Source organism: Sphingomonas sp. Leaf10, assembly GCF_001421245.1.
In the GTDB taxonomy this organism is placed as follows: domain Bacteria; phylum Pseudomonadota; class Alphaproteobacteria; order Sphingomonadales; family Sphingomonadaceae; genus Sphingomonas.
On the sequence record NZ_LMKE01000034.1, the window covers coordinates 189,611 to 246,190 of the forward strand.

The 56,580-nt window shown below is 66.8% G+C and carries 56 protein-coding genes (1 of these 56 running past the window's edge); 46 read left to right on the plus strand and 10 right to left on the minus strand.

Annotated elements, in window-relative coordinates; genetic code table 11:
• Positions 1-79: 79 nt before the first annotated feature.
• The 3 genes from ASE59_RS18580 (at position 80) to groL (ending at position 3,620) form a co-directional block, all read left to right on the plus strand.
• Positions 80-1,471 carry an MATE family efflux transporter gene (locus ASE59_RS18580; RefSeq protein WP_056459967.1) on the plus strand — a complete coding sequence of 464 codons (1,392 nt, stop codon included), beginning with the start codon at positions 80-82 and terminating at the stop codon, positions 1,469-1,471.
• 139 nt (positions 1,472-1,610) lie between these two features.
• Positions 1,611-1,898, plus strand: a complete 288-nt coding sequence (gene groES / locus ASE59_RS18585) for a co-chaperone GroES (RefSeq protein ID WP_055757672.1) — start codon at positions 1,611-1,613, stop codon at positions 1,896-1,898.
• 78 nt (positions 1,899-1,976) lie between these two features.
• Positions 1,977-3,620, plus strand: a complete 1,644-nt coding sequence (gene groL, locus ASE59_RS18590; RefSeq protein ID WP_056459970.1) for a chaperonin GroEL — start codon at positions 1,977-1,979, stop codon at positions 3,618-3,620.
• 181 nt (positions 3,621-3,801) lie between these two features.
• Here groL and ASE59_RS18595 read toward each other — a convergent pair whose 3' ends face one another.
• Positions 3,802-4,209: a DUF2147 domain-containing protein gene (locus ASE59_RS18595; RefSeq protein ID WP_056460188.1), complete on the minus strand. Its 408-nt coding sequence runs from the start codon at positions 4,207-4,209 to the stop codon at positions 3,802-3,804.
• Entirely contained in the window at positions 4,209-4,490 is a 282-nt protein-coding gene (locus tag ASE59_RS18600) for an ETC complex I subunit (protein WP_056459973.1), read from the minus strand. Before ASE59_RS18600 ends, ASE59_RS18595 begins: the two co-directional genes overlap by 1 nt.
• 302 nt (positions 4,491-4,792) lie before the next feature.
• Here ASE59_RS18600 and mdh point away from each other — a divergent pair, with 302 nt between their 5' ends.
• From mdh to ASE59_RS18645, 9 genes are all read left to right on the plus strand, one after another.
• Complete coding sequence (gene mdh / locus ASE59_RS18605) at positions 4,793-5,755, plus strand: malate dehydrogenase (RefSeq protein ID WP_056459975.1); 963 nt, start codon at positions 4,793-4,795, stop codon at positions 5,753-5,755.
• Between the two features lie 58 nt (positions 5,756-5,813).
• Entirely contained in the window at positions 5,814-6,110 is a 297-nt protein-coding gene (locus ASE59_RS18610; protein ID WP_056459979.1) for a GIY-YIG nuclease family protein, read from the plus strand.
• Positions 6,111-6,162: 52 nt separating this feature from the next.
• Entirely contained in the window at positions 6,163-7,047 is an 885-nt protein-coding gene (gene sucD / locus ASE59_RS18615; protein WP_056459982.1) for a succinate--CoA ligase subunit alpha, read from the plus strand.
• A gap of 76 nt (positions 7,048-7,123) precedes the next feature.
• Positions 7,124-10,084, plus strand: coding sequence for a 2-oxoglutarate dehydrogenase E1 component (locus tag ASE59_RS18620; RefSeq protein WP_082458582.1), 2,961 nt, complete (start codon positions 7,124-7,126; stop codon positions 10,082-10,084).
• 42 nt (positions 10,085-10,126) lie between these two features.
• Positions 10,127-11,380: a 2-oxoglutarate dehydrogenase complex dihydrolipoyllysine-residue succinyltransferase gene (odhB, locus tag ASE59_RS18625; protein WP_056459987.1), complete on the plus strand. Its 1,254-nt coding sequence runs from the start codon at positions 10,127-10,129 to the stop codon at positions 11,378-11,380.
• Positions 11,381-11,396: 16 nt separating this feature from the next.
• Positions 11,397-11,894: a YfbM family protein gene (locus ASE59_RS18630; protein ID WP_056459990.1), complete on the plus strand. Its 498-nt coding sequence runs from the start codon at positions 11,397-11,399 to the stop codon at positions 11,892-11,894.
• 15 nt (positions 11,895-11,909) lie between these two features.
• Complete coding sequence (lpdA, locus tag ASE59_RS18635) at positions 11,910-13,310, plus strand: dihydrolipoyl dehydrogenase (RefSeq protein ID WP_056459992.1); 1,401 nt, start codon at positions 11,910-11,912, stop codon at positions 13,308-13,310.
• 169 nt (positions 13,311-13,479) lie between these two features.
• The gene (locus ASE59_RS18640; RefSeq protein WP_056459995.1) at positions 13,480-15,000 is read left to right on the plus strand and encodes a CpaF family protein; all 1,521 of its coding nucleotides are present in this window, start codon (positions 13,480-13,482) and stop codon (positions 14,998-15,000) included.
• A 32-nt stretch (positions 15,001-15,032) separates the two neighbouring features.
• The gene (locus ASE59_RS18645) at positions 15,033-16,202 is read left to right on the plus strand and encodes an aspartyl protease family protein (RefSeq protein WP_162235341.1); all 1,170 of its coding nucleotides are present in this window, start codon (positions 15,033-15,035) and stop codon (positions 16,200-16,202) included.
• Between the two features lie 111 nt (positions 16,203-16,313).
• Here ASE59_RS18645 and ASE59_RS18650 read toward each other — a convergent pair whose 3' ends face one another.
• On the minus strand, positions 16,314-16,505 hold the full coding sequence (locus tag ASE59_RS18650) for a hypothetical protein (protein ID WP_056460001.1): 192 nt from the start codon (positions 16,503-16,505) through the stop codon (positions 16,314-16,316).
• 27 nt (positions 16,506-16,532) lie between these two features.
• On the opposite strand from ASE59_RS18650, the gene ASE59_RS18655 reads away from it, so the two are divergent.
• A complete protein-coding gene (locus tag ASE59_RS18655; protein WP_056460002.1) occupies positions 16,533-17,333 on the plus strand; it encodes a class I SAM-dependent methyltransferase in 801 nt (266 codons plus the stop codon).
• Between the two features lie 303 nt (positions 17,334-17,636).
• Here ASE59_RS18655 and phaR read toward each other — a convergent pair whose 3' ends face one another.
• Entirely contained in the window at positions 17,637-18,212 is a 576-nt protein-coding gene (phaR, locus tag ASE59_RS18660) for a polyhydroxyalkanoate synthesis repressor PhaR (RefSeq protein ID WP_056460006.1), read from the minus strand.
• Between the two features lie 28 nt (positions 18,213-18,240).
• On the opposite strand from phaR, the gene ASE59_RS18665 reads away from it, so the two are divergent.
• The 14 genes from ASE59_RS18665 (at position 18,241) to ASE59_RS18730 (ending at position 31,410) form a co-directional block, all read left to right on the plus strand.
• Positions 18,241-19,293 carry an alpha/beta fold hydrolase gene (locus tag ASE59_RS18665; protein WP_235515850.1) on the plus strand — a complete coding sequence of 351 codons (1,053 nt, stop codon included), beginning with the start codon at positions 18,241-18,243 and terminating at the stop codon, positions 19,291-19,293.
• Between the two features lie 29 nt (positions 19,294-19,322).
• Positions 19,323-20,495: an acetyl-CoA C-acetyltransferase gene (locus tag ASE59_RS18670; protein ID WP_056460011.1), complete on the plus strand. Its 1,173-nt coding sequence runs from the start codon at positions 19,323-19,325 to the stop codon at positions 20,493-20,495.
• 229 nt (positions 20,496-20,724) lie between these two features.
• Positions 20,725-23,919: a TonB-dependent receptor domain-containing protein gene (locus tag ASE59_RS18675; RefSeq protein ID WP_056460016.1), complete on the plus strand. Its 3,195-nt coding sequence runs from the start codon at positions 20,725-20,727 to the stop codon at positions 23,917-23,919.
• Positions 23,920-24,048: 129 nt separating this feature from the next.
• The gene (locus tag ASE59_RS18680) at positions 24,049-25,320 is read left to right on the plus strand and encodes a glutamate-5-semialdehyde dehydrogenase (RefSeq protein WP_056460019.1); all 1,272 of its coding nucleotides are present in this window, start codon (positions 24,049-24,051) and stop codon (positions 25,318-25,320) included.
• A 37-nt stretch (positions 25,321-25,357) separates the two neighbouring features.
• Entirely contained in the window at positions 25,358-25,603 is a 246-nt protein-coding gene (locus tag ASE59_RS18685) for a CopG family transcriptional regulator (RefSeq protein ID WP_156360183.1), read from the plus strand.
• Entirely contained in the window at positions 25,600-25,881 is a 282-nt protein-coding gene (locus ASE59_RS18690) for a type II toxin-antitoxin system RelE/ParE family toxin (protein WP_056460025.1), read from the plus strand. The genes ASE59_RS18685 and ASE59_RS18690 overlap by 4 nt, the downstream gene beginning before the upstream one ends.
• Positions 25,878-26,501 carry a nicotinate-nucleotide adenylyltransferase gene (locus tag ASE59_RS18695; protein WP_056460027.1) on the plus strand — a complete coding sequence of 208 codons (624 nt, stop codon included), beginning with the start codon at positions 25,878-25,880 and terminating at the stop codon, positions 26,499-26,501. The genes ASE59_RS18690 and ASE59_RS18695 overlap by 4 nt, the downstream gene beginning before the upstream one ends.
• Before the next feature lie 35 nt (positions 26,502-26,536).
• A complete protein-coding gene (rsfS, locus tag ASE59_RS18700; protein WP_056460031.1) occupies positions 26,537-26,890 on the plus strand; it encodes a ribosome silencing factor in 354 nt (117 codons plus the stop codon).
• Positions 26,891-26,903: 13 nt separating this feature from the next.
• Positions 26,904-27,326, plus strand: a complete 423-nt coding sequence (locus ASE59_RS18705) for a 23S rRNA (pseudouridine(1915)-N(3))-methyltransferase RlmH (RefSeq protein ID WP_056460033.1) — start codon at positions 26,904-26,906, stop codon at positions 27,324-27,326.
• Complete coding sequence (locus ASE59_RS18710) at positions 27,323-28,474, plus strand: murein hydrolase activator EnvC family protein (protein ID WP_056460035.1); 1,152 nt, start codon at positions 27,323-27,325, stop codon at positions 28,472-28,474. The genes ASE59_RS18705 and ASE59_RS18710 overlap by 4 nt, the downstream gene beginning before the upstream one ends.
• A 135-nt stretch (positions 28,475-28,609) precedes the next feature.
• The gene (locus ASE59_RS18715; RefSeq protein ID WP_056460037.1) at positions 28,610-29,956 is read left to right on the plus strand and encodes a S41 family peptidase; all 1,347 of its coding nucleotides are present in this window, start codon (positions 28,610-28,612) and stop codon (positions 29,954-29,956) included.
• Between the two features lie 4 nt (positions 29,957-29,960).
• Positions 29,961-30,440, plus strand: coding sequence for a disulfide bond formation protein B (locus ASE59_RS18720; protein ID WP_056460040.1), 480 nt, complete (start codon positions 29,961-29,963; stop codon positions 30,438-30,440).
• Entirely contained in the window at positions 30,437-30,976 is a 540-nt protein-coding gene (locus ASE59_RS18725) for a demethoxyubiquinone hydroxylase family protein (RefSeq protein WP_056460043.1), read from the plus strand. The genes ASE59_RS18720 and ASE59_RS18725 overlap by 4 nt, the downstream gene beginning before the upstream one ends.
• A 35-nt stretch (positions 30,977-31,011) precedes the next feature.
• Positions 31,012-31,410: a hypothetical protein gene (locus ASE59_RS18730; protein ID WP_056460045.1), complete on the plus strand. Its 399-nt coding sequence runs from the start codon at positions 31,012-31,014 to the stop codon at positions 31,408-31,410.
• Between the two features lie 22 nt (positions 31,411-31,432).
• Here the strand turns inward: ASE59_RS18730 and ASE59_RS18735 are convergent, their stop codons facing one another.
• Both ASE59_RS18735 and ASE59_RS18740 read right to left on the minus strand, forming a co-directional pair.
• Positions 31,433-32,725, minus strand: coding sequence for a homoserine dehydrogenase (locus tag ASE59_RS18735; protein ID WP_056460046.1), 1,293 nt, complete (start codon positions 32,723-32,725; stop codon positions 31,433-31,435).
• 103 nt (positions 32,726-32,828) lie between these two features.
• Positions 32,829-33,782, minus strand: coding sequence for an isopenicillin N synthase family dioxygenase (locus tag ASE59_RS18740; protein WP_056460049.1), 954 nt, complete (start codon positions 33,780-33,782; stop codon positions 32,829-32,831).
• A gap of 120 nt (positions 33,783-33,902) precedes the next feature.
• On the opposite strand from ASE59_RS18740, the gene ASE59_RS18745 reads away from it, so the two are divergent.
• Genes ASE59_RS18745 through ASE59_RS18760 form a run of 4 tightly spaced genes read left to right on the plus strand, consistent with a single transcriptional unit; the run spans position 33,903 to position 36,618 of the window.
• Positions 33,903-35,189: a multidrug effflux MFS transporter gene (locus tag ASE59_RS18745; protein ID WP_056460191.1), complete on the plus strand. Its 1,287-nt coding sequence runs from the start codon at positions 33,903-33,905 to the stop codon at positions 35,187-35,189.
• Between the two features lie 54 nt (positions 35,190-35,243).
• Entirely contained in the window at positions 35,244-35,585 is a 342-nt protein-coding gene (locus ASE59_RS18750; RefSeq protein ID WP_056460052.1) for a hypothetical protein, read from the plus strand.
• Complete coding sequence (locus ASE59_RS18755) at positions 35,582-36,223, plus strand: hypothetical protein (RefSeq protein WP_056460053.1); 642 nt, start codon at positions 35,582-35,584, stop codon at positions 36,221-36,223. Before ASE59_RS18750 ends, ASE59_RS18755 begins: the two co-directional genes overlap by 4 nt.
• On the plus strand, positions 36,220-36,618 hold the full coding sequence (locus ASE59_RS18760; protein WP_056460056.1) for an acyl-CoA thioesterase: 399 nt from the start codon (positions 36,220-36,222) through the stop codon (positions 36,616-36,618). The genes ASE59_RS18755 and ASE59_RS18760 overlap by 4 nt, the downstream gene beginning before the upstream one ends.
• Before the next feature lie 142 nt (positions 36,619-36,760).
• Here ASE59_RS18760 and ASE59_RS18765 read toward each other — a convergent pair whose 3' ends face one another.
• Positions 36,761-37,483, minus strand: a complete 723-nt coding sequence (locus ASE59_RS18765; protein WP_414899195.1) for an SIMPL domain-containing protein — start codon at positions 37,481-37,483, stop codon at positions 36,761-36,763.
• A 194-nt stretch (positions 37,484-37,677) separates the two neighbouring features.
• Between ASE59_RS18765 and ASE59_RS18770 the strand changes: the two genes are divergently transcribed.
• The 9 genes from ASE59_RS18770 (at position 37,678) to ASE59_RS18810 (ending at position 48,441) form a co-directional block, all read left to right on the plus strand.
• On the plus strand, positions 37,678-38,883 hold the full coding sequence (locus tag ASE59_RS18770) for an efflux RND transporter periplasmic adaptor subunit (RefSeq protein WP_056460193.1): 1,206 nt from the start codon (positions 37,678-37,680) through the stop codon (positions 38,881-38,883).
• Positions 38,884-38,887: 4 nt separating this feature from the next.
• Positions 38,888-42,085, plus strand: a complete 3,198-nt coding sequence (locus tag ASE59_RS18775) for an efflux RND transporter permease subunit (protein ID WP_056460061.1) — start codon at positions 38,888-38,890, stop codon at positions 42,083-42,085.
• A 101-nt stretch (positions 42,086-42,186) separates the two neighbouring features.
• Positions 42,187-43,452 carry a DUF445 domain-containing protein gene (locus tag ASE59_RS18780; RefSeq protein ID WP_056460063.1) on the plus strand — a complete coding sequence of 422 codons (1,266 nt, stop codon included), beginning with the start codon at positions 42,187-42,189 and terminating at the stop codon, positions 43,450-43,452.
• Between the two features lie 355 nt (positions 43,453-43,807).
• Positions 43,808-44,470, plus strand: coding sequence for a ligase-associated DNA damage response endonuclease PdeM (gene pdeM / locus ASE59_RS18785; RefSeq protein ID WP_056460066.1), 663 nt, complete (start codon positions 43,808-43,810; stop codon positions 44,468-44,470).
• Positions 44,471-44,701: 231 nt separating this feature from the next.
• Entirely contained in the window at positions 44,702-45,829 is a 1,128-nt protein-coding gene (gene metX / locus ASE59_RS18790) for a homoserine O-acetyltransferase MetX (RefSeq protein WP_056460069.1), read from the plus strand.
• Positions 45,826-46,260, plus strand: coding sequence for a GNAT family N-acetyltransferase (locus ASE59_RS18795; RefSeq protein ID WP_056460072.1), 435 nt, complete (start codon positions 45,826-45,828; stop codon positions 46,258-46,260). Before metX ends, ASE59_RS18795 begins: the two co-directional genes overlap by 4 nt.
• Complete coding sequence (metW, locus tag ASE59_RS18800) at positions 46,257-46,868, plus strand: methionine biosynthesis protein MetW (RefSeq protein WP_056460076.1); 612 nt, start codon at positions 46,257-46,259, stop codon at positions 46,866-46,868. The genes ASE59_RS18795 and metW overlap by 4 nt, the downstream gene beginning before the upstream one ends.
• A gap of 42 nt (positions 46,869-46,910) precedes the next feature.
• The gene (locus tag ASE59_RS18805; protein WP_056460078.1) at positions 46,911-47,603 is read left to right on the plus strand and encodes a hypothetical protein; all 693 of its coding nucleotides are present in this window, start codon (positions 46,911-46,913) and stop codon (positions 47,601-47,603) included.
• A gap of 40 nt (positions 47,604-47,643) precedes the next feature.
• The gene (locus tag ASE59_RS18810) at positions 47,644-48,441 is read left to right on the plus strand and encodes a DUF72 domain-containing protein (RefSeq protein WP_056460082.1); all 798 of its coding nucleotides are present in this window, start codon (positions 47,644-47,646) and stop codon (positions 48,439-48,441) included.
• On the opposite strand, the gene ASE59_RS18815 is transcribed toward ASE59_RS18810, so the two are convergent.
• A complete protein-coding gene (locus ASE59_RS18815) occupies positions 48,442-49,416 on the minus strand; it encodes an NAD(P)H-dependent glycerol-3-phosphate dehydrogenase (RefSeq protein WP_056460085.1) in 975 nt (324 codons plus the stop codon).
• The gene (tsaD, locus tag ASE59_RS18820) at positions 49,413-50,453 is read right to left on the minus strand and encodes a tRNA (adenosine(37)-N6)-threonylcarbamoyltransferase complex transferase subunit TsaD (protein ID WP_056460086.1); all 1,041 of its coding nucleotides are present in this window, start codon (positions 50,451-50,453) and stop codon (positions 49,413-49,415) included. Before tsaD ends, ASE59_RS18815 begins: the two co-directional genes overlap by 4 nt.
• A 305-nt stretch (positions 50,454-50,758) precedes the next feature.
• On the opposite strand from tsaD, the gene hemC reads away from it, so the two are divergent.
• The 6 genes from hemC to ASE59_RS18850 are packed head-to-tail and all read left to right on the plus strand — an operon-like array spanning position 50,759 to position 56,094.
• Positions 50,759-51,670, plus strand: a complete 912-nt coding sequence (hemC, locus tag ASE59_RS18825) for a hydroxymethylbilane synthase (protein WP_056460089.1) — start codon at positions 50,759-50,761, stop codon at positions 51,668-51,670.
• Positions 51,667-52,338, plus strand: a complete 672-nt coding sequence (locus tag ASE59_RS18830; RefSeq protein ID WP_056460092.1) for a uroporphyrinogen-III synthase — start codon at positions 51,667-51,669, stop codon at positions 52,336-52,338. The genes hemC and ASE59_RS18830 overlap by 4 nt, the downstream gene beginning before the upstream one ends.
• 30 nt (positions 52,339-52,368) lie before the next feature.
• Complete coding sequence (locus tag ASE59_RS18835) at positions 52,369-53,286, plus strand: hypothetical protein (protein WP_056460095.1); 918 nt, start codon at positions 52,369-52,371, stop codon at positions 53,284-53,286.
• 11 nt (positions 53,287-53,297) lie between these two features.
• Positions 53,298-54,482, plus strand: a complete 1,185-nt coding sequence (locus ASE59_RS18840) for an acyl-CoA dehydrogenase (RefSeq protein ID WP_056460098.1) — start codon at positions 53,298-53,300, stop codon at positions 54,480-54,482.
• The gene (locus ASE59_RS18845; protein ID WP_056460100.1) at positions 54,482-54,985 is read left to right on the plus strand and encodes a GNAT family N-acetyltransferase; all 504 of its coding nucleotides are present in this window, start codon (positions 54,482-54,484) and stop codon (positions 54,983-54,985) included. Before ASE59_RS18840 ends, ASE59_RS18845 begins: the two co-directional genes overlap by 1 nt.
• Complete coding sequence (locus tag ASE59_RS18850) at positions 54,982-56,094, plus strand: CaiB/BaiF CoA transferase family protein (protein WP_056460102.1); 1,113 nt, start codon at positions 54,982-54,984, stop codon at positions 56,092-56,094. Before ASE59_RS18845 ends, ASE59_RS18850 begins: the two co-directional genes overlap by 4 nt.
• A 150-nt stretch (positions 56,095-56,244) precedes the next feature.
• On the opposite strand, the gene ASE59_RS18855 is transcribed toward ASE59_RS18850, so the two are convergent.
• Positions 56,245-56,580, minus strand: partial view of an AsmA family protein gene (locus tag ASE59_RS18855; RefSeq protein ID WP_056460105.1) — the final stretch only. The gene runs 1,491 nt beyond the window's last position; the window shows 336 of its 1,827 coding nt (coding positions 1,492-1,827); its start codon lies beyond the right edge, outside the window; the stop codon is at positions 56,245-56,247.

The following is a 56,580-nucleotide window of genomic DNA, read 5'->3' on the forward strand; positions in this document are numbered from 1 at the left end:
CCCCCAGCCCCTCCCTCGTCAGGGAGGGGAGCAACACCTCAACTGGCCTCCCCCAACCGAACCCGTTACACGCGCGCCCATGACCAACGCCGCCGCCCCCGCCGCGCCCGCCAGCGCCCGCGCCGAACTGGCCGCGACGCTGCGGCTGGCGGCACCGCTCGTCGGCGCCAACCTGTTGCAGATGGCGGTCTATGCCGTCGACGTGGTGTTCGTCGCCCGGTTGGGCGCGGTCGAACTCGCTGCCGCCACGCTCGGCGTCTATATCTACAGCGTCATCCTGTTCGCCATGTCGGGGCTGGTCGGTGCCGCCGCGCCGATCATCGCCGCCGAACTCGGCCGCCGCCGCCATGCGGTGCGCGAGGTGCGGCGCTCGTTCCGCATGGGCGCATGGATTGCGGTGCTGGGCAGCCTGCCGTTCATGGCGCTGCTCGCCCATGGCGAAAGCCTGTTGCTGCTCGCCGGACAGGACCCGCGCGTCGCGGTGCGCACCGACGCCTTTCTCGACATTCTGCTCTGGGCGTTGATCCCGGCACTGGCGGGCACGGTGATGCGGATCACCGCATCGGCGCTCGGCCGTGCCGGCTGGGCGATGGCGATCACCGCGCTCGGCCTTGCCGTGTCGATCCTCGCCAACTGGTTGCTGGTGTTCGGCAATCTCGGCTTTCCGGCGCTGGGGCTGGAGGGGTCGGCGATCGCCAGCCTGTCGACCGCCATCGCGATGATGCTCGCTTATGCCGTCGTCCTGCTCGCCGATCGCCGGCTGCGGCGCTTCCGCCTGTTCGGCAATTGGTGGCGCGGCGAATGGGCGCGCCTGCGCCAGATCGTCATCCTCGGCGTGCCGATCGCGGCGACGATGACGTTCGAGGGCGCGTTATTCTCCGCCGCCGGTTTCCTGATGGGCCGGATCGGCGTGACCGAGGTCGCCGCCCACGCCATCGCGCTTCAGATTGCCGCCTTCCTGTTCCAGGTACCGTTCGGCATCGCGCAGGCGGCGACGATCCGCGTCGGCCTCGCTTACGGCGCGGGCGACCGCATCTGGATCGGCCGCGCCGGCTGGTCCGCGTTGGTGGTCGGCACCGGCTTCATGGGGTTCACTGCGCTGCTGCTATGGATCGCGCCGCGCGCCTTCATCTCGGTCTATATCGATACGCAGGCACCTTCGAACGCCGCGATGGTCGCGCTGGCGCTGCAATATCTCGCCATCGCCGCCATCTTCCAACTGGCCGACGGAGCGCAGGCGGTGGCGGCGGGGGTGCTGCGCGGGGTACAGGATACGCGGGTGCCGATGGTCATCGCGCTGATCGGCTATTGGGGGATCGGCTTCACCGCCTCGGTCGCGCTTGGCTTCTGGACCAACCTTGCCGGGGTCGGGGTGTGGATCGGGCTGGCGCTCGGGCTGCTGGTCGTCGCGCTGCTGCTGGTCGATCGCTGGCGGCGGCGCGATCGGCTGGGGCTGGTTCGACCCGTCTGACGGGGGCCACGTACCAGCGTCAAAATTGTTCCGACGCTGCTTGACGGTGGATGAACGGCTGCACATATCCCGGCAGCTGGCACTCCCGAACGGTGAGTGCCAAGACATGTTTCGTACTGCCAATCAAAGGGAATTGCGCATGAACTTCCGTCCGCTGCACGACCGCGTGCTCGTCCGCCGCGTCGAGGCCGAGGAAAAGACGCTCGGCGGGATCATCATCCCCGACACCGCCAAGGAAAAGCCGCAGGAAGGCGAAGTCGTCGCCGCCGGCGCTGGCGCCAAGAACGACAAGGGCGAAGTTTCGCCGCTCGACGTCAAGGCCGGCGACCGCATCCTGTTCGGCAAGTGGTCGGGCACCGAGGTCAAGGTCAACGGCGAAGACCTGCTGATCATGAAGGAATCGGACATCCTCGGCATCGTTGGCTGAACGACCGGTTCTGACCCGTCACACTTGCGTCGCGAGTGTGAACTTAGTGAACTTTGAGATTTGGAAAGGGTAGCCACCATGGCAGCCAAGGACGTAAAATTCGGTCGTGACGCCCGCGAACGCATCCTGCGCGGCGTCGACATCCTCGCCGACGCGGTGAAGGTGACGCTCGGGCCGAAGGGCCGCAACGTCGTCATCGACAAGTCGTTCGGCGCGCCCCGCATCACCAAGGACGGTGTGTCGGTCGCCAAGGAAATCGAACTGAAGGACAAGTTCGAGAACATGGGCGCACAGATGGTGCGCGAAGTGGCCTCGAAGACCAACGACATCGCCGGCGACGGCACCACCACCGCCACCGTGCTGGCACAGGCGATCGTGCGCGAGGGCATGAAGTCGGTCGCCGCCGGCATGAACCCGATGGACCTGAAGCGTGGCATCGACATCGCCGTGACCAAGGTGGTCGAGGACGTGAAGGCCCGTTCGAAGCCGGTTTCGGGTTCGTCGGAAGTCGCACAGGTCGGCATCATCTCGGCCAATGGCGACGTGGAAGTCGGTGAGAAGATCGCCGAAGCCATGGAGAAGGTCGGCAAGGAAGGCGTCATCACCGTCGAAGAGGCCAAGGGTCTCGAATTCGAGCTGGACGTCGTCGAAGGCATGCAGTTCGACCGCGGCTATCTGTCGCCGTACTTCATCACCAACCCGGAAAAGATGCAGGTCGAACTGAACGACCCGTACATCCTGATCCACGAGAAGAAGCTGTCGTCGCTGCAGGCGATGCTGCCGATCCTCGAAGCGGTGGTGCAGTCGGGCCGTCCGCTCCTGATCATCGCCGAGGACATCGAGGGCGAAGCGCTGGCGACCCTGGTCGTCAACAAGCTGCGTGGCGGCTTGAAGGTCGCAGCGGTCAAGGCACCGGGCTTCGGCGATCGTCGCAAGGCGATGCTGGAAGACATCGCGATCCTGACCAAGGGCGAAGTCATCAGCGAAGATCTCGGCATCAAGCTCGAGACCGTTACGCTGGGTATGCTCGGCACCGCCAAGCGCGTGACGATCGACAAGGACAACACCACGCTGGTCGACGGTGCCGGTGAAGCCGACGCGATCAAGGGCCGCACCGATGCGATCCGTCAGCAGATCGAAGTCACCTCGTCGGACTATGACCGTGAAAAGCTGCAGGAGCGTCTGGCGAAGCTCGCCGGTGGCGTCGCGGTCATCAAGGTCGGCGGTGCGACCGAAGTCGAGGTCAAGGAGCGCAAGGACCGCGTCGACGACGCGCTGCACGCAACCCGCGCAGCCGTCGAAGAAGGCATCGTCCCCGGCGGCGGCACGGCGCTGCTGTACGCGACCAAGGCGCTCGAAGGCGTCACCGGTGCGAACGACGACCAGACGCGCGGCGTCGACATCGTCCGCAAGTCGCTGACCTCGCTGGTGCGTCAGATCGCTCAGAACGCCGGTCATGACGGTGCGGTCGTCTCGGGCAAGCTGCTCGACCAGACCGATACCTCGTTCGGCTTCAACGCCTCGACCGACGTGTACGAGAACCTCGTCGCCGCCGGCGTGATCGACCCGACCAAGGTCGTCCGCACCGCGCTGCAGAACGCGGCTTCGGTCGCCGGCCTGCTGATCACCACCGAAGCGACCGTTTCGGAACTGCCGGAAGACAAGGCTCCGTCGATGCCTGCCGGCGGCGGCATGGGCGGCATGGGCGGCATGGACTTCTGATTTCGGACCGGGGCAGGGAAACCTGCCCCGGACACGAAATCAGAACGGCCGGCGGGTGCCAAGGCACCCGACCGACGGGCACCGGCTTTGCCGGTGCCGTTCCGATCCAGACAAAGAAAAGGCCGGGAAGGGACACCCCTTCCCGGCCTTTTCATGTCGGCTATCCCGTAACCGAACTCACCTACCCCGCCGGCTTCCACGTCTGCGTCTGGCACAGGAAAGCGATACACCCCTGCACCTTCAACGTGCCGTCGCCATTCTTCGACACGATCGACTTGTACGTCTTGCCGTTGCGCGGATCATAGATCCGCCCCCGCCAGTCCTTCCCGGCATCGCTGAACCCGCTCAGGATCGGCATGCCAAGGATCGGTCGCGAGCGCAGCGCCGGGTCGCTGTTATTGACGTCGGTCTTGGGCGCGTTCGGCTCGGACTTGAGGATACGGACCAGCTTGCCGCACACGGTAGCACCACAGCGACCGATCTCGATCACGCCCGACCCGTCCTCGGTGACATAGTGCCCGGCGATCGGAGTCGCCGCAAACGCCGGTGCGGCCAGCAGCAAAGCGCCGGCGAGGAACGGCGACCGCATCATTTGAAGTTGTCGGCGTAAGCTTGCAGCTTCAGCTTGCGCTCGGGCGCCGGCACCACATGGAACTCGATCCCTTCGCGCGTGGCATAATCGGTGGCCGCGTCGAGCGAGGGAAAGCGCAGTTTCACCTGTTCGCGGGTATCGCCCGATCCGGCCCAACCGGTCAGCGGATCGGCCTGCTTCGGCTCGGCCGGTTCGAACTCCAGCATCCAGATCTGCGTCTTGGCGCGCCCCGACTGCATCGCGTTCTTGGGATATTGATAGATACGAGCGTTGGGCATGGACGAAACCTTGAGTAGCGATCGGAATTTCATGCCTGCATAGCAAAGCGCGCGCTGCTTGCCAGCAGAGTCGCACGTCCGAACGCGCCGAATCACGCTTTGGCGCGTCGATCGACCGCCATGGTGGCAAATTTTTAGATAATGCCGGTACAGAACCTCGTATTTCCGCCACCATTATCCGATATTGCATTTGCGATCCATTATCATTATGCCTCGCTTTAGGGTTGTTTCTCGCCTCGAAACGCCGTACAGCGCCCGCGTCGCGGCAGGACCGCGCCCGACTTGCTACGGAGAGAGACGTCTTGGCTCGCAAGAAGATCGCGCTGATCGGCGCTGGCAACATCGGCGGCACGCTCGCCCATCTCGCTGCCCTCAAGGGGCTGGGTGACATCGTTCTGTTCGACGTCGTCGACGGCGTACCGCAGGGCAAGGCGCTCGACCTGTCGCAGTGCGGACCCGTCGAAGGGTTCGACGCCACGATCACCGGCACTAACGACTATGCCGATATCGCGGGCGCGGACGTCATCATCGTCACCGCCGGCGTCGCGCGCAAGCCGGGGATGAGCCGCGACGACCTGCTCGGCATCAACCTGAAGGTGATGAAGGCCGTCGGCGAGGGCATCAAGAACAACGCCCCCGACGCATTCGTCATCTGCATCACCAACCCGCTCGACGCGATGGTGTGGGCGCTGCGCGAATTCAGCGGCCTGCCGCACAACAAGGTCGTCGGCATGGCCGGCGTGCTCGACAGCGCGCGGTTCAGCCACTTCCTGGCGGACGAATTCAAGGTGTCGGTCAAGGACGTCAACAGCTTCGTGCTGGGCGGGCATGGCGACACGATGGTCCCGGTCCTCGAATATTCGACCGTTTCGGGCATCCCGGTCACCGACCTGATCGAGATGGGCATGTCGACCAAGGAACGCGTCGACGCGATCGTCAAGCGCACCCGTGGCGGCGGCGGCGAGATCGTCGGCCTGCTCAAGACCGGTTCGGCCTTCTACGCGCCCGCGACCAGCGGCATCGCGATGGCCGAAGCCTATCTCTACGACCAGAAGCGCGTCCTGCCCTGCGCGGCGTATCTGTCGGGTGAGTACGGCATCGACGACCTGTATGTCGGCGTGCCCGTCGTGATCGGTGCCGGCGGCGTCGAGAAGATCGTCGAAGTGAAGCTGGGCGACGAAGCCAAGGCGAACCTCACCGTTTCGGTCGATGCGGTCAAGGAACTGCTGGTCGCCTGCAAGGGGATCGACGAGACGCTGGCGTAAGCCTGCACGACGACCGTACCCCGGCGAAGGCCGGGGTCCAGTTGGGTCAAGGTCAGCGATGGAACGACGTGCTTTCGTCTATATCATGGCCAACAGACGCAACGGGACGATCTATCTCGGATCGACCAGCGACTTGGTGAAGCGCGTTTACGACCACCGCCACGGGACGGTCGACGGCTTCACCAAAGAACGAACTTGTCATCGCCTCGTCTGGTTCGAGGTGCATGGCGACATCAATTCCGCCCGCCTGCGCGAGCGGCGAATGAAGGAATGGAAGCGAGCGTGGAAACTGCGCGAGATCGAAGGTCTCAATCCCGACTGGGACGACCTGTACGATCGGATCGCACGACCATGACCGCCTTCGCAACTGGACCCCGGCCTTCGCCGGGGTCCGCTGGAGCAGACGCATGAGCATCCTCGTCAACAAGAACACCAAAGTCATCACCCAGGGGATGACCGGCGAAACCGGCAGCTTCCATACCAAGGCGGCGCTGGAATACGGCACGCAGATGGTCGGCGGCGTGACGCCGGGCAAGGGCGGCACCGAGCATCTCGGCCTGCCGGTCTACAACACCGTTGCCGAAGCCAAGTCCAAGACCGGTGCCGACGCCTCGGTCATCTATGTTCCGCCGCCCTTCGCGGCCGACTCGATCCTCGAAGCGATCGATGCCGAAATCCCGCTGATCGTCGCGATCACCGAAGGCATTCCGGTGCTTGACATGGTCAAGGTCAAGCGCGCGCTATCGGGTTCGAAGTCGCGGCTGATCGGTCCGAACTGCCCAGGCGTGCTGACGCCGGGCGAGTGCAAGATTGGCATCATGCCCGGCAGCATCTTCAAGCAGGGCAGCGTCGGCGTGGTCTCGCGCTCGGGCACGCTGACCTATGAAGCGGTGTTCCAGACCTCGAACGCCGGCCTGGGTCAGACGACTGCCGTCGGCATCGGTGGTGACCCCGTGAACGGCACCAACTTCATCGACGTGCTGGAGCTGTTCCTCGCCGACGACGAGACCCAGTCGATCATCATGATCGGCGAGATCGGCGGCGATGCGGAGGAACAGGCCGCGCAGTTCCTGATCGACGAAGCCAAGCGCGGCCGCAAGAAGCCGATGGCCGGCTTCATCGCGGGCCGCACCGCGCCTCCGGGCCGCCGCATGGGCCATGCCGGCGCGATCGTGTCGGGCGGCAAGGGCGACGCGGAAAGCAAGATCGCGGCAATGGAAGCCGCCGGCATCAAGGTTGCGGCATCGCCCAGCGAGCTGGGTTCGACGCTGCTGCAGGTGCTGAACGGTTGAACGTGACTTGCCCCGTGCGTGGAACCGCACGGGGCACCGCCCGGTTCGACCGGGCACAAGCGGACAGGATGTGACCATGGGCTACGAAGGCCAGGATTTCGACATCGCCGCCGGCGTCAGCCCGGCATTCGTGGAAACGCTCTATGGTCGCTACCGCGAGGATCCCTCGTCGGTCGATGCCGGCTGGCGTCAGTGGTTCGACGGACTGGAGGGTGCGACCCAGCATCCCAGCTGGCAGAGCAAGCGCTGGCCGCTGACCGACACCGACGCGCTGACCGCCGCGCTCGACCCGACGCAGATGGAGCCGGCGCCCAAGCCCGCCAAGGGCGGCAAGCCCGCCCCGGCGGCGGCCCCGGCCGCGCCGAAGGTCGATGTGGCGAAGGCCGCCGGCGACGCGATCCGTGCCCAGATCCTGATCCGCACCTATCGGGTGCGTGGCCACCTCGCCGCCAATCTCGATCCGCTGGGTCTCGCCCGGCGTGAACTGCCCGAAGACCTCCGCACCGAATATCACGGCTTCTCCGATGCCGAAATCGACACGCCGGTGTATCTGGGCGGCACGCTCGGCCTCGAATGGGCGACCGTGCGCGAGATCGTCGACATCCTGCGCGCCAATTACTGCGGCAATGTCGGCCTCGAATATATGCACATCGCGGACGTGGAGGAGCGCAAGTTCCTTCAGGACCGGATGGAAGGCCGCGACAAGGCGATCCAGTTCAGCCCCGAAGGCAAGAAGGCGATCCTCGCCAAGGTCATCGAGGCGGAACAGTGGGAGAAGTTCCTCGGCCGCAAGTACGTCGGCACGAAGCGCTTCGGCCTCGATGGCGGTGAATCGATGATCCCGGCGCTCGAAGCGGTCATCAAGTACGGCGGCCAGCTCGGCGTGCGCGAGATCGTGTACGGCATGGCGCATCGCGGTCGTCTGAACGTGCTGACCAACGTCATGAACAAGCCGTTCCGCGTCCTCTTCCACGAATTCGCGGGCGGCAGCGCCAACCCCGACGATATCGGCGGTTCGGGCGACGTGAAGTACCACCTCGGCACCTCGACCGACCGCAGCTTCGACGACGTGTCGGTGCACATGTCGCTGGTCGCGAACCCCAGCCACCTCGAAGCGGTCAACCCGGTCGTGCTGGGCAAGGTGCGCGCGCAACAGACCTTCCGTGGCGACCTCGAAAAGCACGAGCAGGTGCTGCCGGTCCTGATCCACGGCGACGCAGCATTCGCGGGTCAGGGGATCGTGTGGGAATGCCTCGGCTTCTCGGGCATTCGCGGGTACAACACCGGCGGCTGCGTCCACTTCATCATCAACAACCAGGTCGGTTTCACGACCTCGCCGCAATTCGCGCGCTCGTCGCCCTATCCGTCGGACGTGGCGAAGGGCGTGCAGGCGCCGATCTTCCACGTGAACGGCGACGATCCCGAAGCGGTGACCTTCGCCACCAAGATGGCGATCGAGTTCCGTCAGGCGTTCAAGCGCGACATCGTCATCGACATGTGGTGCTATCGCCGCTTCGGCCATAACGAGGGCGACGAACCGTCCTTCACCCAGCCGCTGATGTACGCGAAGATCAAGGGCCATCCCGGCGTCAGCGAGATCTATGGCAAGCGGTTGCAGGAGGAAGGCGTCATCGACGGCGACTTCGCCGCTGCCAAGACCGCCGAGTTCACCCAGCTGCTGGAAGGTGAATTCGAAAACGCCAAGAGCTACAAGCCCAACCGCGCCGACTGGTTCGCCGGTCGCTGGTCGGGACTGCACGCGCCGATGGATGCGGAGGGCTCGCGCCGTTCGGTCGACACCGGCATCGAACAGAAGCTGTTCGACTCGCTCGGCCGCACGCTGACCACGGTCCCCGACAGCATTCAGGTCCACAAGACGCTGTCGCGCGTCCTCGACGCCAAGCGCGGCATGTTCGCGAATGGCGAAGGCTTCGACTGGGCGACCGCCGAGGCGCTGGCCTTCGGCTCGCTGCTGTCGGAAGGCTTCGGCGTCCGTCTGTCGGGTCAGGATTCGGGTCGCGGCACCTTCTCGCAGCGGCACGCGGTGTGGGTCGACCAGACCGACGAGCACAAGTATGTGCCGCTCAACAATATCGAGCATGGCAGCTTCGAAGTGCTCGACAGCCCGTTGTCGGAATATGGCGTGCTCGGCTTCGAGTACGGCTATGCGCTCGCCGATCCGAAGGCGCTGGTCATCTGGGAAGCACAGTTCGGCGATTTCGCCAACGGTGCGCAGATCATGATCGACCAGTTCATCGCCGCCGGTGAGGCCAAGTGGCTGCGTGCTAACGGCCTCGTAATGATGCTGCCGCACGGCTATGAAGGTCAGGGTCCGGAGCATAGCTCGGCGCGTCTGGAACGCTTCCTGCAACTGTGTGCGGGCGACAATATGCAGGTCGCCAACGTCACTTCACCGGCTAACCTGTTCCACTTGTTGCGCCGGCAGATGCATCGCAACTTCCGCAAGCCCCTGGTCATCATGACGCCAAAGTCGCTGCTGCGGCACAAGCTGGCGGTATCGAAGACCGAGGACTTCCTGCCGGGTACGCACTTCAAGCGGCTGCTGTCCGATCCGTCGGCCCCGGCGGATGCGAACACCACCCGTCTGGTGCTGTGTTCGGGCAAGGTCGCGTTCGACCTGATCGAAGCGCGCGATGCGGCCGGCGATACGCAGACCCAGATCGTTCGCGTGGAACAGATCTATCCGTTCCCGTCAGACGCGCTGGTCGAGCGGCTGAAGCGCCTGCCCAACCTGACCGATGTGGTCTGGGCACAGGAAGAGCCGAAGAACAACGGTTCGTGGTTCCTGGTCGAACCGGCGATCGAAGAGGCATTGGCCGAGGCCGGTGCACAGGTCGCACGCGCCCGCTATGCCGGTCGTACGGCAGCGGCATCGCCCGCCACCGGGCTGATGAAGCGGCACCAGGCCGAACAGGGCGCGCTGGTCGCCGATGCGCTCGGCCACAATGTCCGCGACGAAATCCGCCGCACCCGTCAGGCCGAGGGCGATCGCGCCACCGGCAAGGCCGCATCCTAACCGTGTTATTACCCCCGACACGGGGGAGATGAGGAAGATCCGATGGCAACCGAAGTTCTGGTCCCCACGCTGGGCGAATCGATCACCGAAGCGACGCTGGGCGAATGGTTGAAGAAGCCGGGTGAGGCGGTCGCCGCCGACGAACCGATCGCCAGCCTCGAAACCGACAAGGTGTCGGTCGAGGTTCCCGCGCCCGTCGCCGGCGTCATGGGCCAGCACGCCGTGCAGCCCGGCGACACCGTGTCGGTCGGCGCGATGATCGCGACGATAGAATCGGGTGACGGCGCCGCCGCCGCTCCGAAGGCGGAAGCCCCCAAGCAGGACGCGGCCCCCGCTACCGCCGCCACCGCTGCCCCGGCCGCTGCACAGCAGGCCCCGACCGGCGGCGACAACAATGTCGACGCCGCCGCGCTGTCGCCGTCGGTGCGTCGCGCGATCCTCGAACACGGCGTCGACCCGGCCAAGGTCAAGGGCACCGGTCGCGACGGTCGCATCACCAAGGAAGACGTCGTCGCCGCTGCCGGTGACAAGTCGGCCGCCGCCGCGCCGGCCGCTGCCCCCGCCGCAGCCGCGCCGACCGCCAGCGCCGCCCCGGCACGCGCCGAAGAGCGGGTGAAGATGACGCGTCTGCGCCAGACGATCGCCCGCCGCCTGAAGGAAGCGCAGGACACTGCCGCGCTGCTGACCACCTTCAACGACGTCGACATGACGGCGGTGATCGAATCGCGCGCCAAGTATAAGGACCTGTTCGAAAAGAAGCATGGCGTCCGCCTCGGTTTCATGGGCTTCTTCGTGAAGGCCGCGACGATGGCGCTGAAGGACATTCCTTCGGTCAATGCCTCGATCGAGGGCGATGAGATCGTCTATCGCGACTATGCCGACATCTCGGTCGCCGTGTCGGCACCGGGTGGCCTGGTCGTCCCCGTCATCCGCGATGCCGACAAGCTGTCGGTCGCGGGCGTCGAAAAGACGATCGGCGACTTCGGCAAGCGCGCCAAGGACGGCACGCTGAAGATGGACGAGATGAAGGGCGGTACCTTCACCATCTCGAACGGCGGCGTGTTCGGCTCGCTGATGTCGACCCCGATCATCAACCCGCCGCAGTCGGCAGTGCTGGGCCTGCACCGCATCGAGGAACGCCCGGTCGTCCGCAACGGACAGGTCGTGGTGCGCCCGATGATGTACCTTGCGCTCAGCTACGATCATCGCCTGATCGACGGTCGCGAAGCGGTGACCTTCCTCGTCGCATTGAAGAACGCGATCGAGGATCCGACCCGCCTGCTGATCGACCTCTAAGGAACGGCGAGCACCGATGGGCATGGTGATCTATCTGCGTCGGGCCGGCGATGCCGACATCGACCGGCTGGTCGCCGACCCATCGGTGTTCGAGGATTTCCTGTTCGAGGAAGGCGTCGAGAATCTCGACTTTCTCGATCTGGGCGAAGCATGGCATGCGGTCCATTACCTGCTGACCGGCTCTGCCGAGGATGTCGGCCATACGCTCGGCATCATCATCGCCGCGCTGCCCGAACTGGGTGCCGACGAGAATGGCGAGGGCGGGATCGGCCTGATCGCGCCGCCGCTGATGCAGGCGTTCGCCGACGCGCTCGACAAACTCGACGACGCGGCGCTTGCCCGCCGCTTCGACCCGCGCGCGATGGCAAAGGCCGATGTCTATCTGGCGGACAGCTTCGGCAGCGCCGATGCACTCGATTATGTGATGCAGGGCATTCCCGCCCTGCGCCAATTTGCGGCACAGTGCCGCCGTACCGGCGACGGCGCGATCCGCGTGATCGCCCACAACGACTAGGACGGGATAGAGACTATGGCTGAATATGACTTCGACGTCCTCGTGATCGGTGCCGGCCCCGGCGGCTATGTCGCGGCGATCCGCGCGGCACAGCTCGGGCTCAAGACCGCCTGCGCCGAGGGTCGCGAGACGCTGGGCGGCACCTGCCTGAACGTCGGGTGCATCCCGTCCAAGGCGCTGCTGCATGCGTCCGAAATCTATGAAGAAGCCGCGCACGGTGCGCTCGCCAAGTTCGGCATCGAGCTGGACGGTGCCCGTCTCAACCTCGACCAGATGCACGCCGAAAAGAAGAAGGCGGTCGGCGAACTGACCGGCGGCATCGAATATCTGTTCAAGAAGAACAAGGTCGAATGGCTGAAGGGCTATGCGGCGTTCGAGAACGACCATAGCGTAAAGGTCGGCGATCGCACCGTCACCGCGCGCGACATCGTCATCGCCACCGGTTCGTCGGTCACCCCGCTGCCGGGCGTGACCGTAGACAATGATGCGGCGGTGATCGTCGATTCGACCGGCGCCCTCGCCCTGCCCAAGGTGCCCGAGCATCTGGTGGTGATCGGCGGCGGCGTGATCGGCCTCGAACTCGGCAGCGTGTGGCGCCGTCTGGGCGCCAAGGTCACCGTGGTCGAATATGCCGACCAGATCCTGCCCGGCTTCGATGGCGAGGTCCGTAAGGAATCGGCCAAGCTGTTCAAGAAGCAGGGCATGGACCTCAAGACCTCGACCAAGGTCACCGGCGCGTCGGTCGATGGCGGCACCGCCACGCTGACGCTCGAACCTGCAGCCGGTGGCGAGGCGACGACGCTGACCGCCGATGCGGTGCTGGTGTCGATCGGCCGCCGCGCCAACACCGAACATCTCGAGCTCGACAAGGCCGGCCTGTCGGTCAACCAGCGCGGGCAGGTCGATATCGACGACGAATTCCGCACCAAGGTCGACGGCATCTGGGCGATCGGCGACGTAGTCCACGGGCCGATGCTCGCGCACAAGGCCGAGGACGAGGGCGTTGCCGTCGCCGAGTTCATCGCCGGCCAGACCGGCATCGTGAACCACGACGTGATCCCGAGCGTGGTCTACACCATGCCCGAAATCGCCGGCGTCGGCCTGACCGAAGAAGCCGCCAAGGAAAAGGGCGAGGTCAAGGTCGGCAAATTCCCGTTCGCCGCCAACAGCCGCGCCAAGACCAACCGCGACACCGACGGTTTCGTGAAGGTCATCGCCGATGCCAAGACCGACCGTGTCGTTGGCGTGTGGATCGTATCGAGCCTCGCCGGCACGATGATCGCACAGGCGGCACAGGCGATGGAATTCGGCGCGACCAGCGAGGACATCGCCTACACCTGCCACGCACACCCGACCCATGCCGAGGCGCTCAAGGAAGCGGCGATGGCGGTGCAGGGCAAGCCGATCCACATCTGACCGAGTCCGCGAACGCGACATTGGGGGGCGGGGCATGGCGACATGCTCCGCCCTTTTGCGTCTACGCCTTACCGGTCGTAGTTAGGCAATTGTAGAAACTTCCCGCCTAGCCTGCCCGTCACGAATCAGAAGGGTGGCGGGCGTGAACGCATTCGGACGGCGGAGCGGCATGAGCGGGGCGGGCGGCGGCAGGCCATCCTTCGGGGTGGCGCGGCCGATGCAGGGATCGGGGCCGGCGCGGGCCGCCGATCTTGACCTCGCCGCGCAATTCCCGCCGCTGACCCAGTTGCCGCTGTCGGGCGACGATTTCGCGCCGATGCCCGGCGAACAGGCCGGCAGCCTGCCGCAGGGCGTGGGCGACGCGATGCAGCGGCTGGCCGACCGGCAGGCGCTGTCGGGCGAGGCGGGCAACAGCCGCGTCGAGGGGTTCGAATCCTCGATCCACCGCATCAAGGAACAGGTGCTGCCGCGCCTGCTCGAACGCGTCGATCCCGAAGCCGCCGCGACACTCAGCAAGGACGAACTGGCCGAGGAATTCCGGCCGATCGTGGGCGAGGTGCTCGCCGAATTGAAGCTGACATTGAACCGGCGCGAGCAGTTCGCGCTGGAAAAGGTACTGGTCGACGAGTTACTGGGTCTCGGCCCGCTCGAGGAACTGCTGGCGGATCCCGCGGTCAGCGACATCATGGTCAACGGTCCGGAACAGACGTTCGTCGAGCGCAAGGGCAAGCTGGAGCTGGCCAATATCGCGTTTCGCGACGAGGAGCATCTGTTCCAGATCGCGCAGCGCATCTGCAACTCGGTCGGGCGCCGCGTCGACCAGACCACGCCGCTGGCCGATGCCCGGCTGAAGGACGGCAGCCGCGTCAACGTGATCGTGCCGCCGCTCAGCCTGAAGGGCACGGCGATCTCGATCCGCAAATTCTCGGCGAAGCCGATCACCATCGACATGATGGCCGGCTTCGGTTCGATGAGCAAGGAAATGGCCACCGTACTGAAGGTCGCCGGCGCCAGCCGCTTCAACGTGGTCATCTCTGGCGGGACGGGTTCGGGCAAGACCACCATGCTCAATGCCCTGTCGAAGATGATCGACCCGGGCGAGCGCGTGCTGACGATCGAGGATGCCGCCGAACTGCGGCTACAGCAGCCGCACTGGCTGCCGCTCGAAACCCGCCCGCCCAATCTGGAAGGGCAAGGCGAGGTCACCATCCGCGATCTGGTCAAGAACGCGCTGCGTATGCGCCCGGACCGCATCATCCTCGGCGAAATTCGCGGCAGCGAGTGTTTCGACCTGCTCGCGGCGATGAATACCGGCCATGACGGATCGATGGCGACGCTCCACGCCAACTCCCCGCGCGAATGCCTCGCGCGGATGGAGAATATGGTGATGATGTCGGACATCAAGGTACCGAAGGAAGCGATCAGCCGCCAGATCGCTGATTCGGTCGACCTGATCGTACAGGTCAAACGCCTGCGCGACGGATCGCGCCGCGTGACCAACATCACCGAGGTGATCGGCATGGAAGGTCCGGTGATCGTCACCCAGGAACTTTTCAAGTTCGAATATCTGGACGAAAGCGCCGACGGCAAGATCATCGGCGAATACCGATCGATGGGGATGCGCCCCTATACCCTCGACAAGGCACGGCAATATGGCTTCGATCAGGCGCTGCTGGAGGCGTGCCTGTAGCGCTTGGGCGATGCCCGCCCTACATGCGGGCGGTGTTGCTCCGCCTGATCCTCGCGCTGCTGCTCTGCGCGCCCGCCATCGCCCGCGCGCAGGGTACGCTGTCCGCCGATGCCGAGGCGCGGTGGGTGCCGTTCACGCTGACCGCCGCCAATCATCTGCGCTTTGTGATGACGATCGACGGCGTTCCGGCACAGGCGCTGCTCGACACCGGCCTCAACCATTCCGCGGTCAGCCGCGACTTCGCCCGCCGGGCGAAGCTGACCATCGATCCGCAGGGCGCGGCGTCGGGCGTGGCGCTGGGCGGGTCGATCCGCGTCGATTGGGCGGCGACCAAGGCGGTTTCCTTCGGTGCGCTCAGCCGCAGCGGCGGGCGGGTCGCGGTAATCGACCTGCCGAAACTGCTCGCCAGTGCCTCGGGCGATGCCGATGTGCTGGTCGGCACCGACCTGTTCAGTCCACACGCGCTCGACATCGATTTCGCCAACCGCCGCTTCCGGCTGTTACCCAGCGGGCGAATGCCGTTCGCCGGCACGCGCGTGCCGATGACCCTGCAATCGGGGAGCGGCCTGTATCTGACGCAGGCGGCGCTGGGCCGTACCCGCATTCGGCCGTTGCTGGTCGATACCGGCGACGGTGGTGCGCTCAGCATCGCGCGTGGCCAATGGCGGGCGGCGGCGATCAAGGGCGCGCGCGTCACCTCGACCATCGCCTATGGCGCGGGCGGGGTCGTCGACGCAGGACTGACCGTCACCGACGCCGTATCGCTGGGTGGTCTCAAGACGGGACCGATCGAGCTCCGGATCGAGGCGGATGGCGGCTTTTCCAAGCAGGTCCGCGTGGGCGGACGGGTCGGCACCGGGCTGTTGCTGCGCTACCGCGTGCTGCTCGATCCCGGCGCGGGGCAGATGCTGCTCTCGCCCAATCCCGACGCCCCGCCCGCCCCGCTCAAATCGACCAGCGGGCTGCTGCTCGGCTATGACCGGGCGCGGCTGCGCGTGCTGCACGTCATGGCCGGCAGCCCGGCGGCGAAGGCGGGATGGAAGGCCGACGAACTGATCTGTCAGGTCGACGGGCAGGCGGTGGCGCTGACCCCCGATGGCGGCGTCGACGTGCGCTGGGGCACCGATGCGCCGGGGCGTGTCGTGCGGCTTACGCTGTGCGATGGCGCGACCCGGACACTGACGCTGGCGAATTTCTACTAGGGCCGACCGCCGGCCCGGCGTGGATCGAGGCTGCTGCGTAGGTCGGGTGCTGCACCGGAAACACTTCGTACCCCGCCGGAGCGTGGGGTGAAGAGGAAGTCGGCGAACGCGCTACTTCACCGCCATCGCCACGCCGAACACCATGACCAGCACCGCCATCAGTTGTACCAGCGTCCACGGCATCCAGCCGACCCGGTCGGGATCGCGGCGCAAGGTACGGCGACGTTCCGCCAGCACCGCTACCGCAAAGAGCATCGCCGCGACGCCCGCAATCGTCCATAACAGCTTGTGTGCGTCGTCCACCCATTCCTCCCGTTCAGGAAAATTGCCATGCGTCGAACCGCCCTGTTGCTGCCAGCGCTAAGTGTAGCGCTCCTCGCCCTAACCCCCGCGCCCGCGCAGGCGCCGCGCGGACCGATCGCCGCCGCCGTCGCATCGCCGGTGCGCGATCCGGCGAACACGCCGCGTGACCGCTATCGCCATCCGGCCGAAACGCTGGCGTTCTTCGGGGTGAAGCCGACCGATACGGTGGTCGAGATCTGGCCGGGCAATGGCTGGTACACCGAAATCCTCGCGCCGATGTTGCGCGACAGGGGCCGCTATGTCGCCGCCGGGCCGCTGCCGCGTACCGCCGAGATGGTAACGAAGCTGCAGGGTCGCAACGCCACCGCGTTCGGCAAGGTGCAGGCGGTCGCCTTCCCGACCGATGCCGGACAGACGGGCGTGCCCGATGGCGCCGCCGACAAGGTGCTGACCTTCCGCAACGTCCATAACTGGCGCTTCGGCGGGGCGGATCAGGCGCAGGCGGCGTTCAACGCGATGTTTCGGATGCTGAAGCCCGGCGGCGTGCTGGGCGTGGTCGAACACCGCCTGCCGGAAGGTCGCTACGCGGCGGCGGAAGAAAAATCGGGCTATATGAAGGAAAGCTCGGTCATCGCCTTTGCGACCAAGGCCGGGTTCAAGCTGGCGGGCAAGTCGAACGTCAATGCCAACCCGAAGGATAGCGCCGACTGGCCGCAGGGGGTGTGGACGCTGCCGCCGACCTATCGGCTGAAGGATGTCGACCGCGCCAAATATGCCGCGATCGGCGAAAGCGACCGGATGACGCTGCGCTTCGTGAAGCCGAAATGAGGGATCGAGTGAAGTATCCTCGTTCGTGCTGAGTAGGGATTGAGCCTGTCGAAAGCCCGTATCGAAGCACCTGCGGCGGGGGTCCTTCGATACGCCGTTTCGACTTCGCTCAACGGCTACTCAGGACGAACGGATGGGGGGCCTCTGTCCGGGCGGTCGGTTCGTGCAACTTCAGCATGGGATTGCTCCGGGCATGCGTTCTCGACAGACGCTTCTCGACAGGCTCGAAGCTGCTCGAACCAAACGGGGTGGCCATGGCGGCAGGGTGGGGCAGCAGCGCGCCTTGCCCCACCCCCGGCCCGCTCAGCCCAGCTTGTCGACCTTGTCCTGCAACCGTGCCAGTTCGGCCCGCAGCGCGGCCATCTCGTCGGTCTTGGCCGGCGCTTCGGTCGCGGTCGGGGCGGGAGTCGACGCAGCACCGGCCGCGCCTGCGGCACCCGGCTGGAACGCATGGGTCGCCGCCTCGAACATCGCGAGGTTGCGCTTGGCGATCTCGGCGAAGGGCGAGTGGGCGAAGGCACCCTCGACCGCGGTCTTGAACTGTTCCTGGTTGCGGCGGAAACTGTCCATCGACGCCTCCAGATAGCCCGGCACCATCGCCTGCATCGAATCACCGTACAGCGTGATGAGTTGCCGCAGGAAGCTGACCGGCAACAGCGTCTGTCCCCGGCTTTCCTCTTCCATGATGATCTGCGTCAGCACGTTGTGGGTGATGTCGTCGTCGGTCTTGGCGTCGACGACCTTGAAATCGCGATGTTCGCGCGTCATCGCCGCCAGATGCTCGAGCGTGATATAGGACGACGTCTCGGTATTATAGAGCCGACGATTGGCGTATTTCTTGATGATGACGGGGCTGCCGTCGGCCGCTGCCTTCTTCATGCGAAATCCTTGCGCGAAAGATATCCCTATGGCTACACCGGTTGATACCGCGCCGCAACACGGCCCACGGCCATTACCGCTGTTTCTCTCGATGTTGCGCAGCGAAACCGCCGGCGACCCGTCCCGGCGTGCCTGCGCGCTGGCCGGACTGCGTGCCTATCAGGACGCGCCGCGCCTGCCCCGCGCGCCCTTGCCCCAGCCCGTCGCGCGCGACGGGCGGATCGCGCTGCGGGATTATGGCGGAACCGGGCGACCGGTTGTGGTGATCCCGTCGCTCATCAACCCGCCCTTCGTCCTCGACCTGTCGCCCGGCAATTCGCTGCTGCGCTGGCTGGCTGGGCAGGGCCTGCGGGTGTTGCTGGTGGATTGGGGGACGCCCGGATCGGCCGACCGGGCGATGGACCTTGGCGACCATGCGCAGGCCGCCGCGCGGTTGTGCGCGACGCTCGGCGAACCACCGCTGCTGGTCGGCTATTGCCTTGGCGGGACGATCGCACTGGCGACGGCGGGGTTCGTGGATGTGGCCGGCATCGCGCTGATCGCGACACCGTGGCATTTCGCCGGCTTCGGCGATGCGACCCGCGCGACGATCGCCGACCAATGGACCATGGCGCAACCCACCGCCGAGCGGATGGGCGTCGTACCGATGGAGTTCCTGCAGGCGATGTTCTGGCAGCTCGACCCGGAGCGAACCGTCAACAAATATGTCGCCTTTGCCAATTTCGACCCGGCATCGGCCAAGGCGCAGGCGTTCCTCGCGCTGGAGGATTGGGCCAACGCCGGCGCGCCGCTGCCCTATGCGGCGGGGCGCGAGATGTTCGACGACCTGTTCGATGCCGATCTGCCGGGCAGCGGACGCTGGCGGGTCGGCAGCGGCATCGCATCGGTCGCTCACGACCTGCCGATGGTCGAGTTCGTCGCGCAGAGCGATCGTATCGTTCCCGCCGCCAGCGCGATCGGCCTGCCCGACCGGCGCATCGTGCCGGCCGGCCATGTCGGCATGATCGTCGGCAGTCGCGGACGAAGCGTCCTGTGGGAACCGCTTGCGCGCTGGCTAAGCGACGTTCCCCGCATTAGATAGCCCGCGAACCTGTAGGAGAAGGATTGCCCATGTCCGACGTCGTCATCGTTGCCGCCAAGCGTACCCCCGTCGGGAGCTTCCTCGGCGCCTTTGCCACGGTGCCCGCGCACGAACTGGGGCGGCAGGCGATCGCCGCCGCGCTCGACCAGGCCGGTGTCGCGCCGGAGGACGTGTCGGAAGTGATCCTCGGCCAGGTGCTGACCGCCGGACAGGGGCAGAACCCGGCGCGCCAGGCATCGATGGCGGCCGGCGTGCCGAAGGAAGTGCCCGCATGGGGCATCAACCAGGTCTGCGGATCGGGCCTGCGCGCGGTGGCACTTGCCGCACAGGCGATCCAGACCGGCGACGCGACGATCGTGGTCGCGGGCGGACAGGAAAGCATGTCGCTGTCGGCGCATGCGGTGCAGATGCGCGCCGGCACCAAGATGGGTGACGGCACCATGGTCGACACCATGATCAAGGACGGCCTGACCGACGTTTTCAACGGCTATCACATGGGCATCACCGCCGAAAATCTCGCCGAGCAGTATCAGGTGACCCGCGGCGAGCAGGACGAATTCGCCGTCCGCTCGCAGAACCGCGCCGAAGCCGCGCGCGGCGAGGGCCGCTTCGCCGAGGAGATTGCGCCGGTCACGATCAAGGGCCGCAAGGGCGACACCGTCGTCGACCAGGACGAATATATCCGCGCCGGCGCCACGATAGACGGCGTGTCGGGCCTGCGCCCGGCGTTCAAGAAGGACGGGTCGGTGACCGCCGCCAACGCATCGGGCCTGAACGACGGCGCCGCCGCGCTGGTCGTGATGTCGGCCGCTGAAGCCGCCAAGCGCGGCCTCGAACCGCTGGCCACGATCAAGAGCTGGGCGACGGCGGGCGTCGATCCGTCGATCATGGGCATCGGCCCCGTCCCCGCCTCGCGCCGCGCGCTGGAAAAGGCGGGCTGGAGCGTCGACGACCTTGACCTCGTCGAAGCCAACGAAGCCTTTGCCGCGCAGGCGCTGGCGGTCGGCAAGGACATGGGCTGGAGCGCCGACAAGGTGAACGTGAACGGCGGCGCGATCGCCATCGGCCACCCGATCGGCGCATCGGGCGCACGCGTGCTGACCACGCTGCTCTACGAAATGAAGCGCCGCGATGCGAAGAAGGGGCTGGCAACTCTGTGCATCGGCGGCGGCATGGGCATCGCGATGTGCGTCGAGCGCTGATTCGAACAATGTAACGAAATGTTGCCGTGTAGCATTATTATAATAATTTTGCGTAATTTTTATTAAAATTGCATATGCTGCACGGCGACATAGTCTAATTGTGACATTCGTGTCACAATGGACTGACAAATAAGACGTTTTGTAATGCGGCAGCTTGCCAACGTCGTTCATAATCATTTTCCTAGGCCCCAACGCGGGTTTTCATCGCGCGTCAAAACGGGGCAATTTCATGAACCTACACCGACTTCTCGGTGCGACGGCGCTTGCCGGTTTCGCACTGGTCCCAAGCTTTGCTCTGGCACAGGCGCCGGCCGACGACGCAGGCCAACGGCCCGCCGACTGTATAGCAGGCGATTCCCGCGCCGAATGTCAGGCCAGCACCGACGACACCAGTGAAATCATCACGGTGACCGGTTCGCGCATCGTCCGCGCTGCAAATCTGGATTCCGCCAATCCGATTGTATCGGTCAGCCTACAGGAATTGACGAACAACGGTAACGTGTCGCTCGGCGACGCGCTGAATACGCTGCCGGCGCTTGGTGCAACCTACAGTTCGGCGAACTCGACCCGCTTCATCGGTACGGCTGGCCTCAGCCTCCTCGACTTGCGTCGTCTCGGAACTACTCGCACCCTTGTTCTGCAAAATGGCCGTCGTCACATCACGGGCACGCCCGGATCGTTCCAGGTCGACATCAACACCATTCCGGTAGACCTGCTAGACCGGGTCGACACCGTCACCGGTGGCACGTCGGCGGTGTATGGCTCCGACGCGATCGCAGGCGTGGTCAACTTCATCACCAAGCGCGATTTCGAAGGCGTTCGGCTGCGTGGACAAGGCGGTATTTCCGATCGCGGCGATCGGGGCGCCTATTTCCTCAGCGGCACCGCCGGCAAGAATTTTGCCGATGGTCGCGGCAATATCGCCATCAACGCCGAATATTCCTTCTCGGACGTGCTGTACAATACGGATCGCGACGACCTGACCGGCGCCTATAGCGGACGGTCCCAGTTCAACGCGGTCGAGAATACCGGCCCGAACCTGAACTCGTCGGCGGGTCAGCTGCGCGGTTCGGAATCTGCGCTCGGAAACGGCATTCCCGATCAGGCGTTTCTGTTTGGCGTACGCAACGGCAATATTTCGGAAGGCGGCATGTTCATTGCTGGTTGCCCTACGGCTGCGGCGGCCGGCGAGTCCGCCACGGCATTTGCGGCGCGGCGCGCGGCGGCCTGCTCCGGCATCCCTGCTCCGACCAGCGCCAATCCACTGGCACAATATGGTCGTGCGTTCGGATTTCTGTCTGATGGCACATTGCAGTCGAATAATTGCCTCAACGACCTGCGCTTCACAGTCGCAAGCTCGAATTGCGTCGGCGGCATCGGTTCGACTCTGCGCCTGACCGGCATGCTGCAACCGCGTATCGAGCGCTATGGGGCCAATGTCCTCGCGCATTTCGACGTGGCCGATGCCTTCCGTCCGTTCGTCGAGGCGAAGTGGATCCGGATTAATTCGCTGCAGGAAGGTCAGCCGACCTTCTACAACAACTCGTTCAGTATCAATAACCCGTATCTGTCGACCCAAGCGCGCAACCAGCTCACCTCGGTCCTTGCCCCCGGCGCGACGACATTCGCCGCTCAACGCTTCAACGTCGACTTCGGCGCACGCGGCGAAGATCACCGGCGCGACACCTATCGCATCGTCGGCGGCGTCGAGGGCACGTTCAACACCGACTGGAAATACGAAATGGCCGTGAATTACGGCCGTGTCGAAACCTCCTACTCGACGGCAGGGAACGTCCTGCAGGCGGAATACTCGCGTTCAATCAACGCCGTACGGAACACCGCCGGCCAGATCGTGTGTGCGGTCAATGCCGATGCGAGCACCGCCAACGACGATGCGAACTGCGTACCCGTCAACCTGTTCGGTAATGGCAACGTATCGCAGGCCGCGCTCAATTATTTCGGCTACACCTCGACGCGCGAGGAATGGGCCGATCAGCTCAACGCAACCGCGTATGTTTCGGGCAATCTGAGCCAGTTGTTCGAACTTCCCGGCGGCCCGATCGGCTTTGCTGTCGGCGGTGAATATCGCAAGGAGCGGGCATATGCGGCCTATGATCCGACCACTGCGGCAGGTCTGACCTTCCTGAACGCGATTCCGGCTTTCGATCCGCCGTCGTTCGTATCGAAGGAAGCCTTTGCCGAAGTACGTGTGCCGTTGTTGAGTGAAACCTTCATCCACGAACTGTCGCTCGAAGGCGCAGCGCGCTATTCGGATTACAGCGTCGGCGATATTGGCGGGACCTGGACCTGGAATCTGGGCGGCGTGTTCGCACCCGTCCGCGATGTGCGTCTGCGTGCCGGCTATGGCAGTTCGGTCCGCGCACCGACCCTTGGCGATCTGTTCACAGCCAATGTGCAGACGTTCGCGAACGGCTTCTCGGACCCGTGCGGCCGGCAGAACATCAACAACAATCCGAATCGCGAACGCAATTGCGCCGCGGCCGGTGTTCCGCTGACCCAGACCTTCAACGGAACGACTGAACCCTTCACCAACGTGCCGACGTCGGGCATTTCCGGCTTCAACCGGGGCAATCCGGCCCTGCGCGAGGAGCGGTCGAACAGCTTCACCGTGGGTGCCGTGTTCCAGCCGCGGGTTTTGCCCGGCTTCTCGGCATCATTCGACTATTACAACATCCGCATCAACGATGCGATCAACTCGCTGGCCGGTCAGACGATCATCAACCAGTGCTATGACAATCCGAGTGGTGTCGACAACGAGTTCTGCGCCGTGGTCTTCCGTCGGCCGGATGGAACGTTGGCTGGCCAGCAAAACGTCACTCATGCCGGCGGCGTTGTATCGCTACCACTGGACGGACCTTCGTTCTTCTCGCAACCGTTCAACTATGCGAAGCTCGAAGCGTCGGGGATCGATGCCGATATCGGGTATAATACCAATCTGGGCGGCGAGACGCGCATGACGCTGCGTGCGCTGGTGACGTATGTCATCAAGCGGAACAACTTTACCGACATTGCCGATCCGACGTTCCGTACACGCCAGTTGAGCCAGGTCGGCGATCCGCAATGGCGCGCCAACGTGCAGACCAATTTCGACTTCGGGGTGTTCGACATCAACTATCAGCTGCAATATGTCGGCAAACAGACGATCGGTGCGTTCGAAACCCAGAATGCGTTCGATGGTCGTCCGGCACAGAATCCCGACGCGTTCCCGTTCGTCTATTATCCCGAGATCTTCTACCACAATCTGCGGATTGGCGCCTCGGTGAACGATCGGTTCCGCTTGTATGGCGGCATCGACAACGTCACCGACACCCTCCCGCCGCTGGGACAACAGGGGACCGAAGCCGGCAGCCTCTGGACCAATACCGGCCGGTATATGTACGTCGGGTTTGAAGCGAAGTTCTGATCGGACCAGTATACGACGATACTGGGGCTACCGCGATGGTAGCCCCTTTTCGTTCTGATGCAGCGGCAGCGACTGGACGGTGCCGCAATATTGGGCGATGCGCGTTCGACAGGCTCCGGAGAAATTTGCATGTCGACTGCCCAGACGATCGCCAATCCGACTGTTTCGATGGCCGCTATGGGCAATGTCGCGCACAACGCTGCCCATATGCTTGCGGTTACACCGACCGCGACCAAATCGACCGCACTCCACCACGCCGTCGCCGCCATCCGCGACGACACCGCCACCATCCTCGCCGCCAACGCGCAGGACATCGCGCAGGCCGAAGTGAACGGCCTGTCGGGTGCCATGCTCGACCGGTTGCGGCTCGATCCTGCCCGGCTGGAAGCGATGGCCGCTGGGGTCGAGGCGGTGGCGGGGCTGCCCGATCCGGTCGGCGAGGTCATCGATCGCAGCGAGCGACCGAATGGCTTGGTGCTGAGCCGGGTGCGCGTGCCGATCGGGGTGATAGGCATCATTTACGAAAGCCGGCCGAACGTCACCGCCGATGCCGGGGCGCTGGCGGTGATGGCGGGGAATGCCGCGATCCTGCGTGGCGGGAGCGAGGCGATCCACAGCAATCGTGCGATCCATGCGGCGATGGTCCGGGGGCTGGTTGCGGGCGGATTGCCGGAGGGGGCGGTGCAACTGATCCAGACGACCGATCGGACTGCGGTGGGAGCGATGCTGGCCGCCGAAGGTCTGATCGACCTGATCATACCGCGCGGGGGAAAGAGCCTTGTCGCGCGGGTGCAGGCCGAGGCGCGGGTGCCGGTGCTGGCGCATCTCGACGGATTGAATCACAGCTATGTCGATCGCGCTGCCGATCCGGCGATGGCGCAGGATATCGTCGTCAATGCCAAGCTGCGGCGAACCGGCGTGTGCGGCGCGACCGAGACGCTGCTGATCGACCGTGCCTATGCCGATCCGTTGCCGATCCTGACCGGGCTGCTCGATGCCGGTTGCGAATTACGCGGCGATGCCGATGTGCGCGCGCTGCATCCCGATATTCTCGAAGCCAATGACGATGACTGGGATACCGAATATCTCGACGCGATCCTTTCGGTGAAGCTGGTCGATGGTGTCGACGATGCGATTGCGCATATCGCCGCGCATGGATCGCACCATACCGACGCGATCATCACCGACGATGCGGCGACGGCCGAACATTTTCTCGCGCGCGTCGATTCGGCGATCGTGATGTGGAACGCATCGACCCAGTTCGCCGATGGCGGTGAGTTCGGGCTGGGCGCGGAGATCGGCATCGCCACCGGCCGACTGCACGCCCGTGGCCCGGTCGCGCTGGAGGGGCTGACGACGTACAAGTGGATCGTGCGCGGGACCGGCCAGACCCGGCCTTGATGGCGGCGCTTACGCGGCATAGGTTGCGGTGATGGAGATGCGACCAATCACCACCGCTATCGATGCGGCGACCGACGACGCGATCAGTCGCGTTGCCGCTGCGCGCGGCATTACCCGTGACGAGTTCGCTGCCGACGCGATACGCCGCGCAGTGCGTGCCGATGAGGAACTGACGGCCTTCGTTCAAGTTGGGATCGATGCGGCCGATCAAGGGGAGTTGATTCCGCAGGATGTTGTATTTGCCGAGTTGCGGGAGCGACGCAGGCGCCTTCGCAACGGATGATTGATATCCAGTGGTCTGCGCCGGCCCGCCTTGATCTCGAAGCGATTGACGACAGGTTTTCCGCAATCGACCTGGCGCTGGCCGACCGCATTATCGATCGGATCGAGCAGGCCGGCAATTTCCTTTGCGATCACCCGTCGGCAGGACCGAAAATTCTGTCAGGCGCGGCTCGCAAATGGCGAGTCCGGGGTGCGCCGTATCTTTTGCTCTATCGCGTCCTGCCGGACCGCGTCGAAATTCTGCGCATTCGTCACGATCGTGAGGATTGGGACGCATGAGCCGTATCGGACTGCTCGGCGGATCGTTCAATCCCGCGCACAACGGTCACCGCCGGGTGTCGCTAGCCGCCAAGCGGGCGCTGGCGCTTGACGAAGTATGGTGGCTGGTGTCGCCGGGCAACCCGCTGAAGCCTGCCGCAGGCATGGCGCCGCTGGCCGCACGGGTGGCGTCGGCGCGGCGGGTCGCGCGCCATGCGCCGATCCGGCCGACCGCGATCGAGAAGCGCCTCGGCACCCGCTATACCGTCGATACGCTGCGCAAATTGGTGCGGCTGTACCCGCAGCATCGCTTCATCTGGTTGATGGGGGCGGACAATCTGGCCGAGTTTCACCGGTGGCGCGACTGGCGCGGAATTGCACGGACGGTGGCGATTGCGGTCGTCGCGCGTCCGGGCTATGATGGTTGCGCCCTCGCTAGTCCTGCGATGGGCTGGTTGCGGCGCCATGCGCGGCCCGCAGGCCAGGCGAGACGATGGACGATGTGGAGTTTGCCGGCGCTGGTCCGTTTACGCTTCCGCCCCGATCCGACCTCGGCGACCGCGATCCGCGCCGCCGATCCCGCCTGGCACCATCGGGTAATTCCGCCCGTCCGGTCCGACGCACAGGCCCCTGAAAGCTGACCCCCTTGCCGACTCCTACCGACCCGACCGATGCCATGAGCGAGACCGAAGCGCTGCACCGCATGGTGCTCGCCAGCCTCGACGACGACCAGGCGGTCGAGACGGTGTCGATCCCGCTCGCGGGCAAGTCGAGCATCGCCGATTACATGGTCATCGCCAGCGGCCGGTCGAGCCGGCAGGTGGCATCGATGGCGCAGAAGCTTGCCGAGCGGGTCAAGGCCGAGTTCGGCCGCCCGTCGCGCATCGAAGGGCTGCCGACCGCCGACTGGGTGCTGATCGACACCGGCGACGTGATCGTCCACCTGTTCCGCCCCGAAGTCCGCACCTTCTACAATCTGGAGCGGATGTGGGCGTTCGGCGATACGCTGAACCCGACCGCACACGCATAACGCCTGTTCGCCCGTGCTGCTGCATATCGTCGCGCGCGGGCGGATCGGGCGTGGTCCCGAAGCCGAACTGATCGACCGCTATCTCAAGCGTGTCGGCTGGCCGACCAAGATTACCGAACTGCCCGATACCGGGGGCAAGGTGCCGCCGGTCGATCCGGGCACGCGGATCGTGATGCTGGATGAGAAGGGCCGCGACCTGCCGTCGCTGGCGTTCGCGACCCAACTCGGACGCTGGCGCGACGATGGCGTGCGCGAAACGCGCTTCCTGCTGGGCGCCGCCGATGGGTTCGACGATACGCAGCGGGCGCAGGCCGATCTGTTGCTGGCGTTCGGGCGCGCGACATGGCCGCATCTGATGGCCCGCGCGATGCTGGCCGAACAATTGTGGCGCGCGACCAGCATCCTCGCCGGCCACCCCTATCACCGCGAGGGATGAGACGCGCCTTCGCCCTGATTGCCGCCGTGGCCGCGCTGGCGGGTGCGGCGGCGTGGGCGCAGGACGATCCGGTCGTGGCAGGCCGAGAACGGCTGGAAAGCGCGCGCCGGGCAGCGGCCAGGGCCAGCGCGCGATCGCAACTGCTCGACCGCGCCGCGCGTGCCGCCAGCGCCGGGGCCGAGCGTAGCCGCGCGGCGCAGGCGGCGCTCGCCGCGCGCATCGCCGCTGCCGAAGCCGATCGCAAGGCCGCACAGGCACGCGTCGCCCTGATCGGTGAGCTGCTCGCCCGGCGTCGGAGCGAACTGGCGACCCGGCAGGCGCCGGTCGCACGGCTGGTCGGGGCGTTGCAGTCGCTGGCCAGTCGTCCGGCGTGGCTGGCGGTCGCGCAGCCCGGATCGACCGACGATCTGGTCCATGTCCGCGCCGTGCTCGGGACCGTCGTGCCGGCGATGCAGCAGCGCACCGCCGCCGTCCGTACCGCCATCGCCGATGCCGCGCGGCTGCGGTCGCAGGCGGGTACCGCGCTGGCGGCATTGGCGGCGAGCAACGCGCGGCTGGAGGATGAACGGCTGGCGCTGGTACAGGCGGAGGCGGCGCAGCGGCTGCGCTCGCGGGCGTTGGCGCGCGGGGCGCTGGTCGAATCGGACCGGGCGATCGCGCTTGGCGAACAGGCGCGCGACATCGTCGACCGGCTGGAGGAACTGGGCGAAGCGAGCGACACCCGCGCCGCACTCGCCGCGCTGCCGGGGCCGCTGCCGCGACCGGAGCCGAACGCATCCCCCCTCCCCCCGGCCGCCTATCGCCTGCCGGTCGCCGGCAGCGTGGCGAGCGGCTTCGGCGAGATCAGCGACAGCGGGGTGCGCGCGCGGGGCCTGACGCTGATCGTGCCGCCGGGGGCGGCGGTGGTCGCGCCCGCCGCCGGCACCGTCGCGTTCAGCAAGCGATTTCGCCGCTACGGCCGGGTCGTGATCCTCGACCATGGCGGTGGCTGGACCACCGCGATCACCGGCCTTGCCGCCAGCGTCGGCCCGGTCGGTGCACAGGTCGGGGCAGGAACGGTGATCGGCCGGGCGCCGGCGGGCGAGTCGCCGGTGACGGTCGAGTTGCGCCGCCATGGCGTACCGGTCGATCTGTCGGCGATGCTGTAGCGACGATCGCAAACCGCTTGCATCCGGCGCCCGCCCGTCCATCTCCCGTTCAGCCCAGAGGCGCTTTGATCGCCACACATTTTCCCGCTAGTGTGGCTTCCGTACCGCAGTCGAAAGCATTCAGCGTTTATGCGTATGTCCCGTTCGTTTCTTCAGGCCACCGCCATCGTCGGCGCGCTGGCGCTCGTTCCCGTGGCGACCGGGGCCATGGCACAGGCCGATGCGGGCAGTTTCCGCGAACTCGACAATTTCATGGACGTCTATAACCGCGTGAAGGCGAGTTACGTCGACAAGGTCGATGACAAGACGCTGATGGAAGGGGCAATGCGCGGTATGCTCGCCGCGCTCGACCCGCATTCCAGCTATCTCGACGCCAAGGATTTCGAGAATCTGCGCATCGCCACGACCGGCAACTATTCCGGCCTCGGCCTGTCGGTCACGCTGGAGGACGGCGCGGTCAAGGTCATCACCCCGACCGAGGATACGCCCGCCGCGCGTGCCGGCATCAAGTCGGGCGACTACATCACCCATGTCGACGGCAAGCTGATCGTCGGCGGCACGCTCGACGAAGCGGTCGCGCAGATGCGCGGGCCGACGGGATCGAAGGTATCGCTGACCATCGTCCGCCCCGGCCGCGACAAGCCGATCGAACTGACGCTGGTGCGCAGCACGATCGTGCAGAAGCCGGTCAAGTGGGAAGTGAAGGACGGCATCGGCGTCATCAACATCAACACCTTCAGCGAGACGACCGGCGCCGACACCCGCGCCGCGATCGCCGGGATCGACAAGGCGCTGGGCCACAAGCCAAAGGGCTATGTCATCGACCTGCGCGACAATGGCGGCGGGCTGCTGACCCAGGCGATCGAGGTATCGGACACCTTCCTTGCACGCGGCGAGATCGTGTCGCAGCGCGGGCGCGACAAGGCGGATACCGAACGCTATTTCGCCGAGGAGATGGTGCCGGGCGACCTCGCGCAGGGACTGCCGATCATCGTGCTGACCAATCCGGGCACCGCATCGGCATCGGAGATCGTCGCCGGCGCGTTGCAGGACCATCACCGTGCGATCGTGATGGGCGAGCGCAGCTTCGGCAAGGGATCGGTGCAGTCGATCTTCGACCTGTCGAAGAACACCGCGCTGCGCCTGACCACCGCGCGTTACCACACGCCGTCGGGCCGGTCGGTGCAGGAAGGCGGCATCGACCCCGATCTGAAGGTCCCACAGATTTCGGACCCCGATTACAAGAGCCGCCCGGTGTACCGCGAGGCCGATCTGCGCCGCCATCTGGTCAACGAGGCCGGCATCGACGACAAGACGCTGACCGAGGACACCAAGGACGATCCGCGCTTCGCCGAGACCGCCGAGTCGCTCAAGAAGCGCGGCATCGACGATTTCCAGCTCTATTATGCGTTGCAGACGATGGGCCGGGTCGGTCCGACGACGCGCATGGCGGCGGCTGTCCCCAAGCCCGGCAAGCGCTGAACCGATGCGTGCCAACGACCTGCCGCTCGCGCGCTGGATCGCGCTGCTGCTGCCGCTCACGCTGATCGCGGGGGCGCTCGGCTCGCAAGTTCTGGGCGGGCTGTATCCGTGCGAGATGTGCCATTGGCAGCGCTGGCCGCATTATGCGGCGATCGTGCTGGCGGCTCTCTCCTTCTTCGCGCCGCGTACCTCGGCCAAGCGGCTGCTGGTGATCCTTGCCGGGCTGGCGATCCTGACCAGCGGGCTGATCGGGGTGTTCCATGCCGGCGTCGAATATCATTGGTGGCAGGGGGTCACCGCCTGCGCCAATACGCTGCACGCGACCGGCGGCGACCTGCTGGCGGCGATCGTGCGGCAACCGGTGGTCCGTTGCGACGTGCCGCAATGGTCGTTCCTCGGCATCTCGCTGGCCGGGTTCAACGCGATCTTTTCGATCGCCGGCGCGTTGGTGGTGCTGATGCTGGCGACACGGAGGCGGACATGAGCAAATGGCGACCCGGCGATCCCCGGCCCGGCGGGATCAAGTCGATGATCCGCGTCGATCAGGCGGGCGAATATGGCGCGACGCGCATCTATGCCGGGCAGTTGGCGGTAATGGGCGACCGCAGCCCGATGTCGGCGGCGATCCAGGGCATGGCGTTGCAGGAGGCCGAGCATCGCGCCTATTTCGACGCGCTGATCGCCGAACGCGGGGTGCGGCCGACGATCATCCAGCCGATCTGGGACGTGGCCGGCTTCGCGCTGGGTGCGGCGACCGCGGCGATCGGGCCAGAGGCGGCGATGGCGTGTACCGCCGCGGTCGAGACCGAGATCGACAAGCATTACGAGGACCAGCTCATCGAACTGGGCGACGACGATCCCGAACTCGGCGCCGCGATCCGCAAGTTCCAGGCCGAGGAACTGGAGCATAAGGAAGCGGCGCTGGCGCATGGCGCCGAGCGCGCGCCGGCCTATCCCCTGCTGTCGGCGGCAATCCGGGCGGGCTGCCGCATCGCCATCGAAGTTTCGAAACGCATTTGATCGTCCGGGCGTTACCCGGACAGGAGGATTTTGTGATGACCCGCACGCTTCTGGCCGGTGCCGCCGCGATCGTCGCCTTTGCCATGCCAACCGCGCCCGCCGCTGCGCAGGTCCGCAACGGTACGCTCGTCATCTATGGCAACGATAAATGCCCGACCAACGCCGATGGCGAGGAGATCGTGGTCTGCGTCCGCCGGGGCGAACAGGAACGCTTCCGCATTCCCAAGGAATTGCGCGACGTCGAACCGACCCGCGACGGCGAAAGCTGGGCGACGCGGGTGCAGGACAATCTGAACGCCGGGTCGAGCGGGATCGGCAGTTGCTCGACCGCCGGGGTCGGTGGACAGACCGGCTGCTTCATCCAGCGCGCCAATGCCGCGCGCGCGGAACGCCGGGCGCGGCGCGAGGCCGAGGCGGCGATCCCGCTACCCTGACCCGCCGCCGTCGGGCGCCCCCTTACCCGCCGAGCACGTGCATCCACATCGGCTGGCCGAGCACGCTGGCCGAGCTTTCCAGCTTTTCGAGCGCCTGCGCGACGCAGCGTTCCGGCCCCTCATGCGTCACGATCGCGACCAGCACCCCGCCATCGGCATTCGCGCCGCGCTGGATCAGGCTTTCGATCGAGACGCCGGCATCGCGCATCGCCGCCGCGATCTCGGCCAGCACCCCGACCTTGTCCGCGACCTGCAGGCGCAGATAGGCGCGGCCGCGGCGCTCGCCGGTCGGTTCGGGCGCGGCGGGGGTCAGGTCGGCGACCGGCATCGCATAGGGCGGGCCGAATTCGCCGCGGGCGATATCGATCAGATCGGCGACCACTGCGCTGGCGGTCGGGCCGTCGCCGGCACCGCGCCCCTGAAAGAACAGGCGCCCGACGAAATTACCCTCAGCCACCACGGCGTTGAGCGATCCGGTGACATGCGCTAGCGGATGATCGAGCGGCACGAGGTGCGGATGGACCCGCTGGAACAGGCCACGCGGCCCCGCTTCGCCGACCCCGACCAGCCGGATGCGATAGCCGAGCGCCGCCGCCTCGGCGATGTCGGCGGCCAGCACGTGGCGGATGCCGGTCACCGCCACCGCATCGAACGCCGGCTGGGTATTAAAGGCTAGGCTGGCGAGGATTGACAGCTTGTGCGCGGCATCGACGCCATCGATGTCGAAGCTGGGGTCGGCCTCGGCAAAGCCCAGTGCCTGCGCCTCGGCCAGCACTTCGGCGAAGTCGCGCCCTTCCGCCTCCATCTTCGACAGGATGAAGTTGCAGGTGCCGTTGAGGATGCCGAAGACCTGCGAAATCTCGTTGGCCGCCGCCCCTTCGCGCAGGCCCTTGATCACCGGCACGCCGCCGGCGACCGCCGCCTCGAACTTCAGCGCGACGCCCTTGTCCTCGGCGGCTTGGGCGAGTTCGAGGCCGTGATGCGCGATCATCGCCTTGTTCGCCGTGACGAAGCTCTTGCCCGCCGCCAGCGCGCTGCGCGCCAGCGTCAGCGCCGGGCCGTCCGATCCGCCGATCAGTTCGACCACGACGTCGGCGTTGCCCGCCTGGACCAGCGCGGCGGTATCGTCGACCCATTGGTAGCGCGACAGGTCGACGCCACGGTCGCGGCTGCGGTCGCGCGCCGATACGGCCACGACCTCGATCGGGCGGCCGGCTCGGCGCGCAATCAGGGCGCCATTGGTCTCGATCAGCCGAATCACGCCCGCACCCACGGTTCCAAGGCCGGCGATGGCGACGCGGAGCGGTTCGGTCATAGATCCCTCAACTTGTTGACGTAACAAAATTGCGGCCGAAGCATTGCTCCGGCCGGTTTCGTGTCTCTAAAGCGGGTCGCCGGTCAGGGGAACCCCGTCGCAATCACTTCTTGATGAGACCGATCTCTACCAGCCGTTCGTACAGATAGTCGTGCGAACTGATCGGGGTGGGATAGCGGTTCGGGCGCTCCTCGCCGATGCAGCCGGGCAGCGTCTCGATCAAAAAATCTGGCGCGGGGTGGAGGAAGAACGGCATCGAATAGCGCGAATGGCCGCGCCGTTCGGGGGCCGGATTGACGACGCGGTGGGTGGTCGATGGCAGGACATGGTTGGTCAGCCGTTGGAGCATGTCCCCGACATTGACAACCATTGCACCCGGCGGCGGCGCGACCGGCAGCCAGCGGCCGTCGCGGTCGAGCAGTTCGAGGCCCGCTTCCTCGGCACCCAGTAAGAGGGTGATGAGGTTGATGTCCTCATGCGCGCCGGCGCGCACTTCGGGGGCATCGGCGGCAACCGGCGGATAGTGGAGCAGGCGCAGCACCGAATTGCCGTCCTTCACCGCGCGGTCGAACCAGTTCGGCTCCAGCCCCAGATAGCGCGCGATCGCCGACAACAGCCGGTCGCCCGCCGCATCCAGCGCGGCGAACAGGTCGAGGAACGCCTCGCGAAACCCCTCCGGCCGGTCGGGCCAGACATTGGCGGGCATCACGTCGCCATAGCGATGCCCGGCGGCCAGTTCGCGGCCGACATGCCAGAATTCCTTGAGGTCGACATGCGTCGCGCCCTTGGCGATCTCGGTCTTGAACGGGGTATAGCCGCGCGCACCGCCGCCGCCCTCCACGAAATAACCGCGCTTTTCTGCTTCGGGCAGGTCGAAGAACGCCTTGGTCAACGCCCAGGCGCGGTCGATGACGTTCTGATCGACGCCATGGTCGGATACCATCGCGAAACCGAAGCGTTGGAACGAGCCGCCGAAGTCGCGGGCGAAGCCATCGGGGTCCTGCTCCGCCTGCGCCATCGAAATCAGCGGAACCTGCGAAAGCGGCGTGTCGGCCATGGGTCTCAAAATCCTGAAAGATACCGGAACGAAGCCATGAAGATAGACGCACCGCCTGCCCACGAACAGGGTCATCCTTTGCGTGACGCAGCCGCCGAAGTCCGGCATGGGGATGATGCGATGCAACAACGAACCGATCCCCTGTCGCCCGATACCTCCGCCGCGCTGACCGATGCCGCTTCCGATGCGGGCGGCGGCGGGTCGGCGGACCGTGCGCCATTGCCCTTCGGCGAGTTCGTCACGCTGATCGCGGCGCTGATGGCGCTGACCGCGCTCGGCATCGATTCGATGCTGCCGGCGCTGCCCGCGATCGGCGATGCGCTGGGCGTCGCCGAACCCAATACGCGGCAGTTCGTCGTCACCTCCTTCCTGCTCGGCTTTTCGATCGCGCAACTCGCTTATGGCCCGCTCGCGGATCGCTATGGTCGGCGGCCGGTGCTGATCTTCGCCCTGATCGCCAGCACGATCACCAATCTGGTAGCGGCGGTATCGGGCAGTTTCCTGCTGCTGCTGATCGCACGCTTCGCATCGGGCGCGGCGGTGGCGGGCGGGCGCGTGGTGACGGTGGCGCTGGTGCGCGACTGTTATTCGGGCCGGGCGATGGCGCGGGTGATGAGCCTCGCCTTCATCTTCTTCATGGCAGCTCCGGTGCTGGCACCGACCTTCGGCGAATTCGTGCTCGCCTTCGCTTCGTGGCGCTGGATCTTCGGGGGCATCGCGATCGTCACCGCCGCGGTGTTCGCGTGGTTCGTCCTGCGCATGCCCGAGACGCTGCCGGTATCGGAGCGCGCGCCGCTCGATCCCAGCCGGATCATGGCGGGCTATCGCACCGTGCTGCGTGATCGCTATGCGGTCGGCTATACCGTCGCGGCGGCGTTGCTGTCGGGCGGGCTGTTCGGCTTCGTCGGATCGATCCAGCAGATCATGGACGTGACGTTCGGCAAGCCCAAGCTGCTGACCGTCGTCTTCGCCTGTGTCGCCGGTACGATGGCGGCGGGGTCGTTCTTCAATTCGCGGATCGTGATGCGTTTCGGCACGCGGCTGATCTCGCATGCCGCGCTGCTCGGGCTGGTCGCGGTCGCGGCGATCCACCTGGCGATCACGCTGGCCGGGATCGAGTCGCTTACCAGCTTCATCATCCTGCAGGCGATCATGATGGCCTGTTTCGGCCTCGCCTCCTCCAATTTCTCGGCGATGGCGATGGAGAATATGGGGTCGATCGCCGGCACGGCGTCGTCGTTGCAGGGATTCGTGTCGATGCTGGGCGGAGCGGTGCTGGGCGCGCTGATCGGGCAGGCGTTCGACGGGACCACCGTGCCGCTGTACGGCGGGTTCCTGTTCCTCGGGCTGATCGCGGTGCTCGTCGTGTTTCGTACCGAACATGGCCGGCTGTTCCGCCGGGGATAGGAACCGGCGCCGCCCGCAACGGGTTTCCCTGTCCTAACCAGCAGGAGTCTTTCGATGGGCGGTCATCAGGTAAATGGTCAGGGGTCGGGCGACGACGGCTATGACGAGGACGGCTATGACGAAAGCCAGCGCGCTGAAATCCTCGAAGCGACCCGCGACGGACCCAGCGACGGCACGATCCTGACCGACCTCGAACCCGATCTCGGCGCGTCCGACGACGAGGATGAGGACGAGCTCGACATGGTCGACGACGAACTCGCCGAAGAGGATGAGGATGTGACGATCACCGGTCAGGGCGACCAGCGCGAGGACGAGTTGCAGGAAGATTTCGACGAGGACAATCTCGCGGAGGACGGCGACCTGACCGACGCAGATCGCGACGCGATCGAACCGTGAGGACGGGGCCGATCGCCGGACTGGCGCTGCTGCTGTCGGCCTGTGGTGGTAGTGGTGAGGGGAATGAGGCGGCGGCGAACGATGCCGCCGCCCCCGCCGAGCCGACCCCGGTCGCCGGTGCGCCGACGCCGGTGACGCCGTCGACGTCGCTGCCACCCGGCGACGGCATCCCCGGCGTATCGGCCCCGCCCCCGGCGAACGAAGTCCGCCCCGCCGCCATTCCCGCTCCGATTGCGACCGAAGCGGGACCACAGGACGCGGTGGCGGTACTCAACCAGTATTTCGCCGCGATCAGCAGCCGCCGGTACGACGAAGCCTATCGCCTGTGGAACGGGCGCGGCGAAGCATCGGGCATGTCGGCCAAGGCTTTTGCCGACTCCTTCGCCAAATATGCCGAGTATCGCGCGACGATCGGCACCCCCGGCCGGATCGATGCCGGCGCCGGACAACGCTATATCGAGATACCGGTGCAGGTCACCGGGCGGTTGCGTGACGGGACGCCGGTATCGCTGGCCGGTCCAGTCATCCTGCACGGCACCGGCGATATCGATGGCGCGACCGCCGAACAACGTTCATGGCGGATCGAGAATAGCGGCCTGAAGCCGCGCCCCACCACGGACACCGCCACCCCGCGATGACTTCGCCGCCCTATACCCGGACCATCACCGCCGGTCCCGACGACATCGACGAGCTGGGCCATGTGAACAACGCGGTCTGGGTCCGGTGGATTCAGGATGTGGCGGTCGCGCACTGGCATGCGCTGGCCACCCCCGAACAGCATGCCGCCTATGTCTGGGTCATCACCCGCCACGAAATCGACTATCGCGGCAGTGTCCTGGCCGGAGAGACGGTGACCGCCGAAACCTGGGTTGCCGATGCGCCGAAGGGCGCACGGTTCGACCGGCTGATGCGCTTCACCGGTGCCGATGGGCGGGTAAAGGTCGATGCGCGCACGACGTGGGCGTTGCTCGACCGGCAGAGCGGGCGGTTGCTGCGGGTGCCGGCCGAAGTGGTCGAACGGTTTACGCGCTGACCCTTCGTCGCTCCCGCCGAGGCGGGAGCCCATACACGCTGCCGGCGCGATCCTTGTCACCAACGTCGGCGTTTATGGATTCCCGCCTTCGCGGGAATGACGAAAGGTGCGGGGCCATACCCGGTAGGGCAGCCACCTCGCATCACCGCAACAGGAAACGGACTGCGACGTTTACCGTCAGATCCTGCTCGCCCGCCGCGACCGGCGTCGGATCGGCCATCTTCGCCACCCGAGCCATTTGCAAGATCGGCATCGGCGGCTGCGGCAACTGCCCGCCGTCTTCCGAAATCAGCAGGATGCGGTCGACCCGCATCCCCGCCGCCTTCGCATACAGTTCGGCGCGGGCACGGGCGCGGCGGATCGCGTCGGTACGCGCTTCGTCCAGCGCGGCATCGGCGGCATCGACCGACAGCGTCGGCCCGTCGATCTGGTTCGCCCCCTGCGCAACCAGCGCGTCGAGGATCGCACCACTCTTGCCCACGTCGCGGAAGCGGATCGAGACGCTGTTGCTCGCCTGATAGCCGGTGATCGCCGGCGGCTGATTCTCGGCATAGCGATATTGCGGCTGCAACTGGATCTGCGCGGTCTGGAGATCGCGTTCGGCGACGCCGGCCTTGCGCAGCGCGGCGACGACGCGGGTCATGCGCTGGCTGTTATCCGACAGCGCGGCGGCGGCGGTCGCGGCCTGGCTGACCACGCCGGCGCGGATGGTGGCGATGTCGGGCACGCGCGTCGCCTTCCCGGTCGCACTGACGTCGAGGAGGGTCCCGTCGGCCAGGATCGGCGCCGACACCGGCGCGACCTGTTGCGCGGCGGCGGGAAGCGCGGTTCCGATGGCGGCGAGGATCAGGACGGAACGGAGCATCGGCATTTCCCTTTCGAATACAATCACGACGAACGATCGGTCGTTACGCACCCGCCGCAAAACGTGGCATGAACGCAATCGATGCAGGCCTTGCCGTTCTTATCGAAAAACGCGATGTCTATGCTTGAGGGTAGTGCTGTATTGATGTAATACAGCGCGAAATGGGCTGGGGGCCCGCCAACGGGATGGGGTGGATGAATTACGAATCGACGTCGATTGCGGGTGACCGCCAGTTGCTGACCGGACCCGACGGCGCGCCGCGGTCGCGCCGCCGTGCTGTCATCGTCGGGATCGTGATCGTCCTGCTCGTCGTGGTCGGTGCCTTCTGGGCATTCGGTCGCAAGGGCGGGGATGCCCCCGCTGCGAAAGGCCCGCCGCCCGCTGCCGCCGGTGCGCTGCCCAAGGTGACGGTGGTCGTTCCCGGCCGCGATACGGTGACCCGCGCGGTGACGGGTACCGGATCGCTCGCCGCACGGCGCGAAATGCCGGTCGGTGTCGTCGGCGAAGGCGGTCTGGTCACACGCGTGCTCGTCGAGCCGGGTAGCTGGGTAAGCGCCGGACAAGTGCTCGCGACGGTCGATCGCTCGGTACAGGCGCAGACCGCCGAATCGCTGTCGGCACAGGTTCGCGTCGCCCGTGCCGATGCGCAGATCGCACAGACCGAACTCGACCGGTCGAACCAGCTGGTCGAACGCGGCTTCGTGTCGAAGGCCGATATCGATCGCAAGACCGCGACCCGCGACGCCGCCAATGCCCGCGTCCGCGTGGCGCAGGCGCAGCTGGCCGAGACGCAGGCGCGCAACCGCCGCCTCGACATCCGTGCGCCCGCCGCCGGTCTCGTGCTGACCCGCGCGGTCGAGCCGGGGCAGGTCGTCGGCAGCGGCAGCGGCGTGCTGTTCCGCGTCGCGATGGGCGGGCAGATGGAAATGCGCGCGCAATTGTCCGAAGCCGATCTCGCCAGCGTCCGCGCCGGTTCGGCGGCGGAGGTCGTGCCGGTCGGCGATACCCGCGTGTTCAAGGGGCAGGTGTGGCAGGTCGCCCCGATCATCGATCCGCAGACGCGGCAGGGCATTGCCCGCATCGCGCTGAACTACGACCCCGCGCTGCGCCCCGGCGGCTTTGCCAGCGCGCGTATCGGCGCCGGTGCGTCGACCGCGCCATTGCTGCCCGAATCGGCGGTGCTGAACGACGACAAGGGCAGCTATGTCTATCTGGTCGATGCCCGGAACAAGGTCGTGCGCCGCGACGTCCGCGTGGCCGAAGTGTCGGACGAAGGTGCCCTGATCGCCTCCGGGCTGATGGGCGACGAACGCGTGGTGGCGAGCGCCGGCGCGTTCCTCAATCCGGGTCAGGAGGTGGTGCCGGTACGCGCCGCCGCCGCTTCCGCTCGCAAGGAATAGCGCCATGGGCTTTCGCAACATTTCGGCATGGGCGATCCGCAACCCGGTACCGCCGCTGGTGCTGTTCCTCGCGCTGACGATCGCCGGGATCGTCAGCTTCATGCGCATGGATGTGAACCAAGACCCGGACATCGAATTCCCGGTCGCGATCGTCGTCATCAGCCAGCCGGGCGCCGCGCCGACCGAGCTGGAAACGCAGGTGACGCAGCGCGTCGAGTCTGCCGTGCGCGCGCTCCAGGGCATCGATCAGATCGAATCGAGCGTGACCGAAGGCACCTCGACCACCGTCATCCAACTCGACATCGGCACGCCGATCGACCGCGCCGTCAACGACGTGCGCGAAGCGGTGAACCAGATCCGCAGCCAGTTGCCCGACGGCATCCTCGAACCGCAAATCTATCGCGCGAACACGACCGATTCGGATATCGCGTCATGGACCGCGATCGGCGACGACATGACGCCCGAACAGCTCAGCTGGTATGTCGACAATACCGTCGCCAAGGAATTGCTGGCGATCGAGGGCATGGCGACCGTCGAACGGGTCGGCGGCGTCGACCGCGAAATCCGCGTGACGCTCGACCCCGCCCGGTTGCAGGCGCAGGGGCTGACCGCCAGCCAGGTCAATCAGGCGCTGCGGCAGGTCAATCTGAACGCGGCGGGCGGTCAGGCGGAAATCGCCGGATCGCAGCAATCGGTCCGCGTGCTCGGCAACGCCGCCACAGCCTATGCCCTGTCGCAGACGCAGGTGCCGGTCGGCGGCGGACGATCGGTCCGACTATCCGATATCGCCGAAGTCCGCGACGCCTATGCCGAACCCAAGAGCCGCGCCGAATATAATGGCCGCCCGGTGCTGGCGTTCGATATCAAGCGGGCCAAGGGCGCGTCCGACGTTACCGTGTTCCACGAAGCGGAAAAGCGGATCGCCGAACTGCAGAAGCGCAACCCGCAGGTCCGCTTCGCGCTGCTGTCCAATTCGGTCGAATTCACCGAGATCCAATATCATTCGGCGATGACCGCAATGGTCGAAGGCGCGCTGCTCGCGATCGTCGTCGTGTTCCTGTTCCTGCGCGACTGGCGGGCGACGATCATTTCCGCGCTGGCCATCCCGTTGTCGGCGATCCCCGCCTTCTGGTTTATGGACATGCTGGGCTTCACCCTCAACCAGATGACGCTGCTCGCGCTCAGCCTGGTCGCGGGCGTGCTGGTCGACGATGCGATCGTGGAGATCGAGAATATCGTCCGCCACATGCGCATGGGCAAATCCGCCTATCAGGCATCGATCGACGCGGCCGACGAAATCGGTATCGCGGTGCTGGCGACGACGATGGCGATCGTCGCCGTCTTCCTGCCGGTCGGGCTGATGCCCGGCATTTCGGGCCAGTTCTTCAAGAATTTCGGCCTGACCGTCGTCGCGTCGGTGCTGATGAGTCTTGCCGTCGCGCGCCTCATCACGCCGATGATCGCCGCCTATTTCCTGAAGGCGCACGGCACCGCCAGCCATGGCGAAGGCTGGCTGATGGACCGGTATATGGGCGTGCTGCGCTGGACGCTGCGCCATCGCTGGTCGACGATCGCCGGCGCGGTCGTCGCCCTCGCGCTGACCGTGGTGATGTTCATGGTCCTGCCGCAGACCTTCCAGCCGCCGCAGGACCGCGAGCGCGTGACCGCCAGCGTCGAGATGGTGCCGGGCACCACGCTCGAACAGACTGCGGTCGTCGTGAAGCGCGTCGAGAACCTGTTGCGCGCGCAGCCGCTGGTCAAATCGGTCTATTCGTCGAGCTATGCCGGCAATGGCCGCGTGACCGCCGAGCTGATCGACAAGCCGAGCTTCGGCGAACGGTTGCGCCACAGCCTCGGCCTGGTCGACGATGCGACCTATGCCGCGAAGCGCACGACCAAGAGCACCGAATTCGAACGCGGCCTTGCTCCGCAACTGGCGGCGATCCCCGATGCGCGGGTGTCGTTCCGGTCGCAATTCGGCTGGGGCGGGTCGAGCCGCGACCTGTCTGTCACGCTGGGCGGGGATGACCCGGTCAAGCTGAACGAGACCGCGAACCTGCTGGTCAAGCAGATGGAGAAGCTGCCGATGGTGGTCGCCCCGCGCGTGTCGGGCGATCTGAAGCGGCCGGAGATCATCATCCGTCCGCGCAGCGACCTTGCCGCCAGCCTGGGCGTGACCACCGCCGCGCTGTCGGGGGCGATCCGTATCGCGACGCTGGGCGATATAGACCAGAACAGCGCGCGCTTCTCGCTGTCCGACCGGCAGATCCCGATCCGCGTCGCCCTGTCGCGCGATGCCCGGTCGCGGCTGTCGACGATCCAGAACCTGCCGGTCCCGACCGGCAATGGCGGATCGGTGCCGCTGTCGGTCGTGGCGGACATCGGCTTCGGCGCGGGTCCGACCAAGATCGACCGCATCAACCAGCAGCGTCGTCTGGTCGTCGGTGCCGATCTGGCGCCAGGCGTCGTGTCGGGCGTCGCGCAAAAGGCGATCCACGACCTGCCCATCATGAAGAACCTGCCGCTCGGCGTCACCGAACTGACCGTCGGTCAGGCGAAGTGGCAGGGCGAGATGATCCAGAACTTCATCGTCGCGGTGATCTCCGGCATCTTCCTCGTCTTCGGCGTGCTGGTGCTGCTCTACAAGCGGGTCATGCCGCCGTTCGTGAACATGGGGTCGCTGCTGCTGGCACCGCTCGGCGGGCTGCTGGCGCTGTGGCTCACCGGCAATCCGATCTCGATGCCGGTCTATATCGGGCTGCTGATGCTGCTCGGCATCGTCGCCAAGAACTCGATCCTGCTGATCGACTTCGCGCTGGAGGAGATGGAGAAGGGCGTCGACAAGGAGGTCGCGATCCTCGACGCCGGGCACAAGCGCGCCCAGCCGATCGTGATGACCACGGTCGCGATGGTCGCGGGCATGGTGCCGACCGCACTCGCGCTGTCGGGTGACGCATCGTTCCGCGGGCCGATGGGCATCACCGTGATCGGCGGCCTGACGCTGTCGACGCTGCTGACGCTGCTGATCGTGCCGGGCGCGTTCAGCCTGGCGGTCGGCCTCGAACGCTGGGTCGGCCCGCGCCTGTCGCGGCGGCTGCTCACCTATCGTCCGGGCGATGCCGACCGTCCGGCGATCGAGCACCAGCCGGGCGGACACCTGCCGCCCGCCGACGGGCCGAAGTCGCTGCCGGCGGCGGAATGATGCCATCCCCGTTCGGTTCGAAGACGACGCGAACCGAACGGGGCCGGTAGCGGGCATGGCCTGCTATTGAACTTTCCCGGCAGCCGGCGATTGTTTCGCCGATGCCACGATCCTCCACCATCGCTGGAACCGGCGATGCGGTTCCCCTTCCCCTACGCCGGATGCGGCGGGTCGCCACGCTCATGCTGGTGGCGATGGCGGGGCTGTTCCTGCTGTCGCGGGGGATGGAGGGGGCGCATCCGGCATGGGGCTTCGTGCAGGCCTTTGCCGAGGCGGCGATGGTCGGTGGCCTTGCCGACTGGTTCGCAGTCACCGCGCTGTTCCGCCATCCGCTCGGCCTGCCGATCCCGCATACTGCGATCATTCCGCGCAACAAGGACCGTATCGGCGACACGCTCGCCGCGTTCCTGCGCGACAATTTCCTGACCGCGCATGTCGTCGCCCGCCGCATGTACCGGATGGATGCCGCCGCCATCGCCGGCCGGTGGCTGGCCGATCCGGCGACGCGGAGCGGGCGGCTGCGCCACGGCGCCTCCCGCCTCGCGGTCAATGTGCTGGAGGGGCTCGACCCCGATCAGTTCGGGACGATGGTGCGCGGCGCGCTCGCCAACCGACTGCGGGCGATGCGGGTATCGCCGGCGCTCGGCCGTACGCTGGATGCGGCGATCGCCGAGGATCGCCACCTGCCGCTGGTCGACGCGATCATCCGCTGGACGTCCAAGACGCTCGACGCGAACGAGGAACTGGTCCGCGCGATGATCCAGAAGCGCGCCGGGGCGGTGCTGCGCTGGACCGGGCTGGACGCGACGCTGGCGACGTCGGTGCTGAACGGCCTGCACAAGATGCTGGCAGAGGTCGCCGAAGATCCCGCCCACCCGTTGCGCGCCAAGGCGAACGAGGGTCTGGCGCTGCTCGCCCACGACCTGCAACATTCGCCCGACATGCAGGCGAAGATCGAGCGGCTGAAGAACGACCTGATCGAAAACCCGGCGCTGGCCGGCTGGTGGATGGGGGTGTGGGAGCGGATTCGCGGCGGGCTGCTGGGCGCCGCGCGCAATCCCGACCGCGCGCTCGCCGGGCCGATCGGCGACGCGATGCGGCAACTGGGGCTGACGCTGCAAAACGATCCCACGTTGAAGGCAAAGGTCAACCGCTTCGTCCGCCGCGCGGTGGTCGGCGCGGTCGCCGATTATGGCGACGGTATCGTCCGGCTGGTATCGGACACGGTGCGCGGCTGGGATGCGCAAACGATCACCGGCCGGCTGGAAAACGCGGTCGGGCGCGATCTGCAGTTCATCCGGATCAACGGAACGCTGGTCGGCGGCACCGTCGGCCTTGCCATCCATGTCGTCGATATCTGGCTGTAGGTCGCCATCATCCCGAGGGACGTGATTCTCAAGGCAGAAGAAGATTGGTTCGCGCGGAGGCGCAGAGGCGCAGAGATGTCGCGTGCAGGGCGATTATGGCCTGTCTGGCGAAGCCTCTTTGCGTTCGGACCTCGCCGAGGAAAAGCCGCAGTCGCGGCGTGCGCATCCTCTCAGCGCCTCTGCGCCTCTGCGCGATACATCCTTACTTCTTCGCCGCGCCTCCGCAGAAACGACGGACGCGTCGACTCTCGCACACTAGTAATCACCACCACCTATGAAATGATGACGGTCGTACAAATCGAATCGTTACGCCCCCATGGCTTGAGCGCCGCATCGACTGCGCTATAGGCACGCCATGGTTCGCCTTTCGTTCGCCGGTCATGCTTTCGATGCCCTCTCCGCCGGCGCGCTCTACTGGCCGGCGCGGCGGGCATTGCTGTTCGCCGACCTGCATTTCGAAAAGGCGAGCTGGTTCGCCCAGTTCGGGCAGATGCTGCCGCCCTACGACACGCTGGAAACGCTGGCGGGGATAGAGGCGGTGGTCGCCCGGACGCAGCCTGCGGAAATCTGGTGCCTCGGCGACAGTTTCCACGATATCGGCGGCTGCGACCGGCTGTCCGACGAAGCGCAGACGCGGCTGCGCGCGCTGACGGCGGCGAACGACTGGACCTGGATCACTGGCAATCACGACCGGATCGTCGCCGATCATTGCGGCGGACGGGTGATCGACGAGGCGGTCGTCGACGGGCTGGTGCTGCGCCACGAAGCCGATCCGCGCGAGACCCGGCCCGAATTGTCGGGCCATTTCCATCCCAAGCTGCGGGTGAAGCTGCGCGGGCGCGGCGTGTCGCGGCGCTGTTTCGTGGCGACCGCGACCAAGCTGATCCTGCCCGCCTTCGGATCGCTGACCGGCGGATTGGACGCGCATCACCCCGAAATCGTCCGCGCGGTCGGTAGCGGTGCCGAGGCGCTCATCGCGCTGGAGGACCGGTTGCTGCGCTTCCCGCTGGCGGCGTAGCGAAAAGACTACAAAAAGAACCGTTCGTGCTGAGTAGGGGCTGAGCGCAGTCGAAGACCCGTATCGAAGCACATGCGGCAGGCGGTCCTTCGATACGCTATTTCACAGGCTCAATAGCTACTCAGGACGAACGGGTCGAACCATGTCATCCCGCCTTGTTCGCGTCCGCCGTTCGGCCGAACCCTGCCGCGAAGCTTGAACCCGCCGCCCCACGCATTTACCGCAGCGCGCATGGATTCCCGTTTCGGTCCCGATCGTCGCGCGACACTGGCCAGGCCGCTGGCACTGGATGGCGGCGCGACCCTGCCCGCGATCGACATCGCCTATGAAACCTATGGCACGCTGTCGCCGGCGCGCGACAATGCGATCCTGATCTGCCACGCGCTGACCGGCGATCAGCATGTCGCATCGACCCATCCGCGCACCGGCAAGCCCGGCTGGTGGTCGCGCATGGTCGGTCCGGGCAAGCCGATCGACCTGAACAAGCATTTCGTCATCTGTTCGAACGTGTTGGGCAGTTGCATGGGGTCGTCGGGTCCGGCCAGCATCGATCCCGCGACCGGTTCGCCATGGGCGATGCGCTTTCCGGTACTGACGATCCGCGACATGGTGCGCGCGCAGGGGATGCTGCTCGACCATCTCGGCATCGACCGGCTGCGCGCGGTGGTCGGCGGGTCGATGGGCGGCATGCAGGCGCTGTCCTGGTCGGCGACGCTGCCCGACCGGGTGCAGGCGGTCGTGGTGATCGCGTCGACCGCGCGGCATTCGGCGCAGAACATCGCCTTCCACGAAGTCGGACGACAGGCGATCATGGCCGATCCCGACTGGCGCGGCGGTGATTATTATGCCGATGGGTCGCCGCCCGCCGCCGGGCTGTCGGTCGCGCGGATGGCGGCGCACATCACCTATCTGTCCGAAGCGGGCCTGACCGCCAAATTCGGCCGCAAGTTGCAGGCGCGCGCCGATGGACAGGCCGGCGCCAAGACGTTCGGATTCGACGCCGATTTTCAGGTCGAAAGCTATCTGCGCCATCAGGGGCTGGCCTTTACCGACCGGTTCGACGCCAACTCCTATCTCTACATCACTCGCGCGCTCGATTATTTCGATCTGGCGGAGGAGCATGGCGGCACGCTGGCCAATGCGTTCCGGCAGACGAAGGCGCGGTTCTGCATCGTCAGCTTCGATACCGACTGGCTGTATCCGACCGCCGAATCTCGCAGCATCGTCCATGCGCTGAACGCGGCGGGCGCGCCGGCCAGCTTCGTCGAACTGTCCTCGCCGTTCGGCCATGACGCGTTCCTGCTCGATTCGCCCGAACTCGACCGGATCATGCGCGGCTTTCTGGAGGCCGGAGCATGACCGTCGAATTCTCCGACGATCGCGACCGGCTCGACATCGCCCGCATCCATGCATGGCTTGCGTCGAGCTACTGGTCGCCGGGGATCGAGCGTACGCTGGTCGAACGGGCCATTGCCGGATCGCACCCGCTCGGCGCCTATCGCGACGGCGTGCAACTGGGGTTCGCGCGCGTGATCACCGATCGGGCAACCTTCGCGTGGATCGCCGACGTGTTCGTCGACGATGCCGCGCGCGGTCAGGGGATCGGTCGGGCGATGGTCGACTGGTTCGTCGGCCATCCCGATCTTGCCGGCATCCGCCGCATCGGCCTCGTCACCGCCGATGCGCATGGGGTGTATGAAAAGCTCGGCTTTCATGCCCTGCTGCGCCCCGATCGCTATATGGAACGGCTGTCGGCGGATGCGGCGGCGATGCTGAAGGCGATGCCATGACGACGACGATCGGATCACAGGCATCCTTGCGCCCCGACCTCGCGATCATCGCCGCGCATGTCGCGCGCGGATCGCGGGTACTCGATGTCGGGTGCGGCGACGGGCAGTTGATGACCGCGCTGCGCGACGAACGCGGCGTCGATGCGCGGGGGCTGGAGATCGATCCGGGCAATGTCGCCGATGCGATGGCGCGCGGGCTGTCGGTGATGCAGGGCGATGCCGATCGCGACCTCGCCGACTATCCCGACGCCAGCTTCGACTATGCGATCCTCAGCCAGACGTTGCAGACGGCGATGCGGCCGCATGTCGTGCTCGACCATCTGCTGCGCATCGGCGCGCAGGCGTTCGTCTCGTTCCCGAACTTCGCGCACTGGCGGGTGCGGGCGTCGCTGTTGTGGGGCGGGCGGATGCCGGTGACGAAGCTGCTGCCCCTCGAATGGTATGAGACGCCCAACATCCACCATGTCACCATCGACGATTTCCGGGCGTTCGTCGCAAAGCGGGGGATCACCGTCGTCGATGCGTGGTTCCTGTCGGGGGGCAAGCGCACCACGGCGGCGGCGGCCAATTTCCGCGCCGAACATGCGGTCTTCCTGCTGCGACGCTGATCGCGCCGGCGATGAAAGGGGCGACGAAGGGGAGTGAGTGACATGCGTACCCGCCTGCTGTTGGTCATCGCATGCGGTGCCGCCGTGCTTGCCGGGTGCGCCCGCAAGACGCCCGAGGTGGCGACCGTCACGCCGCCGCCGATCCTGGTCCCGCCGCCCGCGCCGAAGCCCAAACCGCCACAGGGGGCCGCCCCGAACCTGACCATCCCGGCGGCGACGCCCGATGGCGGCTATGCGACGCTCAACCGCGGGCTCAGCACCGACGCCGCGCTGTGGCATTTGCGGGCAGCGCTCAACGTCGCGGCGCTCCAGTGCAACATCGGCGATCCGGCCGGGGTCGCCGCCTATAATCGGCTGCTCAAGGGGCATGCCGCACGCTTCGCCGCCGCGTTCAAGGCGCTGGAGACCGAATATAAGCGCGGCGGCGGTGACTGGCAGGACCGGTTCGACGATGCGATGACCCGCGTCTACAACTATTTTGCCCAACCGCCGGTCCGCGAACCCTTTTGTGCACGGGCGCTGCCGATGTTGACACAGGTGGCGGACATGCCGGCGGGCGGGCTGGACGCCTTCGCCGCCCCCGGAATCGCCGCGCTCGACCAGCCGTTCGTCGATTTCTACCGCGCCTACGACGCATATCGCGCCGCGCTGTCAACTTGGACCGCCGAACAGCCCCCGGTGCTGACCGTCGACCCACAAATATTGACCACTTCCAGCGACGTAACCGCCCACTGACCCCTTGCCAGCACGGCCCCCACGCGACACCTTCGTCACCATGTCTAACGCTCCCATTCGCATCGGTATCGGCGGCTGGACCTTCGCGCCGTGGCGCGGCAGCTTCTATCCCGAAAAACTGCCCCAGAAGCGCGAGTTGGAGTATGCGAGCCACGCGCTGACTGCGATCGAAATCAACGCGACCTATCACGGCACCCAGAAGCCGGCGAGTTTCGCCAACTGGGCCGCGACCGCACCCGATGGCTTCGTGTTCGCGGTCAAGGCTTCGCGCTTCTGCACCAATCGCAAGGTATTGGCGGAGGCTGAGGAATCGATCGCGAAGTTCGTCGGTTCGGGCATCACCGAGCTCGGCGACAAGCTCGGCCCGATCCTGTGGCAGTTCATGGCGACCAAGAAATTCGACGCCGACGACTTCGCCGCCTTCCTCGCGCTGCTTCCAGCAACCCATGCCGGCGTGAATCTGCGCCACGCGGTACAGGTCCGTCACGACAGTTTCCATGTTCCCGAATTCGTGGCGATGGCGCGCAAGGCAGGGGTCGCGATCGTCCATGCCGATGCGGCGGAATATCCTGCCATCGCCGACGTCACCGGCGATTTCGTCTATGCCCGGCTGGAAAACGCCGTCGAGAACGTGGCGACAGGCTATGACGACGCCGCGCTCGATCGCTGGGGAGAGGCTGCGCGGACCTGGGCGTCGGGGGGCACGCCCGACGGCCTGCCCTATGCCGACCCGACCGTGCCGCCGGAGAAACCGCGCGAAACCTTCATCTTCTTCATCAACGGCGCCAAAGTCAGGGCGCCAGCCGGCGCGCAGGCGCTGATCGAGCGAATCAAATAATCACATTCCCTCGCGGCGCAGCGGGCGGCTGAGCAGCGCTTCGATCACCTGCCCGACCGGGGTGCCGGTCAAGAGCGCGCCGACCGCCGCCGTCACCGGCATGTCGACGCCCGCCTCCGCCGCCGCCTCGCACAATACCGGCGCGGTGAAGGCGCCCTCTGCCACCGTCCGGCGATCCGCCAACAGGTCGGCGGCGGCGCGTCCCTGCCCCAGCCCGACGCCCAGCGAATAGTTGCGCGACGCGGTCGACGAACAGGTCAGCACCAGATCGCCCAGCCCCGACAGCCCGGCCAGCGTTTCCGCCCGCGCACCGCGCGCCAGACCGAAACGGGTCATTTCGGCGAAACCACGTGCGATCACCGAGGCGCGCGCATTCTGGCCCAGCCCCGCCCCCTCGACCACGCCGCAGGCGATGGCGAGGACGTTCTTGACCGCCCCGCCGATCTCCGCGCCGATCACGTCGTCGCTGGCATAGGGTCGGAAGCCCGGCGCGGCGAGCCGCTCGGCCAGCCGGTCGCGCAACGCGGCATCGGCGCAGGCGAGGGTGACAGCGGTCGGCTTGCCCGCCGCGACCTCGTGCGCAAAGGTAGGGCCGGACAGCACCGCGACCGGCGCCTGGGGATGGACGGCGCGCGCGACCTCGCCGACCAGCATCCGGCTGCCCGCCTCGATGCCCTTCGCGCACAGCACCAGCGCGCGTTCGTCGACATTGATCGTTGACAATATGCTGCGCACATGTTGCGCCGGGGTCACGACCAGCAGCGCATCGGCTGAATTGAGGTCGGCGCTGTCGGTCGTGGCGCGGATTGCCCTCGACAGGGTAACATCGGGAAGGAACACCGGGTTCTCTTGCCGATCGTTGATCGCCTCGGCGACGTCGCGCTCGCGCACCCATAACGTCACGTCGCCGCCGCGCGCGGCGACCTGTGCCAGCGCGGTGCCCCATGCGCCGCCGCCGATGACCCCGATCTTCATGCCTTCACTCCTGCCCCGCGCACCTTTTCCGCCGACGGATCGAGCGGCCAGCGCGGGCGCGCCGCCACGTCGAGCGGGTCGCTATGCCCCGCCATGAACCGCTCCGCCCCGGCCCAGGCGATCATCGCCGCATTGTCGGTACACAGCCACAATGGCGGCGCGACGAAGCGCAGGTCGTTGGCCACGGCCAGTTCCTCCAGCGCGCCACGCACCGCGCGATTGGCGGCGACCCCGCCCGCCACGACCAGCGCGCTGACCGGCCCGGTCAGCTTCAGCGCCAGCTTCGTCCGGTCGAGCAGGCAGTCCACGACCGCCTGCTGGAACGACGCCGCGATATCGGCAACCGAATGGGTGCCGGCATCATGCGCGCGCAGCACCGCGCTCTTCAGACCGGCGAAGGAGAAATGCGGATCGGGCGTACCGATCAGCGGCCGGGGCAGCGGCACCGCCCGCGCGTTACCCTCGATCGCCGCCGCCTCGACCCGCGGACCGCCGGGATAGCCCAGCCCCAGCACCTTGGCGGTCTTGTCGAACGCCTCGCCCGCCGCATCGTCGATCGTCGTGCCCAGCCGCCGATACTGCCCGACGCCATCGACCCGCAGCAACTGGCAATGGCCGCCCGAGACCAGCAGCAGGAGGTATGGGTAGGCAAGGTCGGGATCGGTCAGCCGCGGCGACAGCGCATGTCCCTCCAGATGATTGACCGCGACCAGCGGCTTGTTCGCCGCGAGCGCCAGCGCCTTGGCAGTGACCAGCCCGACCATCACCCCGCCGATCAGCCCCGGCCCGGCGGTCGCCGCGATCGCGTCCACTTGCGCGAGGGCGACGCCGGCATCGGCCAGCGCCCCTTCGACCAGCGACGGCAGGATTTCGACATGGGCGCGGGCGGCGATTTCGGGCACGACCCCGCCATAGGGGGCATGCGCCGCTTCCTGTCCGGCAAGGCGGTGCGACAGGATCGTGCGGTCGCCACGGACGAGCGCGACGGCAGTCTCGTCGCAGCTGGATTCGATCCCGAGGATGAGGGGGTTGGCCATTCGCCCGGCTGTAGCGCGGATGGGGGGAGAGAAGAAAGATTGGTTCACGCGAAGGCGCGAAGACGCGGAGAAGGAATAGAAGGGATTGTTTTCGCGCAGAGGCGCCGAGGACGCAGAGAAAGCGTCAGTCTGTCGCCGCGACAGCGGCTCCCAACCATGTGTCTCCCGATCGCAAAAGCTTCCGTCCGATCGCAACCCCTCTGCGCCTCCGCGCCTCCGCGCGAAGACAATCTTCTTTGCGCCTTCGCGCCTCCGCGTGAACCAACCTTCTTGCCCCGAACGAACCCGATAGATAGCGAGCGACGATGACCTTCAAACTGGGCACGCGCGGATCGCCGCTGGCATTGGTGCAGGCGCATGCCACGCGCGACGCGCTGGCGATGGCGCATCAGATCGATCCGGCAGAAATCGAGATCGTGACGATCAAGACCACCGGCGACCGGGTGCAGGACCGTGCGCTGGCCGAGATCGGCGGCAAGGCGCTGTGGACCAAGGAGCTCGACCGCGCGCTGTGCTGCGGTGACATCGACGCGGCGGTCCATTCGATGAAGGATGTCGAGACGATCCGCCCGACCGAGATCCGCATCGCCGCGATGCTGCCGCGCGCCGATGTCCGCGACCGGCTGGTCGGGATCGCCTCTCTGGCCGAACTGCGCGACGGCGGCGTCGTCGGCACCAGCAGCCCACGGCGGGCGGCGCAAGTGCTGCACCACCGTCCCGATGCGAAGATCGTGTTGTTCCGGGGCAACGTCGACACGCGCCTCACAAAGCTGGCGGCGGGCGAGGTCGACGCGACGCTGCTCGCCGCCGCCGGACTTACCCGGTTGGGGCGGCCCGATGTCGGGACGGCGGTCGCGATCGACGACATGCTCCCCGCCCCGTCGCAGGGTGCGGTCGGGATCGAGGTACGGGCGGAGGACGAACGCACCCTCGGCTTCGTTCGCGCCATCGACCATGCGCCGACGCATCAGGCGGTGCGCGCCGAACGCGGCTTCCTCGCGGCGCTGGGCGCCGACTGCCATTCGCCGGTCGCGGCGCTGGCGACGATCGCGGACGACGTGCTGACGCTGACCGGGCAGTTGCTGGCGCAGGACGGCAGCGCGCAGGTGCGCGGCAGCGTCAGCGGCGCGATCGACGATATCGACCTGCCGCGCGGCCTCGCCGAAACGCTGCTGGCGCGGGCTCCCGAGCATGTCGCGAAGCTGTTCGCACGATGACCCTGCCGATCGCGGTGTTGCGCCCCGAACCGGGCAATGCCGCGACTGCCAGCGCGATCGAGGCGCTGGGCCGGCGGGCGATCCGGCTGCCGCTGTTCCGGATCGTGCCGCTGCCGTGGAACGGTCCCGAACCGCAGGCGCACGACGCGCTCATCCTGACCAGCGCCAATGCGGTCCGCCATGCCGGGTCGGCGCTCTCGCGCTATGCCGCGCTGCCGGTCCATGCGGTCGGTGCGGCGACGGCGGCGGCGGCGCGGGCGGCGGGACTGCGCGTCGCGGCAACCGGTAGCGGCGATGGCCGGGCCCTGCTCGATGTGGCACAGGCAGGCGGCGTGCGCGCTGGTCTATTGCTGACGGCGCGCGACCGGGCGGTGGCGTCGCATCCGGCGGTGTCCGCGATCGAGACGGTTTATGCCAGCGAGGCAGTCGATCCGGTCGACCCAACGCCGCTCACCGGATCGGTCGCGCTGGTCCACTCGCGCCGGGCTGGCGAGCGGCTGACGGAGTTGGTGCGCGATCGCAGTCGGATCGCCATCGCCGCCATCTCCGATGCAGCGGCAACCGGACTGGGCGGCGGCTGGCGGGCCGTGACGGTGGCGACGCGGCCCGACGATGCCAGCGTGATCGCCGCCGCCATCGCCCTTGCCGACACGCTCGCACGCGATTGACCCGGCGCACGGGCGCGGGGATAAGGCGACATGATCAGCGACGACCCGTCCTTCGCGACGACCAGCGGCCCGTACCGGCAGCGACGAAGCCGGGGATGGCTCCTCATCGCCCTGCTCGCCTTCCTGATCGGCATCGGCGCGACGCTGGCGGTGCTGCGCTATGTTGCGCCCCGGCTCGGCTGGGACGGACCGACGCAGGCTGCGACCTCGGTCGCGCAGCCGACGCCCACTCCCGCGCCGCAACCTATCGCCGCGACCACGCTGCCGATCCTGTCGGCGCGTGAGGCGGCGCTGGCGGCGCGGATCAGCGAATTAGAGACGCGGATCGTCGGGCTCGACACCAGCGCACGCAACGCGGCGGGCTATGCGACGCGGGCCGAGGACATGATGGTGATCGTCGCCACCCGCCGCGCGCTCGATCGCGGACGCCCGCTCGATTACCTCGAAGGGCAGTTGCGCGATCGGTTCGGCAACGGCCGTCCGGACGCGGTCCGCACGCTGATCACCGCCGCGCAGAACCCGGTGACGCTCGACGACCTGCGCAGCGCGCTCGACGCGGTCGCGACGCCGCTGGTCGCTGGCCGGTCGGGCGAGGGCTTCTGGGACGGACTGCGCCGCGAGTTCGGACAGTTGATCGTGCTGCGCCAGGGGCCGACGCCCAGCAGCCGCCCGATCGACCGGCTTGACCGCGCCCGACGGCGGCTCGACACCGGTCAGGTCGAACAGGCGATGGCCGAGATCGAGCGGATGCCCGGTGCCGCCAGTGCGCGCGGCTGGACCGCCGCCGCGGGGCGCTATGTCGAGGCGCGCAAGGCGCTGATCGATCTCGAATCGGTGGCGCTGACCACGCCGGCGCCGGCGCCCGCCGCGCTGCCCGCGCAGGTGCAGGCCGCACCCCCGCAATCCGAATCCACGGTCGCCGCCGATCCGGTCGGCCCAACGCTGTAAGGAAAGAGAGTATGGCCGAGATGGGCCGTTTCGACTGGCAAGACCCGTTCGCGCTCGACGCGCAATTGACCGACGAAGAACGCATGGTCCGCGACGCGGCGCACGGCTATGCCCGCGAAAAGCTGTTGCCGCGCGTCACCCGCGCGTTCCTCGACGAGGATTTCGCGCGCGAGATCATGTCGGAAATGGGCGAGCTGGGGCTGCTGGGTCCGACGATCGATCCCGAATATGGCGGGGCGGGTCTGGGCTATGTCGCCTACGGTCTGGTCGCGCGCGAGGTCGAGGCGGTCGATTCGGGCTATCGCAGCGCGATGAGCGTGCAGTCGAGCCTCGTGATGCATCCGATCAACGCCTATGGTTCGGAGGAACAGCGCCGCAAATACCTGCCAAAGCTGGCGAGCGGCGAGTGGGTCGGCTGTTTCGGTCTGACCGAACCCGATGCCGGATCGGACCCGGCGGGGATGCGGACCCGGGCGACAAAGATCGATGGCGGCTATCGCCTTTCCGGCGCCAAGATGTGGATCACCAATTCGCCGATCGCCGACGTGTTCGTCGTGTGGGCCAAGTCCGACGCTCATGACGGCAAGATCCGCGGCTTCGTGCTGGAAAAGGGCATGAAGGGGCTGTCGGCACCGAAGATCGAGGGCAAGCTGAGCTTACGCGCGTCGATCACCGGTGAGATCGTGATGGACGGGGTCGAGGTCGGCGAGGACGCGCTGCTGCCGAACGTCGAGGGGCTGAAGGGGCCGTTCGGCTGCCTCAACCGCGCACGCTACGGCATCGCGTGGGGCACGATGGGCGCGGCCGAGTTCTGTATGCAGGCGGCGCGGCAATATACGCTCGACCGCAAGCAGTTCGGGGTGCCGCTGGCGTCGAAGCAGCTGGTGCAGTTGAAGCTGGCCGACATGCAGACCGAGATCGCGCTGGGGTTGCAGGCGGCGTTGCGCGCCGGGCGGATGTTCGACGAGGGGACGCTGGCGCCCGAGGCGATCTCGATCATCAAGCGCAACAATTGCGGCAAGGCGCTGGCCATCGCCCGCACCGCGCGCGACATGCATGGCGGCAACGGGATCGCTGCCGAATTCCACGTGATGCGCCATGCGATCAACCTCGAGACGGTCAACACCTATGAGGGCACGCACGACGTGCACGGGTTGATTCAGGGTCGCGCGATCACCGGGATCGCCGCCTTCTGATGGATCGCCAGCCGGAATTGCAGGGGGAACTGGTCCACGTCGCGCCGACGGTGACCAAGGATTATGCCGCGCTATACGCCGTCGCGGCGGACCCGGCGATCTGGGACCAGCATCCGGCGCACGACCGCTGGCAGGAAAATGTCTTTCGCGCGTTCTTTGACGAAGGGATGGCGACCGGCGGGATGCTGACGATCCGCGATGCGGCGGACGGCGCGGTGATCGGAGCGACCCGCTATGTCCCGGCGGGGGAGAAGGCGGTCGAGATCGGCTGGACCTTCCTCGCGCGCAGCCATTGGCGGCGCGGCTATAATCGCGAATTGAAACGGTTGATGATCGACCATGCGCTGACGCAGGTCGAGGCGGTCCGGTTCAGCGCCGGCGCCGACAACCACCGGTCGCGGCGCGCGATCGAGGCGCTGGGCGCGATGCAGTTGCCGGATGCCATGGTTGAACGCGGCGGGCAGGTCGTGCCGCGCGTGATCTACGAACTGCGCCGCGCATGAAGCCGCTGGCGGGCGTCCGCATAGTCGAGCTGGCGCGGATCCTCGCCGGGCCGTGGTGCGGGCAGTTGCTTGCCGATCTGGGGGCGGAGGTGGTGAAGGTCGAGCGGCCGGGGGCGGGTGACGACACCCGCCACTGGGGACCGCCCTTCGTGACCGCGCCCGATGGCAGCAACCGCGACGCCGCCTATTTCCACGCCGCCAATCGCGGCAAGCGCTCGGTGGCGATCGATATCTCGACGTCCGAAGGGCAGGCCGAAGTCCGCGCGCTGGTTGCCCAGGCCGATATCGTCATCGAGAATTACAAGGTCGGCGGCCTCGCCAAATATGGCCTCGACCATGCCGCGCTGTCGGCGGTGAGACCGGGGCTGATCACCTGTTCGATCACCGGCTTCGGGCAGGACGGCCCCTATGCCCACCGCGCCGGTTACGACTTCATCATCCAAGCGATGGGCGGGGCGATGTCGCTGACCGGCGAGCCGGACGGGCCGCCGCAAAAGGCGGGGGTCGCCTATGCCGACATCTTTACCGGCACCTATGCCGCGGTCGCGATCCTCGCCGCGCTGCGCCGACGCGACCTGACCGGCGAAGGCGCGCATATCGACATGGCGCTGCTCGACACGCAGGTCGCGGTGCTCGGCAATCAGGCGCTGAACTGGATGGCGAGTGGGACGGTGCCGACCCGGATGGGCAATGGCCATGCGAACCTCGCCCCCTATCAGGCGTTCGAGACCGCCGACGGTGCGCTGATCATCGCGGTGGGCAACGACCAGCAGTTCGCGCGGCTGTGCCGGGTGCTGGGGCTGGCGATGCACCTCAACCCGCGCTTTGCAACCAACCCGGCGCGGGTGGTCCATCGCCGCGAGCTGATCCCGGCGGTGCAGGCGGCGGTGGCGACGTGGCGCAAGGCCGATCTGTACGAGGCGCTGGAGGCGGCCGGCATCCCCGCCGGGCCGATCAATGCGCTGGACGACGTGTTCGCCGACCGCCAGGTCGTGGCACGCGGCATGGCGATCCGGCCCGACGGCCTGCCCGGCCTTGCCAGTCCGATCGTCATCGATGGCGAGCGGATGGTCGCCGAACGCGGGGCGCCGGCACGGCCGGACACCTGATTCCGGCTCCAAAGTTCACAAAGTTCACACTCGCGCGCATTTTGTTGCGTAGCGTTCGCAATAGCGCGTCGGGCTGGCAGGGTAGGTCGAGGGATTGAACGGAGCGGGCACGTCGACAATCCTGCCGCCGGCATCGCAAGTAGGAAAGTCCTATCCCAGCACCCGCCGGACCAGCGCACCGCAATCGGCATTGCCGGCGCGACGTTCTTCGTCGCCATCGATCGCATGGCGCAACATGCGCAGGATGCCGCCCGCACTCTTCACGCCCGGCGGAATGCGGATGTCGGGATCCTGGATGCGACCGCCGATGCGGACCGGCTGGTCGAGATGCAGCAGCGTGCGTTGCTTGGGGCTGCCGGTCAGCGCGATCAACAGGCGTTCGTCGGACAGGCGCACCACCCCCTGCCCCCGCGTCTGCGCGCGCGAGGTGTCGATCAGCAGCGGGTCGATCCGGCCGATCCCGTTGGTGACGTTCAGCCGTAGCCC

Bases quoted from the DNA above. Each gene is read 5' to 3' on its own strand.
- ASE59_RS18580 (WP_056459967.1), top strand. From the start codon at position 80: ATGACCAACGCCGCCGCCCCCGCCGCGCCCGCCAGCGCCCGCGCCGAA.
- groES (WP_055757672.1), top strand. From the start codon at position 1,611: ATGAACTTCCGTCCGCTGCACGACCGCGTGCTCGTCCGCCGCGTCGAG.
- groL (WP_056459970.1), top strand. From the start codon at position 1,977: ATGGCAGCCAAGGACGTAAAATTCGGTCGTGACGCCCGCGAACGCATC.
- ASE59_RS18595 (WP_056460188.1), bottom strand. From the start codon at position 4,209: ATGCGGTCGCCGTTCCTCGCCGGCGCTTTGCTGCTGGCCGCACCGGCG.
- ASE59_RS18600 (WP_056459973.1), bottom strand. From the start codon at position 4,490: ATGCCCAACGCTCGTATCTATCAATATCCCAAGAACGCGATGCAGTCG.
- ASE59_RS18610 (WP_056459979.1), top strand. From the start codon at position 5,814: ATGGAACGACGTGCTTTCGTCTATATCATGGCCAACAGACGCAACGGG.
- sucD (WP_056459982.1), top strand. From the start codon at position 6,163: ATGAGCATCCTCGTCAACAAGAACACCAAAGTCATCACCCAGGGGATG.
- ASE59_RS18620 (WP_082458582.1), top strand. From the start codon at position 7,124: ATGGGCTACGAAGGCCAGGATTTCGACATCGCCGCCGGCGTCAGCCCG.
- odhB (WP_056459987.1), top strand. From the start codon at position 10,127: ATGGCAACCGAAGTTCTGGTCCCCACGCTGGGCGAATCGATCACCGAA.
- ASE59_RS18630 (WP_056459990.1), top strand. From the start codon at position 11,397: ATGGGCATGGTGATCTATCTGCGTCGGGCCGGCGATGCCGACATCGAC.
- lpdA (WP_056459992.1), top strand. From the start codon at position 11,910: ATGGCTGAATATGACTTCGACGTCCTCGTGATCGGTGCCGGCCCCGGC.
- ASE59_RS18640 (WP_056459995.1), top strand. From the start codon at position 13,480: ATGAGCGGGGCGGGCGGCGGCAGGCCATCCTTCGGGGTGGCGCGGCCG.
- ASE59_RS18655 (WP_056460002.1), top strand. From the start codon at position 16,533: ATGCGTCGAACCGCCCTGTTGCTGCCAGCGCTAAGTGTAGCGCTCCTC.
- phaR (WP_056460006.1), bottom strand. From the start codon at position 18,212: ATGAAGAAGGCAGCGGCCGACGGCAGCCCCGTCATCATCAAGAAATAC.
- ASE59_RS18665 (WP_235515850.1), top strand. From the start codon at position 18,241: ATGGCTACACCGGTTGATACCGCGCCGCAACACGGCCCACGGCCATTA.
- ASE59_RS18670 (WP_056460011.1), top strand. From the start codon at position 19,323: ATGTCCGACGTCGTCATCGTTGCCGCCAAGCGTACCCCCGTCGGGAGC.
- ASE59_RS18675 (WP_056460016.1), top strand. From the start codon at position 20,725: ATGAACCTACACCGACTTCTCGGTGCGACGGCGCTTGCCGGTTTCGCA.
- ASE59_RS18680 (WP_056460019.1), top strand. From the start codon at position 24,049: ATGTCGACTGCCCAGACGATCGCCAATCCGACTGTTTCGATGGCCGCT.
- ASE59_RS18685 (WP_156360183.1), top strand. From the start codon at position 25,358: ATGCGACCAATCACCACCGCTATCGATGCGGCGACCGACGACGCGATC.
- ASE59_RS18690 (WP_056460025.1), top strand. From the start codon at position 25,600: ATGATTGATATCCAGTGGTCTGCGCCGGCCCGCCTTGATCTCGAAGCG.
- ASE59_RS18695 (WP_056460027.1), top strand. From the start codon at position 25,878: ATGAGCCGTATCGGACTGCTCGGCGGATCGTTCAATCCCGCGCACAAC.
- rsfS (WP_056460031.1), top strand. From the start codon at position 26,537: ATGAGCGAGACCGAAGCGCTGCACCGCATGGTGCTCGCCAGCCTCGAC.
- ASE59_RS18710 (WP_056460035.1), top strand. From the start codon at position 27,323: ATGAGACGCGCCTTCGCCCTGATTGCCGCCGTGGCCGCGCTGGCGGGT.
- ASE59_RS18715 (WP_056460037.1), top strand. From the start codon at position 28,610: ATGTCCCGTTCGTTTCTTCAGGCCACCGCCATCGTCGGCGCGCTGGCG.
- ASE59_RS18720 (WP_056460040.1), top strand. From the start codon at position 29,961: ATGCGTGCCAACGACCTGCCGCTCGCGCGCTGGATCGCGCTGCTGCTG.
- ASE59_RS18725 (WP_056460043.1), top strand. From the start codon at position 30,437: ATGAGCAAATGGCGACCCGGCGATCCCCGGCCCGGCGGGATCAAGTCG.
- ASE59_RS18730 (WP_056460045.1), top strand. From the start codon at position 31,012: ATGACCCGCACGCTTCTGGCCGGTGCCGCCGCGATCGTCGCCTTTGCC.
- ASE59_RS18735 (WP_056460046.1), bottom strand. From the start codon at position 32,725: ATGACCGAACCGCTCCGCGTCGCCATCGCCGGCCTTGGAACCGTGGGT.
- ASE59_RS18740 (WP_056460049.1), bottom strand. From the start codon at position 33,782: ATGGCCGACACGCCGCTTTCGCAGGTTCCGCTGATTTCGATGGCGCAG.
- ASE59_RS18745 (WP_056460191.1), top strand. From the start codon at position 33,903: ATGCAACAACGAACCGATCCCCTGTCGCCCGATACCTCCGCCGCGCTG.
- ASE59_RS18750 (WP_056460052.1), top strand. From the start codon at position 35,244: ATGGGCGGTCATCAGGTAAATGGTCAGGGGTCGGGCGACGACGGCTAT.
- ASE59_RS18760 (WP_056460056.1), top strand. From the start codon at position 36,220: ATGACTTCGCCGCCCTATACCCGGACCATCACCGCCGGTCCCGACGAC.
- ASE59_RS18765 (WP_414899195.1), bottom strand. From the start codon at position 37,483: ATGCTCCGTTCCGTCCTGATCCTCGCCGCCATCGGAACCGCGCTTCCC.
- ASE59_RS18770 (WP_056460193.1), top strand. From the start codon at position 37,678: ATGAATTACGAATCGACGTCGATTGCGGGTGACCGCCAGTTGCTGACC.
- ASE59_RS18775 (WP_056460061.1), top strand. From the start codon at position 38,888: ATGGGCTTTCGCAACATTTCGGCATGGGCGATCCGCAACCCGGTACCG.
- ASE59_RS18780 (WP_056460063.1), top strand. From the start codon at position 42,187: ATGCCACGATCCTCCACCATCGCTGGAACCGGCGATGCGGTTCCCCTT.
- pdeM (WP_056460066.1), top strand. From the start codon at position 43,808: ATGGTTCGCCTTTCGTTCGCCGGTCATGCTTTCGATGCCCTCTCCGCC.
- metX (WP_056460069.1), top strand. From the start codon at position 44,702: ATGGATTCCCGTTTCGGTCCCGATCGTCGCGCGACACTGGCCAGGCCG.
- ASE59_RS18795 (WP_056460072.1), top strand. From the start codon at position 45,826: ATGACCGTCGAATTCTCCGACGATCGCGACCGGCTCGACATCGCCCGC.
- metW (WP_056460076.1), top strand. From the start codon at position 46,257: ATGACGACGACGATCGGATCACAGGCATCCTTGCGCCCCGACCTCGCG.
- ASE59_RS18805 (WP_056460078.1), top strand. From the start codon at position 46,911: ATGCGTACCCGCCTGCTGTTGGTCATCGCATGCGGTGCCGCCGTGCTT.
- ASE59_RS18810 (WP_056460082.1), top strand. From the start codon at position 47,644: ATGTCTAACGCTCCCATTCGCATCGGTATCGGCGGCTGGACCTTCGCG.
- ASE59_RS18815 (WP_056460085.1), bottom strand. From the start codon at position 49,416: ATGAAGATCGGGGTCATCGGCGGCGGCGCATGGGGCACCGCGCTGGCA.
- tsaD (WP_056460086.1), bottom strand. From the start codon at position 50,453: ATGGCCAACCCCCTCATCCTCGGGATCGAATCCAGCTGCGACGAGACT.
- hemC (WP_056460089.1), top strand. From the start codon at position 50,759: ATGACCTTCAAACTGGGCACGCGCGGATCGCCGCTGGCATTGGTGCAG.
- ASE59_RS18830 (WP_056460092.1), top strand. From the start codon at position 51,667: ATGACCCTGCCGATCGCGGTGTTGCGCCCCGAACCGGGCAATGCCGCG.
- ASE59_RS18835 (WP_056460095.1), top strand. From the start codon at position 52,369: ATGATCAGCGACGACCCGTCCTTCGCGACGACCAGCGGCCCGTACCGG.
- ASE59_RS18840 (WP_056460098.1), top strand. From the start codon at position 53,298: ATGGCCGAGATGGGCCGTTTCGACTGGCAAGACCCGTTCGCGCTCGAC.
- ASE59_RS18845 (WP_056460100.1), top strand. From the start codon at position 54,482: ATGGATCGCCAGCCGGAATTGCAGGGGGAACTGGTCCACGTCGCGCCG.
- ASE59_RS18850 (WP_056460102.1), top strand. From the start codon at position 54,982: ATGAAGCCGCTGGCGGGCGTCCGCATAGTCGAGCTGGCGCGGATCCTC.